The 56219-nt window shown below is 70.9% G+C and carries 53 protein-coding genes (1 of these 53 running past the window's edge); 24 read left to right on the forward strand and 29 right to left on the reverse strand.

The features are described 5' to 3' along the window. Positions 1–676: 676 nt before the first annotated feature. Both ACIA5D_RS38195 and ACIA5D_RS38200 read right to left on the reverse strand, forming a co-directional pair. Complete coding sequence (locus tag ACIA5D_RS38195; RefSeq protein ID WP_396035367.1) at positions 677–1213, reverse strand: hypothetical protein; 537 nt, start codon at positions 1211–1213, stop codon at positions 677–679. Between the two features lie 395 nt (positions 1214–1608). After that, positions 1609–2100 (reverse strand): hypothetical protein, encoded by a 492-nt coding sequence (locus tag ACIA5D_RS38200; RefSeq protein WP_396035368.1) that lies wholly within the window; start codon positions 2098–2100, stop codon positions 1609–1611. A 282-nt stretch (positions 2101–2382) separates the two neighbouring features. On the opposite strand from ACIA5D_RS38200, the gene ACIA5D_RS38205 reads away from it, so the two are divergent. Further along, positions 2383–2844, forward strand: a complete 462-nt coding sequence (locus tag ACIA5D_RS38205) for a tyrosine-type recombinase/integrase (RefSeq protein ID WP_396035369.1) — start codon at positions 2383–2385, stop codon at positions 2842–2844. A gap of 81 nt (positions 2845–2925) precedes the next feature. Here ACIA5D_RS38205 and glnA read toward each other — a convergent pair whose 3' ends face one another. After that, the gene (gene glnA / locus ACIA5D_RS38210) at positions 2926–4350 is read right to left on the reverse strand and encodes a type I glutamate--ammonia ligase (RefSeq protein WP_396035491.1); all 1425 of its coding nucleotides are present in this window, start codon (positions 4348–4350) and stop codon (positions 2926–2928) included. 215 nt (positions 4351–4565) lie between these two features. Between glnA and ACIA5D_RS38215 the strand changes: the two genes are divergently transcribed. Beyond that, entirely contained in the window at positions 4566–4976 is a 411-nt protein-coding gene (locus ACIA5D_RS38215; protein ID WP_396035370.1) for an RDD family protein, read from the forward strand. 58 nt (positions 4977–5034) lie between these two features. Here ACIA5D_RS38215 and ACIA5D_RS38220 read toward each other — a convergent pair whose 3' ends face one another. Beyond that, a complete protein-coding gene (locus ACIA5D_RS38220; protein ID WP_396035371.1) occupies positions 5035–5727 on the reverse strand; it encodes a DUF4191 domain-containing protein in 693 nt (230 codons plus the stop codon). 133 nt (positions 5728–5860) lie between these two features. Between ACIA5D_RS38220 and ACIA5D_RS38225 the strand changes: the two genes are divergently transcribed. Both ACIA5D_RS38225 and ACIA5D_RS38230 read left to right on the forward strand, forming a co-directional pair. After that, a complete protein-coding gene (locus ACIA5D_RS38225) occupies positions 5861–6085 on the forward strand; it encodes a hypothetical protein (protein WP_396035372.1) in 225 nt (74 codons plus the stop codon). A 41-nt stretch (positions 6086–6126) separates the two neighbouring features. Further along, entirely contained in the window at positions 6127–8994 is a 2868-nt protein-coding gene (locus tag ACIA5D_RS38230) for an AAA family ATPase (RefSeq protein ID WP_396035373.1), read from the forward strand. A 138-nt stretch (positions 8995–9132) separates the two neighbouring features. Here ACIA5D_RS38230 and ACIA5D_RS38235 read toward each other — a convergent pair whose 3' ends face one another. Then, the gene (locus ACIA5D_RS38235; RefSeq protein WP_396035374.1) at positions 9133–10173 is read right to left on the reverse strand and encodes a hypothetical protein; all 1041 of its coding nucleotides are present in this window, start codon (positions 10171–10173) and stop codon (positions 9133–9135) included. Positions 10174–10498: 325 nt separating this feature from the next. After that, positions 10499–11395, reverse strand: a complete 897-nt coding sequence (gene lipA / locus ACIA5D_RS38240; RefSeq protein ID WP_396035492.1) for a lipoyl synthase — start codon at positions 11393–11395, stop codon at positions 10499–10501. A 390-nt stretch (positions 11396–11785) separates the two neighbouring features. On the opposite strand from lipA, the gene aspS reads away from it, so the two are divergent. Further along, the gene (gene aspS, locus ACIA5D_RS38245) at positions 11786–13039 is read left to right on the forward strand and encodes an aspartate--tRNA(Asn) ligase (protein ID WP_396035375.1); all 1254 of its coding nucleotides are present in this window, start codon (positions 11786–11788) and stop codon (positions 13037–13039) included. Positions 13040–13048: 9 nt separating this feature from the next. Continuing rightward, the gene (locus ACIA5D_RS38250) at positions 13049–14224 is read left to right on the forward strand and encodes a PQQ-binding-like beta-propeller repeat protein (RefSeq protein WP_396035376.1); all 1176 of its coding nucleotides are present in this window, start codon (positions 13049–13051) and stop codon (positions 14222–14224) included. A 7-nt stretch (positions 14225–14231) separates the two neighbouring features. Here ACIA5D_RS38250 and ACIA5D_RS38255 read toward each other — a convergent pair whose 3' ends face one another. The 7 genes from ACIA5D_RS38255 to lpdA all read right to left on the reverse strand — a co-directional run bounded on the left by ACIA5D_RS38255 (position 14232) and on the right by lpdA (position 22332). Beyond that, complete coding sequence (locus ACIA5D_RS38255) at positions 14232–15137, reverse strand: arginase family protein (RefSeq protein ID WP_396035377.1); 906 nt, start codon at positions 15135–15137, stop codon at positions 14232–14234. Positions 15138–15196: 59 nt separating this feature from the next. Further along, positions 15197–15361, reverse strand: coding sequence for a peptide ABC transporter substrate-binding protein (locus ACIA5D_RS38260; RefSeq protein WP_396035378.1), 165 nt, complete (start codon positions 15359–15361; stop codon positions 15197–15199). After that, positions 15361–15990: a lipoyl(octanoyl) transferase LipB gene (gene lipB, locus ACIA5D_RS38265; RefSeq protein ID WP_396035379.1), complete on the reverse strand. Its 630-nt coding sequence runs from the start codon at positions 15988–15990 to the stop codon at positions 15361–15363. The genes ACIA5D_RS38260 and lipB overlap by 1 nt, the downstream gene beginning before the upstream one ends. A 20-nt stretch (positions 15991–16010) precedes the next feature. After that, complete coding sequence (locus ACIA5D_RS38270) at positions 16011–17873, reverse strand: DUF2079 domain-containing protein (RefSeq protein WP_396035380.1); 1863 nt, start codon at positions 17871–17873, stop codon at positions 16011–16013. Between the two features lie 32 nt (positions 17874–17905). Continuing rightward, on the reverse strand, positions 17906–18811 hold the full coding sequence (locus ACIA5D_RS38275) for a TIGR01777 family oxidoreductase (RefSeq protein ID WP_396035493.1): 906 nt from the start codon (positions 18809–18811) through the stop codon (positions 17906–17908). A 176-nt stretch (positions 18812–18987) separates the two neighbouring features. After that, entirely contained in the window at positions 18988–20901 is a 1914-nt protein-coding gene (sucB, locus tag ACIA5D_RS38280) for a 2-oxoglutarate dehydrogenase, E2 component, dihydrolipoamide succinyltransferase (protein WP_396035381.1), read from the reverse strand. 42 nt (positions 20902–20943) lie between these two features. Further along, complete coding sequence (gene lpdA, locus ACIA5D_RS38285) at positions 20944–22332, reverse strand: dihydrolipoyl dehydrogenase (RefSeq protein ID WP_396035382.1); 1389 nt, start codon at positions 22330–22332, stop codon at positions 20944–20946. 165 nt (positions 22333–22497) lie between these two features. On the opposite strand from lpdA, the gene ACIA5D_RS38290 reads away from it, so the two are divergent. After that, entirely contained in the window at positions 22498–22815 is a 318-nt protein-coding gene (locus ACIA5D_RS38290; protein WP_396035383.1) for a hypothetical protein, read from the forward strand. Here the strand turns inward: ACIA5D_RS38290 and ACIA5D_RS38295 are convergent. Then, a complete protein-coding gene (locus tag ACIA5D_RS38295) occupies positions 22812–24350 on the reverse strand; it encodes a leucyl aminopeptidase (protein WP_396035384.1) in 1539 nt (512 codons plus the stop codon). The two genes, ACIA5D_RS38290 and ACIA5D_RS38295, sit on opposite strands and share 4 nt — an antisense overlap. 142 nt (positions 24351–24492) lie before the next feature. Here ACIA5D_RS38295 and gcvT point away from each other — a divergent pair, with 142 nt between their 5' ends. Continuing rightward, a complete protein-coding gene (gene gcvT / locus ACIA5D_RS38300; protein ID WP_396035385.1) occupies positions 24493–25593 on the forward strand; it encodes a glycine cleavage system aminomethyltransferase GcvT in 1101 nt (366 codons plus the stop codon). A 5-nt stretch (positions 25594–25598) separates the two neighbouring features. Further along, the gene (locus tag ACIA5D_RS38305; RefSeq protein WP_396035387.1) at positions 25599–25952 is read left to right on the forward strand and encodes an MmcQ/YjbR family DNA-binding protein; all 354 of its coding nucleotides are present in this window, start codon (positions 25599–25601) and stop codon (positions 25950–25952) included. Here ACIA5D_RS38305 and cobS read toward each other — a convergent pair. Next, positions 25938–26660, reverse strand: a complete 723-nt coding sequence (gene cobS / locus ACIA5D_RS38310; RefSeq protein WP_396035388.1) for an adenosylcobinamide-GDP ribazoletransferase — start codon at positions 26658–26660, stop codon at positions 25938–25940. The two genes, ACIA5D_RS38305 and cobS, sit on opposite strands and share 15 nt — an antisense overlap. Positions 26661–26794: 134 nt before the next feature. Then, complete coding sequence (gene cobU, locus ACIA5D_RS38315) at positions 26795–28729, reverse strand: bifunctional adenosylcobinamide kinase/adenosylcobinamide-phosphate guanylyltransferase (protein WP_396035389.1); 1935 nt, start codon at positions 28727–28729, stop codon at positions 26795–26797. Positions 28730–28810: 81 nt separating this feature from the next. Here cobU and ACIA5D_RS38320 point away from each other — a divergent pair, with 81 nt between their 5' ends. Both ACIA5D_RS38320 and ACIA5D_RS38325 read left to right on the forward strand, forming a co-directional pair. Continuing rightward, positions 28811–29008, forward strand: coding sequence for a hypothetical protein (locus tag ACIA5D_RS38320; RefSeq protein WP_396035390.1), 198 nt, complete (start codon positions 28811–28813; stop codon positions 29006–29008). Between the two features lie 3 nt (positions 29009–29011). Then, the gene (locus ACIA5D_RS38325) at positions 29012–29842 is read left to right on the forward strand and encodes a site-2 protease family protein (protein ID WP_396035391.1); all 831 of its coding nucleotides are present in this window, start codon (positions 29012–29014) and stop codon (positions 29840–29842) included. 22 nt (positions 29843–29864) lie between these two features. On the opposite strand, the gene ACIA5D_RS38330 is transcribed toward ACIA5D_RS38325, so the two are convergent. Next, positions 29865–30863 carry an aldo/keto reductase family protein gene (locus tag ACIA5D_RS38330; protein ID WP_396035392.1) on the reverse strand — a complete coding sequence of 333 codons (999 nt, stop codon included), beginning with the start codon at positions 30861–30863 and terminating at the stop codon, positions 29865–29867. 14 nt (positions 30864–30877) lie between these two features. Continuing rightward, positions 30878–35836 carry a WG repeat-containing protein gene (locus ACIA5D_RS38335; RefSeq protein ID WP_396035393.1) on the reverse strand — a complete coding sequence of 1653 codons (4959 nt, stop codon included), beginning with the start codon at positions 35834–35836 and terminating at the stop codon, positions 30878–30880. Positions 35837–35985: 149 nt separating this feature from the next. Here ACIA5D_RS38335 and ACIA5D_RS38340 point away from each other — a divergent pair, with 149 nt between their 5' ends. Genes ACIA5D_RS38340 through ACIA5D_RS38350 form a run of 3 tightly spaced genes read left to right on the forward strand, consistent with a single transcriptional unit; the run spans position 35986 to position 38577 of the window. Next, positions 35986–36837: an ABC transporter permease gene (locus ACIA5D_RS38340; RefSeq protein ID WP_396035494.1), complete on the forward strand. Its 852-nt coding sequence runs from the start codon at positions 35986–35988 to the stop codon at positions 36835–36837. After that, on the forward strand, positions 36830–37630 hold the full coding sequence (locus ACIA5D_RS38345; protein ID WP_396035394.1) for an ABC transporter permease: 801 nt from the start codon (positions 36830–36832) through the stop codon (positions 37628–37630). The genes ACIA5D_RS38340 and ACIA5D_RS38345 overlap by 8 nt, the downstream gene beginning before the upstream one ends. Next, complete coding sequence (locus ACIA5D_RS38350) at positions 37627–38577, forward strand: ATP-binding cassette domain-containing protein (protein ID WP_396035395.1); 951 nt, start codon at positions 37627–37629, stop codon at positions 38575–38577. Before ACIA5D_RS38345 ends, ACIA5D_RS38350 begins: the two co-directional genes overlap by 4 nt. Positions 38578–38629: 52 nt before the next feature. Here the strand turns inward: ACIA5D_RS38350 and ACIA5D_RS38355 are convergent, their stop codons facing one another. Both ACIA5D_RS38355 and ACIA5D_RS38360 read right to left on the reverse strand, forming a co-directional pair. Continuing rightward, on the reverse strand, positions 38630–40522 hold the full coding sequence (locus ACIA5D_RS38355; RefSeq protein WP_396035396.1) for an acyl-CoA dehydrogenase family protein: 1893 nt from the start codon (positions 40520–40522) through the stop codon (positions 38630–38632). 59 nt (positions 40523–40581) lie between these two features. Beyond that, on the reverse strand, positions 40582–41169 hold the full coding sequence (locus ACIA5D_RS38360) for a helix-turn-helix domain-containing protein (RefSeq protein WP_396035397.1): 588 nt from the start codon (positions 41167–41169) through the stop codon (positions 40582–40584). A gap of 65 nt (positions 41170–41234) precedes the next feature. On the opposite strand from ACIA5D_RS38360, the gene ACIA5D_RS38365 reads away from it, so the two are divergent. Together ACIA5D_RS38365 and ACIA5D_RS38370 are read left to right on the forward strand one after the other, a co-directional pair. Then, positions 41235–41948 (forward strand): AzlC family ABC transporter permease, encoded by a 714-nt coding sequence (locus ACIA5D_RS38365; protein WP_396035398.1) that lies wholly within the window; start codon positions 41235–41237, stop codon positions 41946–41948. Next, positions 41942–42250: an AzlD domain-containing protein gene (locus ACIA5D_RS38370; protein WP_396035399.1), complete on the forward strand. Its 309-nt coding sequence runs from the start codon at positions 41942–41944 to the stop codon at positions 42248–42250. The genes ACIA5D_RS38365 and ACIA5D_RS38370 overlap by 7 nt, the downstream gene beginning before the upstream one ends. Before the next feature lie 112 nt (positions 42251–42362). Here ACIA5D_RS38370 and ACIA5D_RS38375 read toward each other — a convergent pair whose 3' ends face one another. The 3 genes from ACIA5D_RS38375 to nadA all read right to left on the reverse strand — a co-directional run bounded on the left by ACIA5D_RS38375 (position 42363) and on the right by nadA (position 45826). Next, positions 42363–42980, reverse strand: a complete 618-nt coding sequence (locus tag ACIA5D_RS38375; RefSeq protein WP_396035400.1) for a DUF3043 domain-containing protein — start codon at positions 42978–42980, stop codon at positions 42363–42365. Between the two features lie 70 nt (positions 42981–43050). Beyond that, complete coding sequence (gene murA / locus ACIA5D_RS38380; protein ID WP_396035401.1) at positions 43051–44406, reverse strand: UDP-N-acetylglucosamine 1-carboxyvinyltransferase; 1356 nt, start codon at positions 44404–44406, stop codon at positions 43051–43053. A gap of 241 nt (positions 44407–44647) precedes the next feature. After that, the gene (gene nadA, locus ACIA5D_RS38385; RefSeq protein ID WP_396035402.1) at positions 44648–45826 is read right to left on the reverse strand and encodes a quinolinate synthase NadA; all 1179 of its coding nucleotides are present in this window, start codon (positions 45824–45826) and stop codon (positions 44648–44650) included. Positions 45827–45880: 54 nt separating this feature from the next. Here nadA and ACIA5D_RS38390 point away from each other — a divergent pair, with 54 nt between their 5' ends. The 4 genes from ACIA5D_RS38390 (at position 45881) to ACIA5D_RS38405 (ending at position 49183) form a co-directional block, all read left to right on the forward strand. Then, positions 45881–46990: a glycerate kinase gene (locus tag ACIA5D_RS38390; protein WP_396035403.1), complete on the forward strand. Its 1110-nt coding sequence runs from the start codon at positions 45881–45883 to the stop codon at positions 46988–46990. A gap of 136 nt (positions 46991–47126) precedes the next feature. Then, positions 47127–47495, forward strand: coding sequence for a HesB/IscA family protein (locus ACIA5D_RS38395; RefSeq protein WP_396035404.1), 369 nt, complete (start codon positions 47127–47129; stop codon positions 47493–47495). A gap of 206 nt (positions 47496–47701) precedes the next feature. Further along, on the forward strand, positions 47702–48679 hold the full coding sequence (locus tag ACIA5D_RS38400) for a carbohydrate kinase family protein (RefSeq protein ID WP_396035405.1): 978 nt from the start codon (positions 47702–47704) through the stop codon (positions 48677–48679). A 3-nt stretch (positions 48680–48682) separates the two neighbouring features. Then, entirely contained in the window at positions 48683–49183 is a 501-nt protein-coding gene (locus ACIA5D_RS38405; RefSeq protein ID WP_396035406.1) for an AAA family ATPase, read from the forward strand. Here ACIA5D_RS38405 and ACIA5D_RS38410 read toward each other — a convergent pair. Continuing rightward, complete coding sequence (locus ACIA5D_RS38410) at positions 49176–49400, reverse strand: sulfurtransferase TusA family protein (protein ID WP_396035407.1); 225 nt, start codon at positions 49398–49400, stop codon at positions 49176–49178. The genes ACIA5D_RS38405 and ACIA5D_RS38410 overlap by 8 nt on opposite strands. Further along, the gene (locus tag ACIA5D_RS38415) at positions 49397–50503 is read right to left on the reverse strand and encodes a cysteine desulfurase family protein (protein WP_396035495.1); all 1107 of its coding nucleotides are present in this window, start codon (positions 50501–50503) and stop codon (positions 49397–49399) included. Before ACIA5D_RS38415 ends, ACIA5D_RS38410 begins: the two co-directional genes overlap by 4 nt. Positions 50504–50790: 287 nt before the next feature. Here ACIA5D_RS38415 and coxB point away from each other — a divergent pair, with 287 nt between their 5' ends. Both coxB and ACIA5D_RS38425 read left to right on the forward strand, forming a co-directional pair. Then, positions 50791–51645: a cytochrome c oxidase subunit II gene (coxB, locus tag ACIA5D_RS38420; RefSeq protein ID WP_396035496.1), complete on the forward strand. Its 855-nt coding sequence runs from the start codon at positions 50791–50793 to the stop codon at positions 51643–51645. 10 nt (positions 51646–51655) lie between these two features. Beyond that, positions 51656–52081, forward strand: coding sequence for a cytochrome c oxidase subunit 4 (locus tag ACIA5D_RS38425; RefSeq protein ID WP_396035408.1), 426 nt, complete (start codon positions 51656–51658; stop codon positions 52079–52081). 62 nt (positions 52082–52143) lie between these two features. Here the strand turns inward: ACIA5D_RS38425 and ACIA5D_RS38430 are convergent, their stop codons facing one another. The 4 genes from ACIA5D_RS38430 to ACIA5D_RS38445 form a co-directional block, all read right to left on the reverse strand. Continuing rightward, on the reverse strand, positions 52144–52356 hold the full coding sequence (locus ACIA5D_RS38430; protein ID WP_396035409.1) for a hypothetical protein: 213 nt from the start codon (positions 52354–52356) through the stop codon (positions 52144–52146). Between the two features lie 101 nt (positions 52357–52457). Beyond that, entirely contained in the window at positions 52458–53516 is a 1059-nt protein-coding gene (gene trpD / locus ACIA5D_RS38435) for an anthranilate phosphoribosyltransferase (protein ID WP_396035410.1), read from the reverse strand. A 60-nt stretch (positions 53517–53576) separates the two neighbouring features. Beyond that, a complete protein-coding gene (locus tag ACIA5D_RS38440) occupies positions 53577–54026 on the reverse strand; it encodes a hypothetical protein (RefSeq protein ID WP_396035411.1) in 450 nt (149 codons plus the stop codon). Positions 54027–54081: 55 nt separating this feature from the next. Then, positions 54082–55053, reverse strand: a complete 972-nt coding sequence (locus ACIA5D_RS38445) for a cytochrome c oxidase assembly protein (RefSeq protein WP_396035412.1) — start codon at positions 55051–55053, stop codon at positions 54082–54084. Between the two features lie 109 nt (positions 55054–55162). Here ACIA5D_RS38445 and ACIA5D_RS38450 point away from each other — a divergent pair, with 109 nt between their 5' ends. After that, positions 55163–55762 carry a heme-copper oxidase subunit III gene (locus ACIA5D_RS38450; RefSeq protein ID WP_396035413.1) on the forward strand — a complete coding sequence of 200 codons (600 nt, stop codon included), beginning with the start codon at positions 55163–55165 and terminating at the stop codon, positions 55760–55762. Positions 55763–55811: 49 nt separating this feature from the next. Then, on the forward strand, positions 55812–56219 hold the start of the coding sequence (locus tag ACIA5D_RS38455; protein WP_396035414.1) for a c-type cytochrome. It continues 465 nt past the right edge of the window; the window shows 408 of its 873 coding nt (coding positions 1–408); it begins with the start codon at positions 55812–55814; its stop codon lies off the right edge, out of view.

The raw sequence follows: 56219 nt of genomic DNA on the forward strand, positions 1-56219 counted from the left end.
GGGGGGGCCCCCCCCGGGGGGGGGGGGGGGGGGGCCCCCCCCCCCCCCCCCGGCCCCCCCCCCCCCCCCCGGCCCGATTGCCTCTGGCGCGTGGCGGGGAGCCTCTTCCCTGAGTGCCCGCCGGAGGCATGCCCCAAATGCGGGGTCCGGGGCAGCCGGCCCCGGCCGCCGGAGGCTGCACGGTTCGCCGATCCGGACGGCCGAACTGACGACCTCTTACGTGTCAACTAGGTCAGGATCGGGCCACTACGTCGACGTTCTGTTATACGCCCTGGTAGCAGGCATGGTCTCCGTTGGTCTAGGCATGCGGTGGTGGGGGCGCTTCGCAAGGTCGTCTCCCAGATTTCTCCCAGCGCGTGCAATAGGGAGAGGCTCAGACGGCTCAGCCAAAAACCATCATGCCGCCGAACCGCGCACCTAGAGTCCGAACTGCGAGCGTCCCACGAGATGAAGGCGCAACACCGCCGTATCGACGCGAGGACTCCGGTCCAGGACGCCCACGTGAATCGCCTGGCTCTTCCGCCATGATCATTGGCTTGGGGCGAAGAGACGTGGGGGTCTGACAGCAACGGTGACAGCAACCGGCCCGGACGTTGAGGACCAGGCCGACGTCTTGCCGGACGAACGTCCGAGGTCACATCCACGGACGGACGAGTACGGACGACCCGCCCAAGACTTACAAGCGAGGGGTCGTTGGCTCGTCGGCCTGGATCTTCGCGTCAACTTCGGGGCCGCCGACGACTACATCCGGGGAGGTGGACGCACTATCAGCGAAGCCAATCACGTCTGCTCGGGCCGCTCTTTGGAGACGCTGGATAAGTTCGACGTATATGTCGAGCTGGAAGCGTTCTCCCCGCCAAAACACGCTGTCCGTATAGTCTAGAATGTCGTTGGCGACATGCAGCACCGATGCTTCGGCTAGCAAGACCATCGTTGTGAACTTGTCCCACAGCTCACGCCGCACTGCCAGCTTCGTTGGCTCGTCTGGCAACGGATTCGAGTAAAGGGTTGCTCGGACCCGGCCTGCGGCAATATAGAACCTGGAATAGGCCTCGATACGTTCCTTGTGGAGACGGTATTTGTCGTCGCGAGCATACTGCACATTACGGGCGCGATCAGCAGCTCGTATTTGGGTGCGCGCCCCTACCCAGGTTCCAACGGTTCCGATCACTCCTCCGGCAGCAGCCAGTGCGAGTGACTCCCATATAGCCATCGGACTCCCGTCAACTACGTGTGCGGTGCTGCTGGAACGCTATCAGTGGTCTGGTCTTATCGGCTCCGTCCTGTGTGGCGGTCCGCTTGAAGCTGGGGCGCATCAGAACCTAACAGCAATGAGGACAGCAACCGTGATGGACCGGGGCGGCGGATCTCCCTGTACAGCAGCGAGCCGGACGGGACCGCCGCAGGCCCATCGACCTCGCACGCAACCTGATCCAACCGGTCCGCCCGGACTCCCTCGGTCGCGGGTGAGTGACCAACTGAGTGACAACCGGGGTGCCTGACGCTGGACGTCAGTGGACGGCGGAGGACTTTCGCCGCAGGTCAGCAACGTATCCGTCAAGGTCGAAGAGCGCTGCTGGTTGCCTGGGGGTCAAGAGGTCATCGTTGCTACCGCCAGTCCGGGCGCTTGTCGGTCCGCTTGTATCGCGCCAGCGCATCCTCATGAGATTCCCGGTACCAGGTAGGTAGATCTTGCAGAAGTTCCATCCGGATTATCTCTCGGATTTCGCCCTTGAGATTGCTACGAATGCGATCAGGTTCCATCTCACCTTTTACGTTTTCTGGAAACATCCAGTCGACAACTTTGTCTCTTACTAGCTCCGAGCCGAAGGCGTCAAGCTGTGGGACAATGTCATTCCAGCGTTTCTGAACTTCGCCCGCATTTAACGAGCTTTCCGAGGATTTCGACGATTCTTCGAGTAAGCCAAGAAGGCCGACGTATAGATCGGATCGCTTCTCCCACAACCTGGTTTCGTCTGAAGCTCTTCGTTGGCGTTCGAACATTGCTCTATTCGATCGCCATGCAAAATAGACAGCACTGACGCCGACGATAGTCGAGCCAAGCGCGGTGATAATCGCCGCGACGATCTGCGAAGTCATTGGCACATTATGATAACGAGGACCAGCCAAGTCGAGACCGCCCAACCGGCGCGACACCTCACAGCTCGACCAACTATGCCGCCGGAAGGAGCCGGAAGAACGAGCACGAGCCGAGTACGGCGGCCGAGTGACTAACTGAGTGACAACCAGGTTCCACGCATGTGGACGTCCGTGGACGAAGATGGACTTGTCCGCGCAGCTCAGGCCCCCTGTTGATCTCAGGTCAACGGCCTGCGATCATTCCTTGACACGGAAGCGGTCAGCAACTCAAGATCTTGCAAGATGTCATCGAGGCGGTACGCCCGGACGGTGGAACTTCCGGACGTCGTTGCGGCGGCGCTCCGGGAACACCTGATGAGTGTCCCGGGTCCTGTCGAGGTCGACGACGACACCGACCCGCGTCGCACAGTCCGTCGTTCTGCTGCGCTCGTGTTCCGTGGGGCAGACGGCAATCCCGTGATCGCGTCGACCTTTTCTCGTACCTGGACGCCAGTACGGGCGAGGGTAGGCCTGCCGATGCGGTGGGGATTCCACGGCCTCCGGCACTACTACGCGACGTTGCTGATCCATGCCGGAGCAAGCGTCAAGACGGTGCAGCTGGCACTCGGCCACTCCACACCGACGATCACCCTCAACGAGTACGTCCACGAGTGGCCCGACGCTCTGGACCGCACCCGATCGTTGGTCGACGGGGCGCTCGGGAAACGCGAAACGGCGGCCACGTCGGCTGGGAGCCGAGCATGACCGCCGTTCCTCAGGTTGTACCCGAGTTGTACCCAAGATCAGATCAGCAGACGTTTCCGCTGGTCACGAGGGTGGAGCAGGTCAGACGTTGTAGTACATCTCGAACTCGTGCGGGGTCGGGCGGAGGCGGACCGGGTCGATTTCGTTGGTTCGCTTCCAGTCGATCCAGGTGGAGATCAGGTCGTCGGTGAAGACGCCGCCGGCCGTGAGGAACTCGTGGTCGGACTCCAGGGAGTTGAGCACGGCGTCGAGCGAGCCGGGGACCTGCTTGACGCTGCCCCACTCCTCCGGCGGGAGGTCGTACAGGTCCTTGTCGATCGGGGCCGGGGGCTCGATCTTGTTCTTGATGCCGTCGAGGCCCGCCATCATCTGGGCGGCGAAGGACAGGTACGGGTTGCTCGACGGGTCGGGCACGCGGAACTCGACCCGCTTGGCCTTCGGGTTGCTGCCCGTCACCGGGATGCGGGTGCAGGCCGAGCGGTTGCGCTGGGAGTAGACCAGGTTGACCGGGGCCTCGAAGCCGGGCACGAGGCGCCGGTAGGAGTTGACGGTCGGGTTGGTGAACGCCAGCAGGCTGGGCGCGTGGTGGAGCAGGCCGCCGATGTACCAGCGGGCCGTGTCCGACAGGCCGGCGTAGCCGGTCTCGTCGTAGAACAGGGGCTCGCCGCCCAGCCAGAGGCTCTGGTGGGTGTGCATGCCCGAGCCGTTGTCGCCGAACAGCGGCTTCGGCATGAAGGTCGCGGTCTTGCCGTGCTCCCAGGCGGTGTTCTTGATGATGTACTTGAACAGCTGCATCTGGTCGCCGGCGTGCAGCAGGGTCGAGAACTTGTAGTTGATCTCGGCCTGGCCCGCGGTGCCGACCTCGTGGTGCGAGCGCTCGACGGTGAAGCCGGCCTCGAGCAGGCGGCGGACCATCGAGTCGCGCAGGTCGGAGTAGTGGTCGAGCGGCGCCACCGGGAAGTAGCCGCCCTTGTACGCGGTCTTGTAGCCGCGGTTGCCGCCCTCTTCCTCGCGGCCCGAGTTCCAGGCGCCCTCGATCGAGTCGATGTGGTAGAACGCCTCGTTGGGGCCGGTCGAGTGGCGGATCGAGTCGAAGATGTAGAACTCCGCCTCGGCGCCGAAGTACGCGGTGTCGGCGATGCCGCTGGAGGCCAGGTAGGTCTCGGCCTTCTTCGCCACGTTCCGCGGGTCACGCGAGTAGGCCTCGCGGGTGAACGGGTCGTGGATGAAGAAGTTCAGCGCCAGCGTCTTCTGCTGACGGAACGGGTCGATGAAGGCCGTCGTGACGTCCGGCAGCAGCATCATGTCGGACTCGTGGATGGCCTGGAACCCTCGGATGGACGAACCGTCGAAGGCGAGACCGTCGGTGATGACGCTGTCGTCGAACGATTCCACCGGGGTGTTGAAGTGCTGCATCACACCGGGAAGGTCACAGAACCGTACGTCGACGAACTTGACGTCCTCGTCCTTGAGGTATCGCAGGAGTTCCTCGGGATTGGCGAACAACACGTCCTCCTGGCACATGATTCGTTACCGGGCGGCGTGGATCCGCCGCGTGGCTAGGCTGGTCGCGACGCTATGGGGCGGGAGTTGCCCAGGCGTATCCCTATTGTTTCCGTCGTGTTACGGAGTCGGCTAGCAGGCCGCGATCCCTGCGAGGCTATCGCGTCGTCACCGCCTGCGCGCCCGGTCGCCGAAACCTCCCCGGTTACGCTGGCCTCATGGCCACCACCAGCGACCCGAAGCCACCCGCGCTCGATCTGACCACCACCGAGGTGGCGTCGTTCGGGCGGCGGCTGGTGGGGCTGCTGATCGACTGGGCCGCGGCCACGCTGGTCGCCAGCTTCCTGGTCGACAGCCTGGCCCGTAACCCGTGGCCGCAGCTGATCGTCTTCGTGCTCGCCCACGCGTTCTTCGTCGGCCTCTTCGGACAGACGCTCGGGATGACGCTGGCCCGGGTCAGGTGCGTGTCGATGGCGGACGGCGGGGCGATCGGGATTCCGCGGGCGCTGCTGCGCGGGGTGCTGCTGGGGCTGCTCATCCCCGCGATGATCTCCGATGGGGACGGTCGGGGGCTGCACGACCGGGCGGCCGGGTCGGTCATGGCGGCGGCGGTGCGGCGGGCTCAGTGAGGCGGGAACGGCCCGCGTTTCGGCGTGGGACGGTGCTCACCGCGTACGAAATCGGGGTTTATCTCTGGCGCTGCTGGCGGAACGCGCCCTTCGCAGGCCGCATGTTCTTCGGGATCGCGCCCTTGGGCATCTGGGGGCGGGCCATGAGGGCGCCGAGGCGCTTGTCGAGAGCGTTGACGTCTTTGCCCGTGAGGTTGCGCGGCAGGCGCATCAGCGTGGAGCGCAGCTTGCGCACCGAGAGCTGGCCTTCCTCGGTGCCCACGACGAAGTCGTAGAGCGGGGCGTTGCCGATCACCTTGGACAGGCGCTTCTTCTCTTGGCCGAGCAGGCCACGGACGCGCTGCGGGTTGCCCTCGGCGAGCAGGATCACGCCGGGGCGGCCGATCACCACGTGCACCATGTCGAAGCTGGTGGTGGAGCTGGCGGCGGGGCGGACGCGCCAGTCGCCGCGCATGTTCTCGACCAGCTGGGCCGCGGCGCCGGCCTGGCCCTCGGCGACATTCATCATCGCCGTGTTGGACCGCAGGTTGAGCACGATCACGGCGGCCAGCAGGGTGACCATGAGGCCGACCGGGATCCAGATGTAGCCACCCGTCAGGAGAACGACGAGCACGGTGAGCGCGACCGGGATCAGAACCGCGGCGACGAGCAGCGGAACGAACCACTTGTCCTGCTTTGCCGTGAACGAGAACACCTGACCGATCTGCTTCAGGCGTTCGACGAACGACACCTTCTCCTGCGCTTGTGCCATAACTCGGAAGTGTAGTGGTGCGGTGGTGCCTTACGCGGGCCGGGCACCTGCCGAGAGCCCTAGTAAGGAGGGTACGGGGGAGGAAATGAGGAGGCTGCCTCATGTGTGGGGGGTGCCTTCGGGCGAAGAGTCGATGACATCAGCGAACGACCTCTTCGAAAGGCAGCCCGGGATGTTCCCCTACAGCGACCCGAACACGACCCTCGACCTGCACCGCCAGCGGGTGGCCGAGATGATCCGCGTAGCCGCCGATCACGAGCGCGCCCGGACCGCCCAGGCCAATCGGCCGCGCCGCTTCGGAAGGTGGCGGAGCAAGGAACAGAAGGGGCGTGGGGGCCACGTGACCGCCACCGCATGAGCGCCGAAAAAGGGACGCGATTCTTGTCGTACCCCCATGGCATGCTCGACCTCATGACGGCACACGCGCACAGCGAGGTCCTCGTCGGCCGAGAGGCCGACCTGGGCGCGCTGCGCGATGCGCTGAAACGAGCCCGTTCCGCCGAGCCGTCCACCGTCCTGGTGGGCGGCGAGGCGGGGGTGGGCAAGACCCGGCTGATGGAAGAGTTCCGCCGCGGCCTCGCCGGCGAGCCGGTGCGGGTGCTGACCGGCCAGTGTCTCGAGCTCGGCGAGGAAGGCCTGCCCTTCGCGCCGTTCGCCGCCGCCGTCCGCGAGCTGGTGCGTTCCGAGGGCATGGCCGTGCTCGACGGGCGCGAGCGCGAGTTCGCCCGGCTGCTGCCCGAGCTCGGCCCGCCGCCCGAGCCCGGCGATGCCCGTCGCGGCCTGCTCTTCGAATCGGTCGGCGCGCTGCTCGAAAGAGTCGGGGGCGAGCAGCCCGTCGTTCTGATCATCGAAGACCTGCACTGGGCCGACCGCGCCACCCGCGACCTCATCGCGTTCCTGGTGCGCTCGGCCCGGGTGCCGCAGATGCTGCTGATCGGCACCTACCGCACCGACGAGCTGCAGCGCGGGCATCCGCTGCGGCCGTTCCTGGCCGAGCTCGACCGGGTGCGCGGCGTGCAGCGGCACGAACTGGGCCGGCTCGACCGCGAGGGCACGGCCGAGATGCTCACCCAGATCCTCGGCGCCGAGCCGCGCGACGCCACGGTCGACGCGGTCAACGAGCGCGCCCAGGGCAACCCCTTCTTCATCGAGCAGTTCGCGGCGGCCGCCGACCCCGCCTGCGGCGACATCCCGACCAGCCTGCGCGACCTGCTGCTCTCCCGGGTCGACCTGCTGCCCGAGCCGGCCCAGCGGGTGCTGCGGGTGGCGGCGGTCGGCGGCACCAAGTTCGGGCACGACCTGCTCTTCCGGGTCGCCGGGATGGACGAGGGCGCCCTCGAGTCGGCGCTGCGGTCCGTCGTCGCGGCCCAGCTGATCGTGTTCGACCCCGATGGCGGCTACGAGTTCCGGCACGCGCTGGTGCGCGAGGCCGTCCACGACGACCTGCTGCCGGGCGAGCACGCCCGGATGCACGCGCGCTACGCCGAGGCGGTCGAGCAAGATCCGTCGCTGGTGTCGGCCGGGCGGGCCCCGGCCGAGATCGCCCACCACTGGCACGCCGCGCGCGATCACGCGCGGGCGCTGGTCTCGGCCAAGAAGGCGGCTGACGAGGCGGGGCACAGCTTCGCGTACGGCGAGCAGGCCGGTCTCCTCGACCGCGTGCTGGAGCTGTGGGAAGACGTGCCCGAGGCCGCGACGCTGCTCGGGATCGGGCACCTCGACCTGCTGGAAGAGGCGGCGATGGTCGCCATCGACTCCGGCGACCACATGCGGGCGCTCACCCTGACCCGGGTCGCCCTCGGCGACCTCGACGCCGAGGCCGAGCCGATGCGCGCGGCCCGCCTGCTGCTGCGGCGGGCCAAGCTGCTGCGCAACGCGGGCAAGAGCGACGGGGCGGCCGAGTGTCGAGAGGCGCATCGGCTGCTCGGGCTCGCGCCGCACGGTCCCGGCCGGGTGCGGCTGCTGGCCGACCTTGCGCACGTCTACTCGGGCATCGACGGGGAACGGGCCACCGAGATCGCGCAGGAGGCCAAGACGGCCGCCGCCGACGAGGGCGATCTGGCGACGCTGGTCGCGGCCGAGGTGATCTTCGGCGAGGTGTGCGCGGGGCGGATGCCGCCCGAGGAGGCGCTGCCGACGATGTACGCGGCGGCCGAGCGCGCCCGGGCGGCCGGCGACCTGTCCAGCCTCTCGCACTCGCTGGTCAACATCTCCGATTCGCTCTACGAGCTCGGGCGCTACGAAGAGTCCGCGGCGACGGCCGCCGAGGGGGTTCCGGACGCCGACCGGATCGGGGTCAGCCGGACGACCGGGGTGTTCCTGCTGGCCAACCACGCCGAGGCGCTGATCGCGCTCGGGCGGTGGAACGAGGCCGACGCGCGGCTGGCCGAGGCCGCCCGACATGACCCGCCGGGGCGGCTGGCGCTGCCGTGGCTGCGGCTGCGGGCCTGGCTGCGGCTGGCGCGGGGAACCGACGGGGCGGAAACGCTGGTCCACCGGGCCGCGATGTGGCTGGGTAAGCCGTATGTGCAGGCCGAGAACCGGCTCTACCTGCAAGATCTGCGCATTCTGATGGCGCTGGAATCGGGAGATCCGGTCGCGGCGGCCGAGGTCGCGCGGGCGGCAGTGGTGGAGCCGTGTGTGTTCGAGCGACCCCGGTACGGGTGGCCGATGCTGCTGTCGTCGGCCCGGGCCGCGATGGCGGCGCCGGGTGAGGAAGAGCTGGCACGGAAGATCGCGGACGTCGCGGGACGGCTGCCGCGCCTCTACCCGGCCGAAATGGCCTATGCGGCCCAGGTCGACGCGGTGCTGGGCGGCGGCGAGGAGCGGTGGCGGGCCGCCGCGGAGGCCTGGCGGGCCGATGGGCATCGGTACGAGCTCGCGGCGGCGCTGCTCGGGCTCGCCGAGGCGCAGGCGTCGTCGCGCGGGGTGGCGGCCGAGACGTTGAGCGAGGTCAACGCGATCGCCGACGAACTGGGGGCGGCGCCGCTGCTGGAGGCGGCCGACACGCTGGCCCGGCGGCTGGGGCTGCGATCGCCGGGGGCGGCCGTGGCGGTGGCGGCGGGGACGGAGATCTTGACGGCCCGGGAACGGGAAGTGCTGCGGCTCGTGGCCGAGGGGCAGAGCAACGGCCGAATCGCCGCAAGTCTGTACATATCGCCCAAGACGGCGTCGGTGCACGTTTCGCGGATCATCGCGAAGCTCGAGGTGGCCAATCGGGGCGAGGCAGCGGCCGTCGCCCATCGGCTGGGGCTGCTCGACGACTGAGCGGGCCGCGCCGGGTAATGGTGCCTCGGGGCGAGCTGGGCGTCGGGCGGGCTCGGTGTCGGGACGGGGCCGAGGCTTGGCGCGGGTTCAGGCGAGGCTGCGGCTCAGGCGAGGCTGCGGTTCAGGCGAGGCTGCGGTTCAGGCGAGGCTGCGGTTGAGGCGGACCAGGTAGGTGATGGCCGCTACGCCGGTTCCGATCATCAGCAGGCCGATGGCTATGGCGATGATGCTGCCGGTGCCCATGCCGGTCTTGGACAGCGCCGTCGAAGCGGTCGTGTCGTCGGGGAACGTGGCATAGACGGCGGGGGCCTCGGTGTAGGTGGGGCCGGGCGAGCTCGACGGTGAGGCCGAAGGCGAAGGGGAGACCGTTGCGGGGCCCGTGGTCGTCGGCCGGGTCGCCGGGATCTGCGGGGTGGCGGCCCGGGTGGGGCCCGCGGTCGGCGAAACCGTGCAGGTGGTGGGGGCGCGCCAGGCGGCCACGTGGGTGGTGAAGCTGCTGTCGCGGACGGTCAGCGTCTGTGACTTGGCGACCTTGATGCTGGTGGAGCGGCCGGGGGACAGGCGGATGCGGCGGCTTCCCGTCATGAAGACGGCCGTGGCGTTGGCGTCGGCGGCGTTCGCCAGGGTGGCGGTGAAGGTGCCGTCGCAGGCCATGGCGTAGGTGATCGTGGGGGCGGGGGCGCACGCGGTCGCCCCGCCGGTGTGCCAGGCCAGGGCGCCGGTAGAGCGGGCTCCCAAGCCCGACTTCGAGCCCAGCTTGGCGGTGGCGTAGGGGGCCGCAGTGCTGGTGGCCTCGGTCTGGATGGCGGTGCCGAAGAACGCGTCGACCTGGGCATAGCAGGCGGGGACGGCGACCCTGAGCGTCAGGCTGCGCTTCGCCGAGGTGATCGTGCCGCCGGCGGAGTCGTAGATGAACTGGCTCGCCGCCGTGCCGGGCGCTCCGGACGCGGTGTAGGACGCCAGGGTCACGGGCTGCGACTGACCAGCGCAGAGGGGGTGGGTCGCGGTGATCGTCAGGGTGCCGGCCGCGCCGTTGAAGGAATGGCGGTAGGTGGCCGTCGAGGACGAGACACAGGCTGCGGCCTTGGTGGAGGCCGAGACGCCGGTCGCCGCCGCGGGGGCGGCCGAGAGGGCCAGGGCGGATGCCATGCCGGCCAGGACGAGCAGCAACCGGCGCACGGTTCGGCCCCCAACGTTGGTCGTCTGGGGGCGGTCTCACCACTGACTCGCCGGGCCGTGGAACGGTGACCGAAGTGAGGCTCGGCCCGGGTCTGCATCTCCCCGCCGGGTTGGTTTGTCCCGACTGGTCGAGGTTAGGCAGGGTTGATGGGCATTGCCAAGGGCCGATCACGCTGCGTGATCGCCTGAATAAAAGGGGCAAGCCCGATAAGTCGCCGTCGGGGTGGAGATCGGGACGGCCGTCCGGATCGGGGGTGTCGCGAATCACCCCGGACAGACAGCGATGCCCCGGCCTGAGGCCGGGGCATCGGATGCGTAAGGGGTCTTAGCCGCGGGCCTCGAGGGCCTGCTTGTAGAGACGCCCGGCGCGGTACGACGAGCGGACCAGCGGCCCGCTCATGACGCCGGCGAAGCCGATCTGCTCGGCCTCCTCGCGAAGCTCGACGAACTCTTCCGGCTTGACCCACCGCTCGACCGGGTGGTGCCGAGGCGTCGGCCGGAGGTACTGCGTGATCGTCAACAGCTCGCACCCCGCGGCGTGCAGGTCGCGCAGGGCCTGGGAGATCTCGGCCCGCTCCTCGCCCATGCCGAGGATCAGGTTGCTCTTGGTGACCAAGCCGGCCGCGCGGGCCTGGGTGATCACGTCGAGGGAGCGCTCGTAGCGGAAGCCCGGGCGGATGCGCTTGAAGATGCGCGGGACCGTCTCGACGTTGTGCGCCAGCACCTCGGGCTCGCTGCCGAAGACCTCGGCCAGCTGGGCCGGGTCGGCGTTGAAGTCGGGGATCAGCAGCTCGACGCCGCAGCCGGGCTGGAGCTTGTGGATCTGGCGGACGGTCTCGGCGTACAGCCAGGCGCCGCCGTCGGGCAGATCGTCGCGGGCGACGCCGGTGACCGTCGCGTACCGCAGGCCCATGGTGGCGACGGACTCGCCGACCCGGCGCGGCTCGTCGGCGTCGAACTCGGCCGGCTTACCCGTGTCGATCTGGCAGAAATCGCACCGGCGGGTGCACTGGTCGCCGCCGATCAGGAAGGTAGCCTCGCGATCTTCCCAGCACTCGTAGATGTTGGGACAGCCCGCCTCCTGGCAGACCGTGTGCAGGCCTTCCTTCTGCACCAGGCCCCGCATCTGGGTGTATTCCGGGCCCATCTTGGCCTTGACCTTGATCCACGGCGGCTTCCGCTCGATGGGAGTTTCGGCGTTGCGCGCTTCGATGCGCAGCATGCGGCGGCCCTCGGGAGCAATAGTCACAGCCCCGAGATTACGCCTGAATAGGTCGCTGCCTAGACAGGGGCGACGAGGCTCACTCGGCCCGCGATGTGACCGCGCTCACTCCGCATGCTGGTAATTCGCTTTCCTTGCCCGTTGCCTGCCGTTAACCTGCCGCGAACGGCTGTGAAGGAACCGAGTAGCACCCCGATCCGCCGGCCGAGAGAGCCGTCCGGCAGCTGTGAAGGATGGCCCGCGCGCCGGGGTGTGAAGACAGTCCCGAGCCGGGCAAGACCAAAGAGGCGCCCGCACAAAACGGGCGCGAAGGTGTGGTGGCACCGCGAGGATCCCGCTCGCCCACACCTCCCTGGGGCCGCGTTGCAGACACCAGAGGAGGTTCCACCAATGCAACGCATCCTCTCCACCGAGCTCGCCGCGCACGCGGGCGAGACCGTGACCATCGCCGGCTGGGTACACCGCCGGCGAATGCTCAAATCGGTGTCCTTCCTGATCGTCCGGGACGCCGAGGGTCTCGCCCAGGTTGTCGTGCGGCACAGTGAGGCCGAGGCGCTGACCGAGCAGAGCGTGGTCGAGATCGTCGCCACGGTCACCCCCAACGAGCAGGCGCCGGGTGGGGTCGAGCTGACCTCGCCGAGCATCCGGGTGCTGTCCGCTGTGGACGTACCTCTGCCGTTCGAAACACATCGCCCCACGCTCGGCGCGAGTCTGCCCACCCAGCTCGACCATGCCGCGCTTTCGCTGCGACATCCGGTGCGGCGGCAGGCGTTGCGGGTCGCGGCCGCGGCTTCCGCCGGATTTCGTACGGCGTTGACCGAGCACCGTTTCGTCGAGATCCACACGCCCAAGATCGTGGGATCCTCGACCGAGTCCGGCGCCGACGTGTTCCGGATCGACTACTTCGGTCGCCCCGGCTACCTGGCGCAGTCGCCGCAGTTCTACAAGCAGTTGATGGTCGGCGTCTTCGAGAGGGTCTTCGAGGTCGGCCCGGTGTTCCGCGCCGAGCCCAGCGACACCGCCCGCCACCTGGCCCAGTACACGTCGCTCGACGCCGAGATGGGCTTCGTGACCGACCATCGCGACGTGATGGCGACCCTCACCCGCACACTGGGCGTGATGATGGCAACCGTCGCCGACAGTGCCCGCGTCGAGGCGCCCAAGGTGCCGTCGGAGATCCCGTCGGTGTCGTTCGCCGAGGCGTTGCGAATCGTGGGCGCCCCGGAAGGCGAGGGCGACATGACGCCGGCGTACGAGCGGGCGCTGGGCGAGTGGGTGCTGCGCGAGCACGACTCCGAGTTCCTGTACGTGACCGGCTACCCGATGCGGAAGCGGCCCTTCTACACGCATCCCGACCCGGCGGCGCCCGCGTACTCGAACGGGTTCGACCTGCTCTTCCGCGGTCTCGAGATCGTGACCGGCGGGCAGCGGCTGCACCGGTACGACGACTACGTGGCCGCGCTGACCGCGGCCGGCGAGCCGCTCGAGCCGTACGAGGGATATCTCGACGGATTCCGGTACGGGATGCCGCCGCACGGCGGCTGGGCGATCGGCCTGGAACGTCTGGTGGCGCGGCTGCTCGGGGTGGCGAACGTGCGGGAGGTGACCGCGTTCCCGCGCGACCTGCACCGGATCGCGCCGTAGATTGTTGCCGTGCTGATCGACCTCGATGCGGCGCCGCCGTCGTCGCGGCCGCGGCTCGGGGTGCTCAAGGCCGTTCCGATGGTGCTGCTCCTGCTGGCGATCGGCGGGGCGGCGCCATCGGAGCGGGCCCGCATCGGCACGGCGATGGACACCGGGACGCGGACGGTCACGGCGCACCTGCTCGCCGCGGACGCGCTCTACACGGTGGACGCGACCGGGGTGCAGGCCGCTCCGCTGACGGCCGGCGGCCCGCGGTGGCGGACCGCGCTGACCGTGCAGCGGCCCCAGCTCAGGCTGGAGGGCGGCGGCTCGACGCTGGCCGTGTGGCGGGGGGAGCAGGGCGGGATCACGCTGCTGGACGCGCGGACGGGCCGGGAGCGCTGGCGCACCGACAACTTCAGCGTGGCCCAGGTGCTCGGCGACCGCATCGTCTACTGGCAGTTCGGTGACGGCGGCGGCGACGGGGTGCTCCGGATGGCCGACCTCGCCGACGGGCGGGTCCGGTGGCAGCGGGAGGCTTCGGCGCTGGCGCTCGAGGTCGATGCCGCGCGCCGGTACGTGCTCGCCGTCGACCGGCAGGGCCGGGGGACGGCGTACTCGGTCGCCGACGGCACACCGGTGTCGAACGGGCGGGATCTGGGCGTGGATCCGTACGCGTGGGGCATCGGCAACGCGCTCGATCTGAGCACGGCGGAGATCGTCGGGGACGCGCTCTACCTGCACTCGCAGACCTTCGTCGCCGCGTACGGGATGCCGGAGCTCACCCCGCGCTGGCGCGCCCGGATCCTCGCGCCGCAGTGGCTCAACCCCTGCGGCCCGCTGATCTGCGTGACCGGCGAGCGCGGGGCGAGCGCGCTCGACCCGGCCACCGGCCAGGTGCGGTGGACCAGCCCGCGGTGGCGCTCGATCGGGCCGGACGGGCTGGCGGTGGGCGCCGACTCGCGGGTGGCGTGGATCGATCCGGTGACCGGCACGGTGCGCTCGGAGCTGGGGCGCGGGGAGCTGGCGGGCGACTTGCTGCTGCGCTTCGACGGCGAGCGCACGGTGGTGACCCGGCTCGAGGACGGCGGATCGCTGGGGGTGCTGCCGTTGGGCGCGCCGGGGGAATGCGCGACGGCCGGGGAGTGGCTGGCCTGCCTGACCGGCGCCCCGACGGTGACGGTCTGGCGCTTCACGGTGCCCTGACGCCGGTTCAGCCGTTGGCGAGCTCGTCGAGGAACTGCACGATGCGTCGGGCCGCTCGCTGGTCGGGGTCCAGGTCGGTGTTGTAGACGCCTACGCCCAGTCCTCGGCATTTCGGGCTGCTCAGGGCTCGGCGGACGATGGTCGTGAGCTCATTCCAGCTGAGTCCGCCGGGCATGGTCGGGTCGCTCGCCGCGGCACAGGCCGAGAACTCGTCGCGGTGGAGAACGTCGAGGTCGATGTGGACCCACCAGCCGGGAGTAGTCCGGTCGAGGTGCTCGGTGGCCTCGGTGGCGAGCTGAGCGGCCTGCCCGTGCACAACCTCTGCCGGGTGCAGTCGCACGCGTTCCGCGATGGAGGGGACCGCGATGGCCCGGCGGTAACTTTCGTCGCGTTGACCGAGCATCACGATCGCGTCGGGGTCGACCGCGGGCAGGCGACGTCGCATCGACTCGGGGGCATCGTGACCGGTGAGCCCGAGCAGGAGCGCGATCTCCATGTTGGCGGCCTCGCCGTCGGGCGAGGAATCCATGGTGGTCGCGTCCTCGTGGGCGTCGATGAAGAGCAGGCCGGCGGCGCCCTGCTCGTCACGCAGCGCCGGGAGGGCGCCCAGCAGAACGGCGCAGTCCGCGCCGTAGAGCAGCGGAAAGCGCTGCTCGACGAGCGAGTTGCGGACGCTGCCGTAGACACCGTCGATCATGGCCAGCAGCGCGGCTTCGTTCGTGAACGTGCCGGCGCCTCGGGTCGGGTCGGGCGCCGGTGTCGTGACGTCGGCCGTCATGGTCCCGTCGGGCAGCGCCCTGGCCAGTCCCGCCTCGCGAAGCACGGGCGCCGCCTGCGCTTGACCGCGGGCTCGCCCCGAACCGTCAAAACACACGCCGATCAGATCCACCGCGCCGGGCCAACTCGACGACATCGACACATCATCGTCGCGGCGCGCAGGCCCAGGCAAACTTATCAAGATCGCCGGATGGCTCAGGTGAGGACGCCGATGGTCACGATGAGGACGATCGCGAGCGGGATGATCGTGGTGAGGACCAGGATGACCCAGGCGATGGAGTGGCCGAAGTTGAGCGCCACCCCGCCGCCCTTCTTGGGCACGAAGACCCGGCGGTCGCGCGGATCGCGATAGAGAGCCATCAGAGCAGCGTAGGCAGGTGCTTCTCGACCACCGGCAGCACCTCGGCCACCGGGACGTCCCGGCCGAGCTCGGCGCTCAGCGACGTCACCCCGGCGTCGCGGATTCCGCAGGGCACGAACCGGTCGTACGCCGACAGGTCGCAGTCGCAGTTGAGCGCGAACCCGTGCTGGGTCACCCCGCGCGCCACCCGGATGCCGATCGCCGCGATCTTGCGGTCGGGGCCGCGGTCGTCGGCGAGGACCCAGGCGCCGCTGCGCCCCTCGACCCGGTCGGTGGCGACGCCGAGCTCGGCGCACACGTTGATCAGCAGCTGCTCGACCCGGCGTACGTAGGCCACGACGTCGACGGGGTCGGCCAGGCGGAGGATCGGGTACCCGACCAACTGGCCCGGCCCGTGCCAGGTGATCTTGCCGCCGCGGTCGACGTCGACGACGGGGGTACCGTCCATCGGGCGGTCGGCGGGCTCGGTGCGCTTGCCCGCGGTGAAGACGCTGGGGTGTTCCAGCAGCAGGACGGTGTCGGGCTGGTCGCCCGCCACCACGGCGTCGTGCAGGCGGCGCTGCTCGGTCCAGGCCTCGCGGTAGTCGACCAGACCGGGACGCAGCACGGTGAGCGTGGAGGTTGTCACGCCCCCAAGATAACCCCGCGTCAACGATCGATCGGATCCACGCCCGGCCGGATGCGCCACACCAGCACGTCGTCGACCCGCTCGGGCTCACCCAGCAGGTCGGTCGCGGTGAGCTCGACCGCCGAGCGGTACAGCATCCCCCGAGCGCCGGTGATCTCGGCGGGCAGGAACACCGCGTCGACGCCCCAGTACTCGAAGTCGGCCCGCGACGTCGCCCGGTCCCAGTTCGTCAGCTCCGGCACGTAGCCGTACAGCGCGGCGCGCAGGAACAGCCAGTCGGTGCGGCGTGGCACCGCGCCGATGCGGCCCTTCTCGTCGGCTCCGCCGACATCGGGACCGAGGAAATACCCGTCCGGCATCCGGAACTGCCGACCCCCACGAGCCATCGTGTACGCCTGCCAGCGCTGGGAATCGGCGGCCACGTTGATCGCGAACGGCAGCGCCGTGAGCGTCCCGCCCTCGGGCACGTACCGCTTCCAGTCGCCGCTGGAGAGGAACTTCGGCTCGGGCGCGCGCGGCGACGTGAGCAGCGGCAGCGGGAAGAGCGGCAGCAGCGCGAAGGCGAGCGCGGCCGCGAACGGGGCGTGCGCCGGGTTCGGCGCGTCCGCCCGGTCGAGCAGCAGGTCGGCGAGCATCGCGAGGATCACGCCGAAGACGCCGACGAGCACCAGCGAGAACCGCAGCGGCAGGGCGGAATCGAACAGCGGCAGGCGCTGGAGCAGCGCGTACGGCAGCGGGATGTCGGTCTCGTTCCCGAAGATCCGCAGCCGCGGCCCGAAGGAGATCACCATGAAGACGACGCCGGTGATCGCGAGCGCCAGCAGCGTCGCCCGGCGCCCGGGGGCGGCCCGCCGCCAGAGCAGCACGAACGCCGCGACGAGCAGGATCATCAGCGGCAGACCGAAGAACGACGTCTGCTCGGTGGAGTTGGCCGCGAGGTTGTTGCCGAGCCCGACCTTGGCCGCGAGGGTGCGGTCGGAGTAGGAGAAATACGCCGCGATGTCCTCGGCGTAGTGCCGCTGGTTGAATCCCGTCCCGGCGAACGTCTGCGGCCCCGCGAAGTGCATGTACAACGGGTACGCCAGCAGCGCGAACGCCACCACGCCGGCGACGCCGAGCCCGGCCAGCACGGTCGGCAGCGTCTGCCGCGCCTCGGCCCGGTGCGCGCGGGGCGCCGACCAGGCGATCACGAAGACGCCGCCGGCCAGCGCGGTGAAGAACAGCCCTTCGGCGGCGACGGTGAACCCGCCGCCGAGGATCACGCCGAGGATCACGCCGTTGCGTAGCCAGCGCCCCTTCTGGCTCAGCTTCAGCAGCCACCAGAGCACCAGCGGGGCGATCCAGCCGGAGGTCCAGTTGAGGTGGCCGTTGGCGTGCGAGACGAAGCCGGGCGCGAAGCCGCAGAACAACCCGCCGATCGCGGCCGAGGCCCGGTTGCGGGTCACCCAGCGGTTGAGGAACAGGTACCAGGCGAAGGCGGAGCCGGCCAGGTTGAGTGTGAGGACCGTCGCGAACGTGACCTGCGGGCCGGCCAGGATCGTCAGCGGCGCGAACAGAACCGCGTCCACGGTGATCGACGTGTTCGCCGCCAGATTCACCCCGAGCGGCGCGTTCATCATGGTCGTGAAGAACGGATTGCCGCCGTCGCGCAGCACATGTACGCCGTACGCCAGCACCCACTCGAAGAAGGCCTGGTCGCCGACGTTCTCGCCGAGCACGCGGGTGTACGGCTGCCGCCACAAACCGTGGGTCACGTACAGCGCGAGGCCGAGCGCGACCACCGCCACGAGAAGGTGGGGCCGCCATCGGCGGAGAAGCGGGACCGGCCGCGGCGTGGCCGGGCGGTCCTCGGTGGCTTGGGGGGCGGGCGCGGCGACAGACATCAGCGGCAGGTTAGCAAGCGGAGGCCGCTCACCTAGTGTGAAGTATCGACCGCGACACGCAAGGCAGCGTCGATGTCCGGATACGACCAGTGAAAACCGGCCTTTTCGAGGACTGCGGGAACGACCCTCTGGCTGATCTGCAACTCCTCGGCCAGACCGCCCAGCGCCAGGTCGAGCGCGAAGCCGGGCACGCTCAGAACCGCCGGGCGGTGCAGCGCCCGGCCGAGCGCCTTGGTGAATTCGGCGTTGGTGCATTGCACGGCGCTGACCATGTTGACCGGGCCGGCGACGTCATCGCGGTCGAGCAGGAACTCGGTCGCGCCGAGCCAGTCGGCCAGCGCCATCCACGCCATCCACTGCCGGCCGCCGCCGAGCTTGGCGCCGGCGCCCAGCCGGAACGGGATCATCAGGGGCTTGAGCATGCCGCCGCCGCCATCCAGCAGGGGCGCGGTGCGGAGCAGCACGACCCGGGCGCCGGCGTCCTCGGCGGGGCGGGCCGCGGCCTCCCAGACCTGGCACATGTCGGCCAGGAACGTGTTGCCGGCCGGCGCCTCCTCGGTGGTGGGCCGGTCGCCGGTGTCGCCGTAGCGGCCGACGCCGGAGGCCTGGAGCATGAGGCGCGGGCGGTCGGCGGCGGGCAGCTGCTTGATGGCGCGGGCCAGGGCGCCGGTGGTGTCGATGCGGCTCGAGCGCAGCACGCCGCGGTAGTGGGCGGTCCAGCGGTGCGTCCCGACGTTCGCCCCGGACAGGTTGACCACCGCGTCGGCGGCGGCGACCACCGCCGGGTCGATCTGGCCCTGCGACGGCTGCCAGGTTTTTTCGTCGGCTGAACGAGCCGGCCGCCGGACCAGCCGGGTGATCTCGTGCCCCGCTCCGGCGAGCCGGTCGCCCAGGCGCGTGCCGAGGAAGCCGGAGGCCCCTGCCATCAGGATCCGCATGGTCTTCATGATGCCCGAATATGAACCCGTTCAAAACTGAGCCGGCTGGCTCCGCTTCGCTCCGCGGGCGATCGCCCCTTCGCCGCTGATGAGGAGGCAGCCGATTTTCGACGCCGCAAACCCCACGGCGACGAAAATCGGCTGCCTCCTCATCAGCGGGGCGATCGCGATTCGTCTTATAGGCCGAGTTCGGCCTCGAAGTGGCCGCCCTCCAGGCGCTCCTTCAGGGTCACCAGGAAGCGGGCCGCGTCGGCGCCGTCCACGATCCGGTGGTCGTAGCTCAGCGCCAGGTACATCATCGAGCGCGGCACGATGATCTCGCCCAGCTCGGCGTCGTCGATGACCACAGCCCGCTTGACCAGGGCGCCGGTGCCGAGGATGCCGACCTGCGGCTGGTTGATGATCGGCGTGTCGAACAGCGCGCCCCGGCTGCCGGTGTTGGTCAGCGTGAACGTGCCGCCTGAGATCTCGTCCGGGCTGATCTTGTTGTTGCGGGTGCGCTCGGCCACGTCGGCGATCCGCTTGGCCAGCCCGGCGAGGTTGAGGTCGCCGGCGTCGCGGATCACCGGGACGATCAGGCCCTTCGGGGTGTCCACCGCGATGCCCAGATGCTCGCCGTCGTGGTAGGTGACCGTGCCGGCCTCCACGTCGATCGACGAGTTGACCACCGGGTGCTGCTGGAGCGCCTCGACGGTGGCCAGCGTCAGGAACGGCATGTAGGTCAGCTTCACGCCGTGCTTGGCCTGGAAATCGGCCTTGGCCTTGTTGCGCAGCTGGGCGACACGGGTCAGGTCGACCTCGACGACGGTGGTGAGCTGGGCCGAGACCTGCAGCGATTCGACCATGCGCCGGGCGATGGTGGCCCGGGTGCGGGTCAGCTTCTCGGTGCGGCCGCGCAACGGGCTCGGGGCCGGCTTGGCGGCGGGCGCCGCGGCCGGCCTGGCGGCGGCAGCGGCGGGCTGAGCGGCGGGGGCCGGCGCCGCCTTGGCCTTCTCGGCGGCCTCGGCCGCGTCGAGCACATCCTGCTTGCGGATGCGCCCGCCGACGCCGGTGCCGTTCAGGGAGGACAGGTCGACGCCCTTCTCGGCGGCCAGCTTGCGCACCAGCGGGGTCAGGTAACCGGCGTCGCCGGCGCCGTTGGCCTGGGTGGCCTCGCGGGTCGGGGTGGACGACGCGGCCGCGGGCTCGGCGTTGCGCTCGGCCGCCGACGGGTCCTTGGCCACCTCGGCCTCGGCGGACGGCTCCGCGTAGGAGTCGCCGGGGGCGAACGACGGCGCGGGCGCCGACTCGATCTTCGGGGCGGGCTCGGGCTCGGGCTCGGGGGCCTGCTCCTGCTTCGGCGCGGGCGCCTGCTGGGGAGCGGGCGCCTGCTGGGGAGCGGGGGCGGCCGGTGCCGCCGCCGGGGCAGCGCCCGCGACGCCGACGACCGCGAGGACGGCGCCGACGTCGGCCGTCTCGTCCTCGGCGACCTTGATGTCGAGCAGGGTGCCGGCGACCGGCGACGGGATCTCGGTGTCGACCTTGTCGGTGGAGACCTCGAGCAGCGGCTCGTCGACCTCGACGCTGTCGCCGACCTGCTTGAGCCAGCGGGTCACGGTGCCCTCGGTGACGCTCTCGCCGAGCGCCGGCATCTTGACCTCGGTGCCCTCGCCCGACGGGGCGGGAGCGGTGGCCTGCTGCGGCGCGGGCGCCTCGGCCTCGACCGGCTTCTCGGTCGACGGGGTCGTCGGGGCGGGCGGCTCGGGCTCGGCCTGCGGCTCGGGCTCGGCCTGCGGCGGGGCGGCCTGCGACGGGGCGGCCTGCGCCTGCTGCTGCGCGGCCGGGGCGGGCGCCGACTCGCCGCCGTCCTCGCCGTCGCCCGAGATGACCGCGAGCTCGCTGCCGACGTCGGCCGTCTCGTCCTCGCCGACGACGATGCGGGTGAGCACGCCCGCGGCCGGCGACGGGATCTCGGTGTCGACCTTGTCGGTGGAGACCTCGAGCAGCGGCTCGTCGGCCTCGACCCGCTCGCCCTCCTGCTTCAGCCAGCGAGTGACGGTGCCCTCGGTGACGCTCTCGCCCAGCCGCGGCATGGTGACCGATACCGGCATTCTCAGAACTCCTTAACCGCTACGTCTTCGATAACGACAAGATCAGGCGTGTACGTGCAGGGGCTTGCCGGCGAGCGCGAGGAACGCCTCGCCGAGCGCCTCGGTCTGCGTCGGGTGGGCGTGCACCAGCTGGGCGACCTCTTCCGGGAAGGCCTCCCAGTTGTAGATCAGCTGAGCCTCGCCGACCTGCTCGCTCATCCGCGCGCCGATCATGTGCACGCCGAGGACGGGGCCGTCGTCGAGCCGGACGAGCTTGACGAAGCCCTGGGTCTTGAGGATCTGGCTCTTGCCGTTGCCGCCGAGGTTGTAGTTGAACGTCGAGATCTTGTCGGCGCCGTACTTCTCCTTGGCCTTGGCCTCGGTCAGGCCCATCGAGGCGATCTCGGGGTCGCAGTAGGTGACCCGGGGGATGCCGGCCTCGTCGATGACCGCCGGGTGCAGGCCCGCGATCTCCTCGGCGACGAAGATGCCCTGGGCGAAGCCGCGGTGCGCGAGCTGGAGGCCGGGGACGATGTCGCCGACGGCGTAGATGTTGCCGACGCCGGTGTGCAGCCGCTCGTTGGTGATCACGAAGCCGCGGTCGAGCGTGACGCCCTGCTGCTCGTAGCCGAGGCCCTGGGTCGTAGGGCCGCGGCCGACCGCGACCAGCAGCACCTCGGCCTCGACCGTCTCGCCGCCCTGGATGGTCGCGCGCACGCCGTTGTCGGTGTGCTCGACCTTCTCGAACGGCTTGCCGACCTTGAAGTTGATCTTCCGCTTGCGGAAGTTGCGCTCGAGCTGCTTCGAGATGTCCTCGTCCTCGGCGGCGACCAGGCGGGGCAGCGCCTCGAGGACGGTGACCTCGGCGCCGAACGACTTCCAGACGCTGGCGAACTCGACGCCGATCACGCCGCCGCCGAGCACGATCGCGGAGGAGGGCACGCGATCGAGCCGCAGCGCGTGCTCGCTGGTGATGACCCGCTTGCCGTCGACCTCGAGGCCGGGCAGGGAGCGCGAGTAGGAGCCGCTGGCGAGGATGATGTTGCGACCGGTGTAGCGCTGGCCGTTGACCTCGACGGTGTCCTTGGCGACGAGCTTGCCCTCGCCGGCGACAACGGTGATCTTGTCTTGCTTGAGCAGGCCCTGGAGACCCTTGTACAGGCGGGCGACGACACCGTCCTTGTACGCGTTCACCCCGGCCATGTCGATGGACAGCAGCTCGGCCTTGATGCCGAACTGCTCGGCCTCGCGGGTCTGCTCGGCGACCTCGGCGGCGTGCAGCAGGGCCTTGGTCGGGATGCAGCCCCGGTGCAGGCACGTGCCGCCCAGCTCGGCCTTGTCGATCAGGGCAACGGAGAGGTCGAGCTCGGCGGCGCGCAGGGCGGCCGCATACCCGCCGCTGCCGGCACCGAGGATGACGATGTCGAAGGTTCCGCCGTTCGGCTGGCTCACGCTGACTCCAGTGGTCGCATCGTCGCCATGTGGGTCACACAATGGAAACGGTCACAGTATGTCCAGGCCATCTTGTCACTTGTGGAACCGATCGATGCAGCCAGGTGCCCACCGGCGCGCCTGTCCGTCGTACCCTTGCGAGCAATTGAGCGTGAGGAGCGGGCAGTGGCCTGGTTTCGGCGGCGAACGGAGTCGCGGCGCCCGTCGGGACGACCGGTGGACCGTGCCGATCTTGAGTATCTTGCGGAGTTCGTCCGGTCGCGCCGCGGGGTCGAGGCGTTCATCGAGCCACGGACGAACGTGACCGAGACCACGGTGTTGCTCGTGGCACACGACGGCGAGTGGACCCGCCGCCGGACCGAGTCCCCCGAGATCGCCCGGCGCTGGGCCCATCAGCTGTCCGTCCCGATCTACGACGTACGGCTGATGGGTTATCCCCAGCGCATGCGCGACTACAACGCCAGGCAGAAACGCCAGAGCTAGCCGGCGAAGTCGTCGATCGCCTGGAGGAAGGTGCGAACGGGGACGCCCGTGCCGCCCTTCGTCCAGTAACCCGCGGCCTCGCCCGCGTTGTAGCCCGGCCCCGCGATGTCGATGTGCGCCCACTCGACCCCGTCCGCCACGAACTCGCGCAGGAACACGCCGCCCTGCAGCATGTGCCCGGCCCGGTCGAGGGCGTTGTTGGTCTGGCAGATGTCCGCGATGTCCGACTCCATGCCCTTGCGGACCTCCTCGGGCAGCGGCATCGGCCAGGCCGGCTCGCCGACCTTGTCGCCGGCCTTGCGCACCAGCTCGGTCGCGGCCTCCGAGCCCATCAGGCCGGCGATCCGTTTGCCGAGCGCGATCACCTGGCCGCCGGTCAGCGTGGACGCCTCCAGCACGTATTCGGCGCCGTCGGCGCAGGCCCGCGCGATCGCGTCGCCGAGCACCATGCGTCCCTCGGCGTCGGTGTTGAAGACCTCGACCCGCTTGCCGTTGAACATCGTGATCACGTCGCCCGGCCGGTACGCCGAGCCGGAGGGCATGTTCTCGGCCATCGCCAGGTAGCCGCTGACCGCCACCTGCGGCTTGAGCGCCGCGATCGCCAGCATCGCCGCGCCGACCGCCGCCGCGCCGGCCATGTCCGACTTCATCTCCCACATGCCGGCCGTCGGCTTGATGCTGATGCCGCCGGTGTCGAAGGTGATGCCCTTGCCGACCAGCGCGACCTGCTTGGGCGACTCGACGCCCTCGGGCACGTAGCTGAGTTTCACCAGCCGCGGCGGCGCCTCGGAGCCCTGGCCGACCGCCACGATGCCGCCGTACCCGCCGGCCTTGAGCTCCTCGAAGTCGAGCACCTCGACCTCGAGGCCGGTGCCCTGGGCCGCGGCCACCACGGCGTCGGCGAACTGCGGCGGGCGAAGCTCGTTGGGCGCCATGTTGACCCAGTCGCGGCTCAGCCGCACCGCCCGGCCGACCGCCTCGGCCCGCGTGACCTCGGCCAGCGCCGCCGCGTCGCCCGCGTCCGCCACGTGCACCTGCAGCGCCGACACCGGCTCCCGGCGGTTCGGCTGCGGCTTGGTCTTGTAGCCCGCGAAGCGGTAGCCGCCCAGCAGCGCCCCCTCGAGGACGGCCCGCAGCACGCCGGGCGCGTCCTCGTCGTCGGGCACCGGCAGGGCCAGCGCGACCGTGGCGCTGCCGGCCAGGGCACGTACCGCCGCGCCCGTGCCGCGCCGCAGCTTCTCGAGCTCGGGGGCGGATCCGGACGGCTCGTCGCCCAGGCCGACCGCGACCACCAGCGGCGCGGCGATCGTGCCGAGCGTGGCCAGCTTGATCACCTCGCCGGGGGCGCCGCTCGCGCCGAGCAGCGCCAGCGTCGAGGTGAGCTTGCCGTCGAACGCGGCGGCGATGCTCTCGGCGCCGGCCGCCGGCAGCAGGGCGCCGCCGTCGTCGGGCTGGCTGTGCAGGCCGATGACGATGGCATCGACGGCCAATTCGGCCGGGTCGGTATCGACCAGGCTCAGGCTGGGCTGGCTCACTCGGGCTCTCCGCGGACGTTTCGGGGCCGGCGGCCTCTTGGGCTCGCCGGGCGCGCTGGTGGTTCCCCGGCGCGATGGCGACGGGGGAAGGGTTGTCCCCGCGACAATAACCACAACCAAGGTCACGGGTAAGTTCACTCTCATGTCTGCCGACGCCGTTGACCTTTTCCGATCCCCGTTGCACGAGCGTCACGTCGCGCTCGGCGCCAAGCTCGCCGCCTTCAGCGGCTGGGAGATGCCGCTCGAGTACGCCGGCGGCGGAGTGCTCCGCGAGCACGCGGCGGTGCGCGCGGCGGCCGGTGTCTTCGACGTCTCCCACCTGGGCAAGGCCGGCGTGATCGGGCCGGGCGCGGCCGCGTTCGTGAACTCCTGCCTCACCAACGACCTGGGCCGCATCGAGCCCGGCAAGGCGCAGTACACGCTCTGCTGCGACGAGAGCGGGGGAGTGGTCGACGACCTGATCGCGTACCTGTTCTCCGACGACGACGTCTTCCTGATCCCGAACGCGGCGAACACCGCGGAGGTGGTGCGGCGCCTCCAGGCCGCGGCGCCCGAGGGGATCGCCGTCGAGAACGAGCACCGCAGGTTCGCGATCCTCGCCGTCCAGGGCCCGGCCTCGGCCGATGTGCTCGGCAAGCTGGGCCTGCCCACCGAGCACGACTACATGTCCTTCGCGCCCGCGAGCCTCGGCGGCGCCGAGCTGATCGTCTGCCGCACCGGGTACACCGGCGAGCACGGCTACGAGCTGGTGGTGCCGTGGGACGACGCGGGCGCGGTCTGGGACGCGATCGTCGGCGCCGGGGTGCAGCCGTGCGGCCTCGGCGCGCGCGACACGCTGCGCACCGAGATGGGCTATCCGCTGCACGGCCAGGAGCTGTCGCTCGACATCACGCCGGTGCAGGCCCGGTCGGGCTGGGCGGTCGGCTGGTCCAAGCCGGCGTTCTGGGGCCGCGACGCGCTGACGGCGGAAAAATCCCAGGGTCCGCGTCGCCTTCTGCGTGGACTGGAGCTGACGGGCCGCGGGATTCCCCGCGGTCACATGCACGTGTACGCCGGGGAGCAGCTGATCGGCGAGACCACGAGCGGCACGTTCTCGCCCACGAAGAAGATCGGCATCGCGCTGGCGCTCATCGACACCGCGGCCGGGGTGTTCGACGGCGACCTGGTCCAGATCGACATCCGCGGCCGCAAGACCGAGGCCCGGGTGGTCAAGCCGCCGTTCGTGCAGCCGTCGGTGCGGTGAGCCCGGTGGCCGTCACCTACGAGCAGCTGCGCGAATGGGTGCTGGCGCTGCCCGGCACCCGGGAGGTCTTCGTCGAGGGCTGGGGGCACCCGACGCTGCGCTACGGCGACAAGATGTTCGCCTCCGGCAGCCCCGAGTCGAGCCACGCCTCGGTGAAGGCCAGCCTCGACGAGCAGGCCGAGCTGATCGCCGGCGCGCCCGACGTGTACGAGGTGGCGGCCTACACCGGGCGGTACGGCTGGGTGCGGGTCGACCTGACGAAGGCCGACGCCCGCGAGCTCCGGCAGGTGGTGACCGAGGCGTGGCGGCGGACCGCCCCGAAGAAGGTCGTCAAGGCCTACGACTCAGCGCAGGGATAGGCCGACCAGAGCGACGGTGGTGGCGACCTCCACCGACGCGCCGAGGACGTCGCCGGTGACGCCGCCGAACCGGCGTACGCAATGACGCAGGAGCGCGAGCACGACGGCGAGTGCGGCGACGACGGCGGCCGGGCCCTGCCACGGACGGTCCGGGGTCGCGGCAGCCGCGGACGCGACCACGACGGCCGCGATCAGCGCGGCGGCCGGGAGCGGCACCGTCTCGGCGACCAGCGAGCCCAGGCCCTCCGGACGGGCCGCGGGCACTCCCTTGCGGCAGGCCACGGTGATCGCCAGCCGGCCGGCGGCCCAGGCCACCACGACAGCTCCGCCGGCAACGGTGGCCAGCGACGCGGTCTGGATCAGCAGCGCGAGCGCGATCGCCGCCACCCCGAACGGGCCGATGTCCGATTTTTTCATGATTTCCAGGGCCTGATCGCCCCGGCGGTAGGAGCCGAGCGCGTCGGTCGTGTCGGCGAGGCCGTCCAGGTGCATGCCGCGGGTCAGCAGCGCGGCGGCGGCGACTGTCACCGCGGCCGCCACCAGATCGCTCGCGCCGGCCGAACGCAGCGCCCAGAGCAGGGCGGCGAGAACACCGCCCAGCGCCGCGCCCACCGCGGGCGCGAGGCTCATCGCCCAGGCCGCGGCGGCTCGATCCACCCGGCTACCCCGGATGGGAAGCACGGTGAGCGTCGTGACCGCGAGCCGCATGCCTGAGCCCGCGTCCGATACCCGGCCGCCGCTCATCCGCGCCCGCCGCTCATCCGCGCCCGCCGCTCATCCGCGCCTGCTCATCCGCGCCTGCTCATCCGCGCCTGCTCATCCGCGCCTGCCGTGGGTGACGCTCACTCCTCGCCGGCGTCGGCGCCGGTTGTCGCGGGGCCGGGACCGCCCGGCTCCGGCTCGGCGAAGTCGATCTCGTCGTCGTCGTTCGGCACGATCAGGTCGGACGCCCCGCCGTCGCCCGGCTCGACCAGCAGGGCCGGGTGCACCGGCGCCGCGGCGGCCAGGCCGACCGCGGTGCGCAGCAACGGCAGGGCGGCCAACGCGTTCGCGCCCTCGCCCAGGCCGAGGCCGAGGTCGAGCACCGGGTTGAGGCCGAGCACATCGGCGCCCTTGACGACCAGCGCGAGCTTGCCGGCGTCCGGCAGCAGGCACCAGTGCCGGGCCTGGCTGCCCAGGTCGCGCGCCACCAGGCCGGCCGCGATGCCGAGCGGGCCGTCCAGCAGCACCGGCAGCCGCCGCGACGCCGCTCCCAGCAGCGCGCCGACCGCCACCGCGAAGTCGGCGCCACCGATCTGCCGCAGCATGTCCTTGGCGCCGCGCGGCTCCTGCCGGATGCGGCGCAGAGCGTCCCGCACGGCCGCACAGCGGACCATCCAGGCCTCGTCGTCGTAGCGGCCGCCGGGCAACTGCACCCGCGGCAGGACCTCGACCCCCTCGGCCCCGGTGATCGCGGAGGAGAGGGTGGCGGCGACCGCGTCGGTGCCCACCCCGATCGAGGCGAGCACGAGCAGATCGCGGCCCGCGTCGGCGGCAGCTTCGGCGAGGCGCCAGCCCTGCCGGAGCGCCACGTCGACGGCGGCCTCGTCGGTCACCGGGCCGTCCTCCATCGCGCCGGAGCGCGCCACCCGCAGCACGGCGACGTCGGCGCCGGCCTGGCCGGCGAGACGGCTGAGGACGCCCTCGCCGTGCTCGACCTGCGCCACGCGGCGCTCGGCGTCCGCGGGGTCGTCGCCGGCCGCCGCGCCGCCGTCGTGGGCGCCGGAGATCAGCAGAACCCGCACCGACTCCCACGGGCGGGGGATCGTGGTGCCCTGGGTGGCGGCGGCGAACTCCACGGCCTCGACCAGGTCGCCCAGGCCGATGCCGGCGAAGTCGACGCCGGCCAGACGGTCGCGGGCGTCGGGGCCGGCGTCGCTGTCGGGCATCGGAAGGTCCATGCCGGGCTCGATGGCGACCCCGCCGCCGATGACCGGGAGCAGCTGGGTGGGCTCGTTGGGCACGGTGGTCGCGGAGGCCGCCACGGGGACGGCGGTGGGCTCGGCGGCCGGGGCCGGAGCGACCAGCTGCGGCTCGACGAGATCGGCTTCCGCCACGCTGCCCGCGGCCACGCTGCCCGCGGCCACGCTGCCCGCGGCCGAGCTGCCCGCGGCCGAGCTGGCGGCGGCGGTCGCGCTCGCCGGCGCGCCGCCGGCCTCGGCTGCCGCACCGGACGAATCCGATTTTTCGGAAGAATCGGCTTTGAGCCACACGTGCTGGCCGGCGACGACCAGCGCCACCCGGTCACATGCCTCGGCCAGCGCCTGATTGGTCGCGCCGAGCGCGTCGGCGAACGCCCGCCCCACCGGCGTCGTCGGCACCAGCGCCAGCCCGACCTCGGGGCTCACCAGCACCACCCGGGCGGACGTGCCGCGCACCGCCGCGGCCAGCGCCGCGACGTCCGCCTCGTCGTCGTTGGGCTGCCGGGCCGGCTCGAGCAGCTGCGTGACCCACCCGCCGAGGTCGTCGACGAGCAGCGTGTCGTCCGGCTTCGCCTCCGTGAGCAGGGCCGCGAGCCGAGCCGGGTCGGCGCCCGTCTCCTCGGTCGACCAGGACTGCGGCCGCCGCCGCTGATGGGCCTCGATCCGGGCCAGCCACTCCGGGTCGTCCTCGCCGCCCACGGCCGTGGCCACGTACCGCACCGAGGGCGCGTCCGCGACCAGCGCCTCGGCGAACGCGGACTTGCCGGAGCGGATCCCGCCGAGCACCAGGACGGTGTTCCACCGATCATCGGACATGCCCCGTACCTTAAAGCCGGGCCGCACAGGCGGACGCCGTAGGGTGGAGCGCACGAGCCCAGACGTGAGGGGGAACGGCGGATGCCGTGGAGTTGGCGGTACGAGAACGTCGACGGAGGGCCGGTCACCGGCCCGGCCGAGACGTTCAGCAGCCAGGCCGACGCCGAGTCGTGGATCGGCCAGGAATGGCGGGTGCTCGCCGACTCCGGCGTGGCCCAGGTCGTCCTGGTCGAGGACGACCGGGTCGACTACAAGATGAGCCTGCTGCCGGCGGACTGACGCGTGACCTACGAGCCCGTGTACACGCGGACCCCACGCAACGCCTTCATACCGAGCCCGGTCTTCGTCGGGATCGTCGCTGTCTTCGCGGTCAGCGGCTGGATGACCTGGGCCAAGTTCGGCAACGTCCGGGTCGACGTCTTCCTGTTCATCGTCACCGGCTGGCTCGTGTCGCTCTGTCTGCACGAGTACGCCCACGCCCTGGCCGGCTTCTTCAGCGGCGACAAGTCCGTGGCCGACCGCGGGTACCTGCGGCTCAACCCGCTCAAGTACACGAGCCCGCTGCTGTCGATCGTGCTGCCGGTCGTCGTGGTGATCCTCGGCGGCATCGGCCTGCCCGGCGGCGCGGTCTGGATCGACCACCAGTACATCCGCAGCAAGGTCAAGGACTCGCTGATCAGCGCGGCCGGCCCACTCACCAACGTGATCCTCGCGCTGGTGCTGGCCATCCCGTTCTGGATCGGGCTGGGTCCCCGGCTGGTCCAGCTCTCCTCGGGTCAGCTCGCGCTGGCCGGCCCGACCAACCACCTCGAGTTCTGGAGCGCCCTCGCCGCCCTGGGCTTCCTGCAGATCACGGCGAGCGTGCTCAACTTCCTGCCGATCCCCGGCCTCGACGGCGGCAGCATCATCGCGCCGTGGATGAGCCCGGCCTACCAGCGAGCGTGGAACCTGTTCGCGCCGTACGGCTTCATCCTGCTGTTCCTGGCGCTGTGGCAAACGAAACTGGGCGGCTACTTCTACGACGTCGTCTTCTGGATAGCCGAAAAGCTGGGCCTGTCCGAAGCGATGATCCAGGTCGGTCTTGAGCTGATGCGCTTCTGGAGTGGGAGTTAGACCCCCACTCCAGAAACAGCGATTACGGACGCTGGGCAGGGGACACGGTCTTGGCCGGGTCCCGCTCGGCGACCGGGTCGAGCACCGAGTCGATCGCCTTCATCAGGTCGGCGTCGAGGCGTACACCCGAGGCTTTGACGTTGTTTTTGACCTGCTCGGGGCGCGAAGCCCCGATGATCGCGGCCGAGACGTTCGAGTTCTGCAGGACCCAGGCCACCGCGAGTTGCGCCATCGACAGCCCGGCCTGGTCGGCCAGCGGCTTCAGTTCGGCCACCGCCGTCAGCACGTCGTCGGTGAGCAGACGCGAGATGAAGCCCGCCCCGCTCTTCTCGTCGGTGGCCCGCGACCCGGCCGGCGGCTGCTGGCCCACCGCGTACTTCCCGGTCAGCACGCCCTGCGCGATCGGCGAGAAGACCACCTGGCCGACGCCCAGCTCGATCGAGGTCGGAACGACCTCGGCCTCGATGACCCGCCAGAGCGCCGAATACTGCGGCTGGTTGGACACGAACGGGATCTTCAGATCCTGCGCCATCTCCCAGCCGGCCCGGATCTGCGTGGCGCTCCACTCGGACACGCCGATGTAGAGCGCCTTGCCCTGCCGGACCACGTCGGCGAACGCCTGCATGGTCTCCTCGAGCGGGGTCGAGTAGTCGTAGCGGTGCGCCTGGTAGAGGTCCACATAGTCGGTCTGCAGGCGGCTCAGCGACCCGTCGATCGACTCCATGATGTGCTTGCGGGACAGGCTGCGGTCGTTCGGGCCCGGGCCGGTCGGCCAGTAGACCTTCGTGAAGATCTCGAGGCCCTGCCGGCGCTCGCCCTTGAGCGCCCGGCCCAGCACCTCCTCGGCGCGCCCGCCCGCGTACGCGTCGGCGGTGTCGAAGGTGGTGATGCCCTCGTCGAGGGCGGCGCGCACGCAGGCGAGCGCGGCCTCCTCCTCGACCTGGGAGCCGTGGGTGATCCAGTTGCCGTAGGCGATCTCACTGATGAGCAGGCCGGAACGGCCGAGGTGACGGAACTCCATGGAGGTGACTCTACTTAGAGAACCGGACGCCCATCCGTCAGCAGTCGATCAAGCTCGTCGAGCACGTCCGCCTGCTCCTTGTACTTGAGCTCGACCAGCGGCCCGCCCTTGCGATCGAGCGCGCCCCATAGCCCGTACCGGTCGGCGATCAGGAACGCCACCGGATGGATCACCACGGCCGCGTGCTCGGGCGCCACGATCAGCTGCCCGGCCCGGTCGACCACGCCGAACCGGTCGTCGCCGGCATCGACCACGGCCAGGCCTTCGTCGGTGAAGCCCTCGATCGGCCCGCCCGACACCAGCGGCGTCACGAACCCCCGGAACCGCGGCGGCACGATCATCCGCCCGTGCCGGTCGATCACGCCCCAGGCGCCCCGCTTGACCAGCGCCAGCCCGTGGTGGAACGCTTTCGCGTCGTCGAAGCCGCCCGGCACGATCAGCCGGTTCTGCCGGTCGATCGCGTACCAGCCGCCCGCCTCGTCGCGGGACACCCACGCCAGCCCCTCGGCGAACCGCTCGGCCGCCCGATAGCCGGCCGACGCGTCGATCACGGTCTCACCGGCCAGATCGATCAGCTCCCAGGCCGGCGACTCGGGCCGCCGCACCCAGGCCAGCCCGTCCGCGAACGGCTGCGCCTGCGCGTAGCGGGGCGGCACCGCGCCCACATAGCCCCACAGCCCCGACCGCTGGTCACGCAACGGCCGCGGTGGCTCGGTGCGGCCCAGGATCTCGTCGCTGGTGCGCGGGTACGGCCCCCAGCCGCCGTCCGCGGTCGTCTTCCGGGTGATCGTGTCGAGCGCCGCCTCGATCCGCTCCACCAGCTCCGGGTCGGCGCCCTTGCGCAGGTCCAGCGCGGTCTCGAAGTGGTTCATCGCCTCCAGGTAGCGCCCCTGATCGAACGCCGACCGACCGGCCAGCTCGTGGATCTCGGCACGCAGGCGCGACGGCAGCTCCGGCGAGCCGGCCTCGGCATACAACCGGTCGGCCTCGGCATGCTCGCCCCGCCACTGCAGCACGTGCGCGAGCCGGGCCTGCACGATCGCGGTCCGCCGCAGCTCACCGGTGGCCTCGGCATGCGTGAGCGCGGCCCGCGCGTCCTCGAGGGCGGCATCGAGATCGCCGGCCAGCCGCTCCGCGACCGCGCGCAGGCTCAGCAGGCGAGCACGCACGGCATCCCGCTCGGCATACTCCAGCTTGTCGGTGAGCCGATCGATCACAACCAACATCTGATCCGGGTCGTCGATCTGCTCCCGCAAGGTCTCGGCGTCGAAGGCCCACGGGTAGGTGGCGAGCACTTCTTCCGGATCGGCCCGCCGATTCCGCCCAACGGCATTGCCATCGGCACGCTGCCGGATCACCTTCCGCCGGGCGTCACCCAAGCTCGGCGCATTTTCCCGTACGGCCACAGCGTCGCCCGCGGGATCCGGCAGTTCTTCGTCCTCCCGCGATCCGGCAGTCTCCGGCATAGCGTCCTCCGCGAGGTTCGCGGCTTCGTCGTTCTCCACCGTGTCGGTGGAGTCCTGGGCGTCAGGTTCCTCGGCCGCCGCGTCCTCGTCCTCGGCTCCGGTGACCGGATCATGGACATGATCGGTCTCCTCGGCGTGCTCCGGCTTGTCAACCGGCTCGGCCTCGGTGATCGGCTGGGGCTCGTCGATCAGCTCGGCCTCGTGGACCGCCTCGGCTTCGTCGACCAGCTCGGGTTCGTCGGCCGCCGCGTCCTCGTCGACCAGCTCGGCTTCTTCGGCCGCCTCGGCGTCGTCCACCAGCTCGGCTTCCTCGACTGTCTCGGCCTCGTCGACCAGTTCGGCGAAGGCCTCCGACCCGTCCTCGACCGGTTCGGGCACCTTGGTGGCGCCCGTCTCGCCGGCGACCTCCTCGACGTCCGCCCGAGCACTTCGCGGCAGCTCGGCCTCGACCCACATCGCGTCCACCGGCTCGACATCGACGAGCTCGGCCTCGACCGGCTCCTCGGCAACGAGATCGGTCCCGACCCGCCCCTCCGCGATCGACGTCGAACTGACCGGAACGGCACTGACCGGCCCGGCGGCGGGCGCGGCGCTGACGGGGCCGGCGGCGGGCGCAGCGCCGAAGGGCTCAGCGGCGGGCGTGGCGCTGGTTGGCGCCGCGCTGACGGGCGCTGTGGCCGGCATGGCGCTGACCGGCGCGCCGCTGACCGGCCGCGAACCGACCGGCTCGGGCCCGACGGTCTCCCAGTCGTGGGGAGCGGCGCTGACCGGCGAAGTGCTGAACGGCGAAGCGCTGGTCGGCCGAACGTCGAACGGCTCGGCCCACGCCGCATTAACGGGCGCCGCACTAACGGGCGCCGCACTGACCGGGGCGGCGCTGATCGGCGTCGAGCTGGCTTCCGCGGCCTCGAACGGCCGATCCCCGAACGAGACAGCGTCCAGCGGCCTCGCGCTGACGGGCGCCGCGCTGTCCGCCTGGTCCCGCTCAGGCACCGGCTCGCCCTCGGCCACGTCCCCGGCCGGGGTGATGATCGGCTGCGACCCGGTGACCGGCACGAACCAGTTCGGCTTCTCGGCAGCCCCACTGACCGGCGCCGGGTCCTCCGCGACGACTTCCGGTTCCGGTTCGGGCTCCGGTTCCGGCTCTGCCTCGGGCTCGTCCGCCAGAGGATCGATCGGCACCGGCGACGTAGCCCCCAGCCCGCTTTGCGACAGCAGCCACCCAAGGCCATGCGGCTCCGGCCCGGCCGCGGCCTGCGGCTCCGGCTGGCCCGCCGGCTCTGCCCCAGTGGGCAGGTTCGGCGACACCGGCGACTCCGCCGCGGCCCGCGACTCCGCCGCGGCCCGCGACTCCGGCTCGGCCTGCTGCTCCGGCTCGGCCTGCTGCTCCGGCTCGGCCTGCTGCTCCGGCTCGGCCTGCTGCTCCGGCTCGGCCTGCTGCTCCGGGACAGCCTGCCAATCCGGTGTTGCCTGTCGCGCCGACGCAGGCTGACCCTCCGGCACAGCGGTCCGTTCCCAAGCGGCGTCGGCCCAGTTGACCTCCGGCTCCATCGGTGGCGCCGTGACCGGCTCGACCCCCGATCCCGCCATCGGCCCATCGGGCAGCGCGAACCCTTCGCCCCCCGAGGGGGTCGCCGCTCCCGGGCGGGCCTCGTTCGGCCCCGAGACGGGCCGTGGCTGCTCAGGCGGCCCGGCGTGTGCGAGCGCCGACACCGGCCGCAGCTGTTCGGGACCGGGCTGAGCCGGCGCGGAGACCGGGCGCGGCTGCTCGGGCGGCCCGGCATGCGTGGGTGCCGAGACGGGGCGTGGGTATTCGGGTCCGTGCTGGGCGGGTGCTGAGACGGGGCGTGGGTATTCGGGTCCGTGCTGGGCGGGTGCTGAGACGGGGCGCGGGTATTCGGGTCCGTGCTGGGCGGGTGCTGAGACGGGGCGCGGGTATTCGGGTCCGTGCTGGGCGGGTGCTGAGACGGGGCGTGGGTATTCCGGACCGGGCTGTGCGGGTGCGGAGACCGGGCGGGCCTGGCCGGGCACCGACGGGTAGAGCGGCGCCGGTGGTGTGGCCGGCTGCGACGGCGTGACCCGGGTCGGCTGCGGGGCGGGCCGCGACGGCGACGGCGTGCTCACCTCGGGCGCCGGACGCAGGTCGAAGGGTGCGTCGGACCGACGTCCACCTCGCTGGGCGTCGGGATAGGCCGGGAACGCCTCGGCCGGCGCGGGCCGTGCGCTGCCGTAGACGTGCGGTGCGGAGGCTGGGGACACCGGCCGCGGGCCGGCGGCGGGACGCATCTCGGCGGCGGGACGCGCCTCGGCGGGCGGACGCCCCTCACGATCCGGCGTCTCGCCGTAATGGGGACGCGCGGCGCCGTAAGCCCCGGTGTGAGCCGGCGAGATCGGCGCGACGCCATGACCGGGCGCGCGCCCGGCCGGTGGCCGAGGCCCCTGCGGGTGCTGCGGCGAGCCCGGCTGTGGGTATTGCGAGCCTTGCAGGTGCTGCGGCGAGCCGGGCTGCGGGCGCCCACCCTGCGGCGATCCGGGCTGCGCCGGCGGCCGGCCACCCTGCGGCGCGCCGGCCTGAGGCTGTTGCCATCCACCCTGCGGCGCCGGCCCTCGTCCACCCTGCCGGTGTCCGGGCCCGCCCTGCTGGTGGCCCGGTCCGCCCTGCTGGTGTCCGGGCCCGCTCTGCTGGTGTCCCGGTCCGCCCTGCTGGTGTCCGGGCCCGCCCTGCTGGTGTCCCGGTCCGCTCTGCTGATGGCCCGGCCCGCTCTGCTGGTGACCGGACCCGCCCTGCTGGTTGGCCGGCGGTGCGGACTGCGGCCGCCCACCCGGCACGGGCCCGGAGCTCGGCGCCACCGAAGCGCGCCCACCCGGCGTGACCGGCGGGCCACCGGGGCTGACCGGCCCAGGCCGGAACGGCTGCTGCGGCGCCCGCCCTTGGTGTTGCGGATCACGGAACTGGCCCTCGGCCCCGGGCTGCCGCCCGTAGACCGGCGCCGAGCCCCGCCGCTGGTCGGGCGCGCCCGACCAGCCGTGATCCTGCCCACCGGACCGGCCGTGGTCAGGGGAGCCGGCAGGCCCACCCGACCGGCCACCTTGCTGGGGACGCTCGGTCATCCCGGCGGGGCGGTTCCACGACGGCTCGTCGCGCTGGGGTGGCACGGGCGCGCTGCGCGTCGCGTACCCGGTGTTGTCCCGATTTTGATTTTCGCGGCCTTGCGGCAGTCGCGGGTCGTAGGTGCGCGGCTCGTCCCGCTGCACCGGCGTGTGCCCGTACCTCGTCGGCGTCCGGTCGTCGCCGCTCTGCCACGACGACGACGGCGTCGGGCCCGGTGACCCCGCGTCGCCGGCGGAGGCCTCGTAGACCGGCGTGTGCACGGCCTTGCGGCGCCCCGGGTCGCCGGGATAGCGCTGACCAGGGGTTTGGGGCTCCCATTCCCAGGTGATCTCGTACACCCAGGCCGGCTCGTCGCCCCATCGCTCCTCGCCGATCTGCGAGCTCCAGCCGTTCATCGGGCAGCCCGAAGGCCCGGCGGCTGGCAACGCTCCGTCACGGCTGAGTCCACTTCTCCGTCGAAAATGTGCGGTGGCCGTCCGGAGACCCGGGTAGAGTCTCCCGGCTCCACTGCGGGGTTTGGAAGGAGATTAACGGCGTGGACGGGATTGACGCCAGGGTGCTGACGATCTCTCCCGGTCGTCCGTTGCGCGCCTCCATCACTACTTTCGGTGCACTGGTGTGGTCGGGTTTCCGGCGTTACGCGACCTATCGGCAAGCCACCATAGCCGGATCGTTCACCAACATAGTCTTCGGCTTCCTTCGCTGCTACGTGCTCTTGGCCGTCGCGGCCGGCGCCGCGGGAGGCCGGCCGGGCGGGTACGACCCGCAGCAGCTGGCCACGTTCGTCTGGGTGGGTCAGGGGCTACTCACCGTGGTCGGTATCTGGGGCTGGACCGAGCTGGCCGACCGGATCCGCACCGGAGACGTCGCGTCCGATCTGTTACGACCGGTGCCGCCGGTGACCGCCTATCTGGCCGCCGACCTGGGCCGGGCCGGCCACGCGATGGTCTTCCGGTTTTTGCCTCCGCTGCTGGTCGGGGCGATTTTCTTCGCGCTGATGAGCCCTACCCGCTGGCAGACCGTACCCCTGTTCGCGGTCTCCGTGCTCCTGGCCGTGGTCGGCAGCTACGGCTGCCGCTTCCTGGTCAATGCCACCGCTTACTGGCTGCACGACGCCCGCGGCCCGCTGGTGTTGTGGACGCTGGGCTCGGGCGTGCTGGCCGGCCTCTACTTCCCGCTGCGCCTGCTGCCCGACTGGCTCGCCGTGACGCTCTGGGTGGCGACGCCGTTCCCGGGCCTGCTCCAGACCCCGCTGGACGTGCTCGTCGAGCGGGATCCGCCGGGGCGCCAGCTCGGCCTCGTGGCGCTGCAGGCGTGCTGGGCCGTGGCGCTGCTCGTCGTCGCCGCGCTGGTGCAGCGCCGGGCCGAGCGAAAGCTGGTGGTGCAGGGTGGGTGAGCTGGGGCCGTACCGGGCGCTGCTGGGCGGGAAATTCCGCTCGATGGCCGCCTACCGCACGTCGTTCGCGATCGAGCTGCTCAGCAACCTGGGCGCCACCGTGCTCGACGTGGTCACGGTGTTCGTGCTGTTCCGGGCGACCGCGGCGATCGGCGGATTCACGCTGCGCGAGTCGATCCTGATGACCGGGCTGACCGCGGCCGGCTTCGTGCTGGCCGACATGACCGTCGGCAACATCGACGACCTCAAGCGCTACGTGCGCATGGGCACCCTCGACACGGTGCTGATCAGGCCGTTGCGGGTGCTGCCCCAGCTGATCTTCATGGATCTCCCGCTGCGCAAGCTCCTGCGGCTTGCTTTCGGTCTTTTCGTGTACGCCGCCGCGCTCGTCGCCAACCACATCCACTGGACGCCCGCGCGGGTGCTGCTGGCGGTCGGGGCCCCGATCGGCGCCGCGATCTTCTTCGGGGCGATCTTCGTGCTGACCGCGAGCCTGGCGTTCTGGTGGGTGGAGTCGGGCGAGCTCGGCAACGGCTTCACCTACGGCGGGCGCGACTTCACCTCGTACCCGATCACGGTTTACAGCGATTGGTTCCGCGACCTGTTCGCGTACACCCTGGGTTTCGGTTTCGTCGCCTATCAGCCGGCGCTGGCGCTCCTCGGCCGCGCCGATCCCCTCGGTCTGCCGGCCTGGGCCGGCTACGCCGCACCGCTGGTCGCGCTGCCGGCGGTGGCCATCGCCTCGCTGGTGTGGAGCACCGGCGTCCGTCACTACCGGAGCACTGGTTCATGATTCAGATGCGTGACCTGCGGAAAGACTTCACGGTACGGGTGAAGGCGGGCCGGCTGCGGCGCGCGAAACGCACCGTGGCGGCCGTGGACGGGGTGAGCCTGACCATCGAGCAGGGTGAGATGGTCGGATATATCGGGCCGAACGGCGCTGGCAAGTCGACGACGCTGAAGATGCTGACCGGCGTCCTTTCGCCGAGCTCCGGCGAGGCCAGCGTGTTCGGGCTGACCCCGGTGCCGCAGCGCACCCGGCTGGCGCTGCGCATCGGCGTGGTCTTCGGCCAGCGCTCCCAGTTGTGGTGGGACCTGCCGCTGCGCGAGTCGTTCCGGCTGCTGCGGCACATCTACCGGGTGCCGCCGGCCGAGCACGAGGCGCGGCTGCGTCGCTGCCGCTCGCTGCTCGACCTCGACGAGTTCCTGGACACGCCGGTGCGGCAACTGTCGCTCGGGCAGCGGATGCGCGGCGAGCTGACCGCGGCGCTGCTGCACGGCCCCGGCGTGCTGTTCCTCGACGAGCCGACGATCGGCCTCGACGTGGTGAGCAAACAGGCGGTCCGCTCGTTCCTGGCCGAGCTGGGCGCGAGCGGCGACGTGACGCTGGTGCTGACCACCCACGACCTGGCCGACATCGAGCGCCTCTGCGACCGGCTCGTCGTGATCGACCACGGCCGCGTGGTGCACGACGGCACGATCGAGGCGCTGCACGCCCGCTACGGCTCGCGCCGCAGCCTGGTCGTCGACCTCGACGCGCCGCTGCCGGCGGGCTTCGAGCTGCCCGGCACGACGCTGACCGGCGTCGAGGCGGACGGTCACCGGGTGACGTTCGCCCTGGACTCGGCGTCGGCGGGCGCGGCGGTGGCGGGGCTGGTGGCGGCCGCCTCGGTACGCGACCTGTCGGTGGTCGAGCCGGACATCGAGGACGTGGTGGCGCGGCTGTACGCCGCGCCGTGACCCGCTGACAGCGGGCCGGAGGCGCGGCGTCGTGACCCTGAGGCCGACGGGGCTAGGCCGGCGGGATGCGCCGGCGTACGTCGTCGACCGTGGCCGGGCCGGCCTCCCAGGCGCCCACCCAGGCCGCGCCGCCCGTGTCGCCGATGACGCCGTCCTCGAGGAAGGCGTAGCGGCCATCGAGCACCCGCTTGGCCGCCCTCACGTCGAGCGAGTCGGTGTTGTCCCACAAGGCGGCGAAGAGGGCGTCGGCCCGCAGCCGGGCCTGCCGGCAGAACAGGTCGGCCAGCTCGAGGCCCTCGGGGCGGTGATCTCGTTCGGCGCGGGCCCGGCCGCACACCGCCGACATCGCGAACAGCTCGGCGCCGATGTCGACGACGCGGCCGAGGAAGCCCTGTTTACGCTCCAGCTTTCCCTGCCAGCGGGACATCGCGTAGAACGTCGAGCGGGCGAGCTTGCGGGAGGCGCGCTCGACGTAGCGGAGGTGCCCGGCGAGCGGGCCGAACTCGCCGTACGCGTTGGGGGCCTGACCCTTGCCGACCGCGAGCGTGGGCAGCCAGCGCGCGTAGAACCCGCCGGCTCGGGCCGCGGCCTTCCCCTTGCGCGCCAGGGAAACCGAAGGGTCGATGATGTCGCCGGCGACCGAGAGGTGGGCGTCGACCGCCTCGCGCGCGATCAGCAGGTGCATGATCTCGGTGGAGCCCTCGAAGATGCGGTTGATCCGCAGGTCGCGCAGCATCTGCTCGGCCTCGGCGGCGCGCTCGCCCCGGGCCGCCATCGAGTCGGCCTTCTCGTAGCCGCGGCCGCCGCGGATCTGCACCAGCTCGTCGGCGACCTGCCAGGCCATCTCGCTGGCGAACAGCTTGACCAGCGCGGCCTCGATGCGGATGTCGTTGCGGTCGTCGTCGGCGATCATGCAGCAGAGGTCGAGCATCGATTCCATCGCGTACGTGGTGGCGGCGATGAACGCGATCTTCTTGGCGACCGCCTCGTGGCGGCCGACCGGCCGTCCCCATTGCACCCGCTCCACCGACCACTCGCGCGCGATGGCGACGGACCGCTTGCCGGCGCTCACGCACATGGCGGGCAGCGAGAGCCGGCCGGTGTTCAGCGTGGTCAGCGCGATCTTGAGGCCCTTGCCGAGCCCGCCGATCACGTTGGCCTCGGGCACGAACACGTCGTGGAACCGGGTCACGCTGTTCTCAAGGCCGCGCAGGCCGAGGAACGAGTTGCGCCGCTCGACCGTGATGCCCTCGGCGTCGCCCTCGACCACGAACGCGGTGATGCCCTTCTCGGGCACGCGCGCCATCACGACCAGCAGGGTGGCGACCGTGCCGTTGGTCGCCCACAACTTCACGCCGTTGAGCTTGTAGCCGCCCTCGACCGGCTCGGCGATCGTGCCCAGGCGCGCTGGGTCGGAGCCGACGTCGGGCTCGGTGAGCAGGAATGCGGACACCTCGCCGGCCGCGAGCCGGGGGAGGAACGCCTTCTTCTGCTCAGGCGTGCCGAAGACTTTGACGGGCTGCGGCACGCCGATCGACTGGTGCGCGGAGAGCAGCGCGCCGACCGAGGCGCTGGCCGAGCCGACCAGCGTGAGCGCCCGGCAGTAGTGCAGGTTGGACAGGCCGAGGCCGCCGTACTCCTTGGGGATCTTCATACCGAAGGCGCCGAGCCGGGCGAGACCCTGGAAGACCTCGTCGGGGATCCGGTCGTCGCGCTCTATCCGGGCGCCGTCCATCTCGTCGCGCACGTATTCGCCGAGTTTGCGGAGGAATTCGTCGGCGTCGGGGCGGGGCTGCTCGGTGGGCCACGGGTCGATCAGGTCGAGCCGGAACCGGCCGAGGAACAGCTCTTTGCCGAAGCTGGGTTTGCGCCACTCGGACTCGCGAGCGGCCTCGGCGACCTGGCGTGCCTGCTGTTCGGAGACGTTGCGCTGCGTTGTGGTCATCGCAGACCTCCCTAGGCCGCCACGCTACCCACAAGTGTTACCTCCCGGTAGCCCCGGCGTTACAGGTGCTCCATGACCAGCACCGCCCAGGAGTTCTCGAGCGCCTCGTAGTGGTGGGCCACGTCGCCGGGAAAGGCCAGGTAGTCGCCCGGGCCGATCTCGACCTCCTCGCCGACCGGGCCGGCCTTGATCCGCCCGGCCGCGACCACGATGTGCTCGGTGCTGCCCGGGATGTGGGCGGCGGCCTCCCGCGACTTGCCCGGCTCGAGCTCCATCACATAGATGTCGCGCCGGGTGTGCGGCGAGCCGGCCGCGAGCAGGGTGGCCACGAAGTCGGCCTCGTCGGCCTGCAGCCGCGGACCCTGACCGGCCCGGACCACCCGCACCTGCGTCGGCGGCGGCTCGACCAGCCGGCTGAACGGCACGCCCAGCGCCACCCCGAGCGACCAGAGCGTCTCGATGCTGGGGTTGCCGGTGCCGGCCTCGAGCTGGGAGAGCGTCGACTTGGCCAGGCCGGCGCGCCGGGCGAGCTCGGCGAGGGAGATGCCGACCCGCTCCCGCTCGCGGCGCAGGGCCGCGGCGATGGTGGCGAGCGGGGCCGCCGAGCCGCTACCGGCGCCCGGTCCTTCGGGCGGGGGATGCTGCATGTTCGCTCCGTCGGTCTTGTCGTTCGATTTGACGAACGCGGCTGGGGCGTTCAGTATTTCAAACCATGCGTACGGTACAGCGAACGGCTGCCGATCGCTCCCTGCTGAGGGACGCGGCGACCATCGCCGCGGCAATGGTCGCGGTGGGTGCGTCGTTCGGGGCCATTGCGATCGCGTACGGGCTGCCGGCCTGGGTCCCGTTCCTCATGTCCACGGTCGTCTTCGCGGGCGGTTCCCAGTTCCTCGCGGTGGGCCTGCTGGCCGCCGGGAACCCGCTGGCTGCCGTCTTCGCGGGCCTGCTGCTGAACGCCCGCCACCTGCCCTTCGGCCTGGCCGTGGGCGACGCGCTGGGTCCACGGCTGCGGGACCGCGTGATCGGCAGCCATGTGCTGACCGACGAGGTGGCGGCCTTCACCCTGGCCGAGCCCGATCCCGCGCGCCGCCGGCGCGTCTACCTGATCATCGGCGCGACCCTCTTCACGTCCTGGAACATCGGCACCGCCCTCGGCGTCCTGCTCGGCGGGGCGACCGGCGACCCGGGTGCGCTGGGCCTGGACGCGGCATTCCCGGCCGCCCTCCTGGCGCTGATCATGCCCTCGCTCCGCGACCGCACCACCCGCACGGTGGCCCTGACCGGCGCGGCCGTCGCGGTCCTGCTGACCCCGGTCCTCCCGGCCGGTCTGCCGGTGCTGTGCGCGCTGGTGGGACTGCTGACGCTGGCACGCCCGCGACGGCGTGCGGGCGGTAAATCGGAGCGAGAAACGGAGGCGCCATGCTGATCGCGGCGATCGTCGCCCTCGGGGTCGGCACCTACGCCATGCGGCTCGGCGGCGTGCTGCTGCGCGGCCGCCTCAAGATCTCGCCGACCCTCGAACGCCTGCTCCCGATGGCCGCCGCCGCGCTGCTCGCGGCCCTGGCCGGGACGGCCGCGCTGATGGCCGGCACACACTTCGCCGGCCTGGCCCGCCCGGCCGGGGTGCTGGTCGGCGCCATCCTCGCCTGGCGCAAGGCGCCCTTCGTGGTCGTCGTGCTGGCCGCCGCCGCGACGGCCGCCCTGCTGCGCTTCGCCGGCGTCCCCTAAGCCACAACGCTGCCCTGCTGCGCCTCGCCGGCGTCCCTAGGCCGCAACGCTGCCCTGCTGCGCCTCGCCGGCGTCCCCTAGGCCACGACGCCGCCCGGCCGGGGCGGCGTGCTCAGACCTTGTCGCCGAGCTGGGCCTGCGGCTTCGGCACGCGCATGCGGCGGAACGTGAGGCCGCGCATCACGCCGTACAGCTGGAGCGAGCCGATGCGCTGGCCCGTCTTGGGGAAGCGCTCCTTGACCAGCCGCTTCACCTTGCGGGCGATCAGCACGCTGTCGACGATCACGGCGATCGCGAGCAGCGCCCACAGGAGGTTGCTGGCGAGCTGGATGGCCGGCACCCGGACGGTCGAGCCGATCAGGACGATCAGCGCGCCGCCGAAGAACCACGTGCCGACCGTGCGGCGGGAATCGATGATGTCGCGGACCAGCTTGCGCTCGGCACCGCGGTCGCGGGCGAGCAGGAAGCGCTCGTCGCCGGCGCGCATGCCCTCGCTGGCCTCGGCGCGCTCGTGGCGCTGCCGCTCACGCATCTGCTTCATGGCCTCGCGGCGGTTGGCCGGCGCCTCGGCGGTGACCCGGCGGCCCGTGTTCTGCCGCTTGGGCGTGACCACGCCCAGTTCCTTCTTGCTCGGCGTGTAGCCCTTGGGGCGGGACGCGGCGTCGGTCACCTCCTCCTCGGGCTCGGGAGTGGTGGCGTCGGCTGACTTGCGGCGAAAAAGCGAGGACACGGTAGGAGAGTAGCCAAACGGCGCGGTGTTCTTCACACCGCGCCGCTCATTCTGACAAATACGAGATGGTTCAGAGCCGCTCGACGTGCGCGCCGAGGGCCGCGAGCTTGTTCTCGAAGTCCTCGTAGCCGCGGTTGATCAGGTCGACGCCGTACACCCGCGACGTGCCCTCGGCGGCCAGCGCCGCGATCAGGTGGGCGAAGCCGGCCCGCAGGTCGGGGATCACCAGGTCGGCCGCGTGCAGCTTGGACGGGCCGGCGATGACCGCCGAGTGCTTGAAGTTGCGGCGGCCGAAGCGGCAGGGGGTGCCACCGAGGCAGTCCCGGTAGACCTGGATCGTCGCGCCCATCTGGTTGAGCGCGTCGGTGTAGCCCAGGCGCTGCTCGTACACGGTCTCGTGCATGATCGAAAGACCGCGGGCCTGGGTCAGCGCGACCACGAGCGGCTGCTGCCAGTCGGTCATGAAGCCGGGGTGCACGTCGGTCTCGAGGGCGACCGGCTGCAGGTCGCCGCCCGGGTGCCAGAACTTGATGCCGCCCTCGACCCCGGTCACGCCGGCGCGGGTGACCCGGTCGTCGGTGATCTGGAACTCGCCGCCGATCGAGCGGAACACGTTCAGGAAGGTCATCATGTCGGCCTGCCGGGCTCCGAGCACCTCGATCTCGCCCTTGGTGGCGAGCGCGGCGGCGGCCCAGCTGGCGGCCTCGATGCGGTCCGGGATCGGCTTGTGGGCGTACCCGTGCAGCTTCGGCACACCCTGGATCTCGATGACCCGGTCGGTGTGCACCGTGATGATGCCGCCCATCTTCTGCAGCACGCAGATCAGGTCGATGATCTCCGGCTCGATGGCGGCGTTGCGCAGCTCGGTGACGCCCTCGGCGCGTACGGCGGTGAGCAGCACCTGCTCGGTGGCGCCGACGCTGGGGTAAGGCAGCTCGAGCTTGGCGCCCCGCAGGCCGTTGGGCGCGCTCAGGTGCATGCCCTCGGGCGCCTTGTCGACGACCGCGCCGAACTCGCGCAGCGCCTGGATGTGGAAGTCGATCGGGCGCGGGCCGATGTGGCAGCCGCCCAGGTCGGGAATGAACGCCCGGCCGAGGCGGTGCAGCAGCGGGCCGCAGAGCAGGATCGGGATCCGGCTCGAGCCGGCGTGCACGTTGATCTGGTCGGTGCTGGCGGACTCGACGTTCGTCGGGTCCATGACGATCTCGCCCTCGTCGGCGCCGTCGGTGACCTTGACGCCGTGCAGCTCGAGCAGGCCGCGGACGACCTCGACGTCGCGGATGCGCGGCACGTCGTACAGGGTGCTCGGTGTCTCGCCCAGCAGGGCGGCGACCATCGCCTTGGAGACGAGGTTCTTGGCGCCACGGACCCGGATCTGGCCCTGCAACGGCGTACCGCCATGCACGACCAGGACATCGTCGGTCAACGTAACCTCCAGCCGGCGGGCGGATAGGGGCCGCCCGAAGTGATCAACGGGCGGGGGACCCGTTTCTGCAACCGGGGAAGCATAGCGTTGAGTGACAACTTGGGAAGTCGGCAGATCGCCCAAGTGGCGCCAAAAGGCACAGACTTAAGGCGTATTTAGGGCGGTGGGCGGGGTGGTCGGACGGGATTAAGACAACATAAAGGCGCCATCACTCGGACAGCGCCTTCATGGTTACAGTGAGTTACGGAAGCTGGAGCATCTGGTCGAGGGCCACGCGGGCGTGGTGCGCGGTCTCCTCGTCGACACTGATCTGGTTGGGCACCCGGCCCGCGACCAGTTCCTCGAGGGCCCACACCAGGTGTGGCAGGTCGATCCGGTTCATCGTCGAGCAGTAGCAGACGGTCCGGTCGAGGAACGTGATCTGCTTGTCGGGATGAGCAAGGGCCATGCGGCGTACGAGGTTGAGCTCCGTCCCCACCGCCCAGGCCGAACCCGCCGGCGCGGCGTCCAGGGCCTTGATGATGTATTCGGTCGAGCCCACGTGGTCGGCGGCCCGCACCACCTCGTGCCGGCACTCCGGGTGGACCAGCACGTTGACCCCCGGCACCCGCTCGCGCACCTCGCGCACGCTGTCGAGGGTGAAGCGGCCGTGCACCGAGCAGTGCCCCCGCCACAGGATCATGCGGGCGTTGCGCAGCTGGTCGTCGGTCAGCCCGCCGTTCGGCTTGTGCGGGTCGTAGAGCACGCAGTCGTCGAGGTCGAAGCCCATCTCGAGGACCGCGGTGTTGCGCCCGAGGTGCTGGTCGGGCAGGAAGAAGACCTTCGAGCCCTGCTCGAACGACCAGGTCAGGGCCCGCTTCGCGTTGGACGACGTGCAGACCACGCCCTTGTTGCCGCCGACGAAGCCCTTGATGTCGGCGGACGAGTTCATGTACGTCACCGGGACGATGTCGCCGGCGATGCCCAGGTCTTCGAAGTGCTCCCAGGCCGTCTGCACCTGCCCGAGCACCGCCATGTCGGCCATCGAGCAGCCGGCGGCCAGGTCGGGCAGCACCACCTTCTGGGCCGGCGTGGTCAGGATGTCGGCGCTCTCGGCCATGAAGTGCACGCCGCAGAAGACGATGAACTCGGCGTCGGGGCGGGCCGCGGCCTGCTGGGCCAGCTTGAACGAGTCGCCGGTGACGTCGGCGAACTGGATGACCTCGTCGCGCTGGTAATGATGGCCGAGCACAAAGACGCGGTCGCCGAGCGCGGCCTTGGCGGCGGTGGCCCGGGCGACCAGGTCGGGGTCGCTGGGCGCCGGCAGGTCGCCGGGGCAGTCGACGCCGCGCTCGGAGGCGGGATCGCTGCCACGGCCGAGCAGGAGAAGCGCGGTCGCTGTATTGGCGGGTTCGCTCCACGTAGAGGTCACGTTCGCCATCGTCGCACAGCGCGAGACACCGATCGGCGGTGCTGACAGTGGCCTGCCACACTCATGTGCGTGCGCGTACTGATCTGTCCGGACAAGTTCGCCGGCACCCTCTCCGCCCCCGATGTCGCCGCGGCCGTCGCTGACGGCTGGGCCTTCCCGGATGAGTTGATCCAGCGGCCGCTGTCCGACGGCGGGCCCGGCTTCGTCGAGGTCCTTGCCGCAGCGCTGAGCGGCACCGTTGTTCCCGTCGAAACGGTCGACCCGTTGGGGCGTCCGGCCGCCGGCGAGGTGCTGATGGCCGGCAACACGGCCTACATCGAGAGCGCCCAGGCCTGCGGGCTGCACCTCCTGACCAAGCAAGAGCGAAACCCCAACACCACGACCTCGTACGGCCTGGGCCTGCTGATGATGGCGGCGGTCGAGGCCGGGGCCGCCGAGCTGGTGATCGGGCTGGGCGGCTCGGCCGTGAACGACGGCGGCGCGGGCATGCTGGCCGCGCTCGGCGCCGCGCCGGTCGACGTGGCGGGCTATGCGCTCCCGTACGGCGGCGCCGCGCTGGCATCGGCGGCCGCGCTCGGCGGTGCTCCCCGCCTGCGCGAGGTGCGCCTGGTCGCCGCCACCGACGTCGACAACCCGCTGACCGGCCTGCACGGCGCCAGCAAGATCTACGGCCCGCAGAAGGGCGCCACCGAGGAGGACGTCTTCCGGCTGGACGCCGCGCTCGAGCAGTTCGCCGGTGTCCTCGAGCGGGCGTTCGGCGTCACCGACCTCGAGGTGGCGCCCGGCGGCGGCGCGGCCGGCGGCATCGGGGCCGCGCTGATCGCCCTCGGCGGCCGGGTGAGCTCGGGCATCGGCCTGGTCAGCACGCTGATCGGCCTCGAGAAGGAGCTGGACACCGCCGACCTGGTGATCACGGGGGAGGGATCCTTCGACCACCAGTCGCTGCGCGGCAAGGTGGTGGCCGGCATCGCCAACGGCGCCCGCGACCGTGGCCTGCCGTGCGTCGTGGTCTGCGGACGGAACGAAACCGGCTACCGCGAGGCCGCCAGCGCCGGCGTGACCGAGACCCTGTCGCTGACCGAGCATTTCGGGTCCGAAGAGACTGCCCTGTCCGAGCCCGCTCGTGGCCTGCGAGAACTCGCCGAGCGTCTGTCAAGCCAGTGGAGCCGTTAATCCGATCAGGGGTGGCGGGCGGGGCGGTCGGATGGGGCGCAAGTGAGAGGTAAACCACCCGGATTGGGAATCAAGGAAAACAGGGCTAGCGTTGGCTAGTACTGCAGAAGACTTCGCCGTTGCAGGGAGATACGCAGTGACCACTGAAGCGCACACCCAGTCGACCGAGGCCGCCGCGCCGACCGGCGTCATCCTGACCGACGTCGCCGCGGTGAAGGTCAAGGCCCTGATCGAGCAGGAAGGGCGCGACGACCTGCGCCTGCGTATCGCCGTTCAGCCCGGTGGCTGCTCCGGCCTGCGCTACCAGCTGTTCTTCGACGAGCGCTCGCTCGACGGGGACGTCGTGAACGACTTCGGCGGTGTCGGGGTCGTCGTCGACCGGATGAGCGCCCCGTACCTCGCGGGCGCCACCATCGACTTCGCCGACCGCATCGACGCCCAGGGCTTCACGATCGACAACCCGAACGCGCAGAACTCCTGCGCCTGCGGCGACTCGTTCCACTGAGGGTTATTCAGGGCCTACCTTGAGTCCAAGCGTGCCGCAAGTTAACCGTCTTGGTCTCCACCGCCCTGAATAATCCTCACCGATCGTCGACAAAGCGATACACCTGCGCAGGCCGTCCCGTTAACGGGGCGGCCTGCGTCGCGTAACGTGCCGGTAGGCTGCGAACGTAAGGCCGCCCCCTGTTTCCCAGACCCACGAGGGCCGACATGAAGATCGCCGTTACCGGCTCGATCGCGACCGACCATCTGATGCACTTCCCGGGCCGGTTCGCCGACCAGCTCATCGCCGACCAGCTGCACAAGGTCTCCCTCTCCTTCCTCGTGGACGACCTGGTGGTCCGCCGCGGCGGCGTGGCGAGCAACATCGCGTTCGGCATGGGCAAGCTCGGCCTCCGCCCGATCCTGGTGGGCGCGGTCGGCGCCGACTTCGCCGACTATCGGTCGTGGCTCGAGCGGCACGGGGTGGACTGCGGCTCGGTGCACGTCAGCGAGGTCGCGCACACGGCACGCTTCGTCTGCACCACCGACGACGACCTCAACCAGATCGCCTCGTTCTACGCGGGCGCGATGTCCGAGGCCCGCAACATCGAGCTCGCCCCGGTCGACGCCCGGGCCGGCGGCCTCGACCTGGTGCTGATCAGCGCGAACGACCCGGCCGCGATGATCCGCCACTCGCAGGAATGCCGCAGCCGCGGCTTCAAGTTCGCGGCCGACCCGTCGCAGCAGCTCGCCCGCATGGACGGCAGCGACGTGCTGACCCTGATCAGCGGCGCGGAATACCTGCTCACCAACGAGTACGAGCGCTCGCTGCTGGAGACCAAGGCCGGCCTCACCAGCGAGCAGGTCCTCGACCAGGTCAAGATCCGGGTGACCACGCTCGGCAAGGACGGCGTGGAGATCACCGGCCGCGGCATCGACCGCATCCACGTGCCGGTCGCCCGCGACGTCATCCCCGAAGACCCGACCGGCGTCGGCGACGGCTTCCGGGCCGGGTTCTTCGCGGCCGTCTCGTGGGGGCTGGGGCTCGAGCGGGCCGCCCAGGTGGGCTCCCTCGTGGCGGCGCTGGTCCTCGAGTCGGTCGGCCCGCAGGAGTACGACATCCGCACCGAGGACTTCGCGAAGCGGTTCGCCGACTCGTACGGTGACGAGGCCACCACCGAGATCAAGCAGTTCCTTCCGGCGTAGGCAATGGTCCTCGCCGTCTTCGCCGGGCTGCCCGGTGTCGGAAAGAGCACGCTGGCCGCGCGGGTGGCCGCCGAGCTGCCCGCGGCCGTGCTCGCCGTCGACACGGTGGATTTCACGTTGCAGCGGTACGAGGTCACCGAGCCGCGGCCGGGCTACGCCGCGTACGGGATCGTCGCCGCGCTGGCCGAGGTGCAGCTCGCCATCGGCCACCACGTGATCATCGACGCGGTCAACCCGGTGAAGGCGGCCCGCCAGCTGTGGATCGACCTCGCGGAGCGGCTGTCCGTGCCGCTGCGCGTGGTCGAGGTGGTGTGCGGCGACGACGCCGAGCACCGGCGCCGGGTCGAGGCGCGCTACGAGTCCCGCGACCACGACGGCATTCCCGATTGGGTGCGGGTCCTCGAACGGCAGAAGGAATACGAGCCGTACCTGGGGCCCCGCCTGGTCGTCGACACGTTCCTCGCGGCCGACCCGGTCGGGCCGGTCGTCGATTACCTCAGCTGAGCCTTCGCACCTCGAAGGCGTTCGCCTCCGGCGAGCCGAGGTACTCCTGCTCCTTCATCCGGCACCAGGCCGGGATGTCATTGGCGGCGGCCGGATCGTCGGCGAGCACCCGAACAACCTCACCAATCCTGACGTTTCGGATTTGTTTGGCCAAGGCGATCACGGGGAGCGGGCATTTCTGCCCGAGGCAGTCCAGGGTGAGAGGGCTCGCGCTCACATCCCCGCCTCTTTCCGGATATCTGCCACTATGCCGGGCAGTACGCCCAGGAAGCGGTCGACCTCCCCGGCTGACGTGCCGCGGTGCAGTGAGACCCGCACGTTGCCGTGGCTGAGCACGCCCATCGCCTCGAGCACGTGACTGGGCTTGAGCGTCGACGCCGTGCACGACGAGCCCGACGACACCGCGAAGCCCTGCCGGTCGAGCGCGTGCAGCAGCGCCTCGCCGTCGACATAGAGACAGGAGAAGGTCACCAGGTGCGGCAGCCGGTCATCCGGGTCGCCGACCACCTCGACGTCGGGCACGGCCGCGGCGACCCGCTCCCGGATGCGGTCGACCAGCGCGCTCAGCCGTACGGCCTCGGCCCGGGACTCGGCCAGCACGGCTCGCAGGCTCGCCGCCGCGGCCACGACCGCCGGCAGGTCGAGAGCGCCGGTCGCGCCGGGGCGATAAAGATCATCTTGCGGGTACGGTGAGATCCACCGCACACCTTTGCGGACGACGAGCACGCCCACGCCCGGCGGCCCGCCCCACTTGTGCGCGCTCGCGCTGAGCATCGACCAGCCCGGCGGCACCGGCGCGCGGCCGATCGACTGGGCCGCGTCCACGTAGAGCGGGACGCCCGCCTCGGCGCAGTATTCCGCGGCGGCGGCCACCGGCTGCACGGTTCCGGCCTCGTGACTCGCGCTGATCAGGGAGGCCAGGGCCACGCCGGGCCTCCCGACGGCGTCGTCCCAGGCAGCCAGGTCGAGGCGGCCCAGGCGGTCCACGCCGACCTCAATGCTCTGACCTTTGTGGGCGGCGTGCAGGACGGCCGAATGCTCGATGGCGGAGTGGACCAGCGTCTCGCCCTGGCGGCGGCGGCCGAGGAGTCCACCCAGCACGGCGGCCTGCGCGGCCTGTGTGCCCGAGGACCACAAGGACACCTCGTCCGGACGTACGCCCAAGGCATCGGCGAAGGCGGCCCGGGCCGCCTCACTCAGCTGTTGGGCCCGCCGGCTCGCGGAATAGAGCCGCGACGGGTCCGCCCAGCCGTCCGCCAGCGCCGCGACCAGCGCCTCGGCCGCCACCGGATGAAGTGGAACGGCGGTGGCCGCGTCCATGTAGGCCGCCGCTCCGGCGGGAACGCCCGTGTATTCCACCCTGCGAACGGTATCGTCCGAATGTCGGCCGGTTTCGGAGGCGTTGAAGATCCGACCCCCGGAACCGGACGGTAGGGCCAGGTCGAGTAATGTGCGACCGTCGGTGACGCCTTGCCGCCCGTGTCCGTTTTCGGGCGGGGCGACGCTGCTAAGGGAGGCAGAAGCAGGTGGGCGCAAAGAGTTCGGCCAGGCGGCCGCGAGCGGTGGTCCGGATCGCCGGTCTCACTCTCAGCGGCGCGGCGCTGCTGATGGTTCTCTCGGGTTGCTCGTTGCAGGACTTCGGGAGCGCGTTCGGCAACTTCGGCTGGCCCAGCAACGGCATCAGCCTGCAGGCGCACAAGATGTACGACCTGTGGATCGGCTCGGTCATCGCGGCGCTGGTCGTCGGCATCTTCGTGTGGGGCCTGATCTTCTGGTGCGTCATCCGGTACCGCAAGCGCGGCGACGAGCTGCCCGTGCAGACCCGGTTCAACATGCCCATGGAGGTCCTCTACACGGTCACGCCGATCCTCGTGGTGGCGGTGCTCTTCTACTACACCGCGATCGTGCAGACCGACGTGGACAAGCTGTCGAAGAACCCCGACCAGGTCGTCGAGGTCGTGGCGTTCAAGTGGCAGTGGCAGTTCAACTACCGCGACGGCATGGGCCAGGACGCCGGCACGGTCGCCTCGACCGTCGGCTCGGCCGACGTGATCCCGCTGCTCGTCCTCCCCACCGGCGAGAAGATCCGCTTCGAGGAGACCTCGAAGGACGTCATCCACTCCTTCTGGGTGCCCGAGCTGCTGTTCAAGCGTGACGTCTTCCCGGGCAACGTGCGCAACGTCTTCGAGGTGACCCTCGACAAGGAGGGCCGCTACGTCGGCCGGTGCGCCGAGCTCTGCGGCACGTACCACGCGTTCATGCAGTTCGAGCTGGTGGTGGTCTCCCCCGAGAAGTTCGATCAATACCTCGCCGCCCGGAAGAACGGCGCCACCACCCAGGAGGGCATGGCGGCGATCGGCTTCACCGGCAAGGAGTCGTACGCCGTGACCACCGAGCCGCTGAATACGCGTCGCCAGGCGAACGGCTGGAACCAGCACGACGCCGTGGCAGCGGGAAAGTAAGGGCAGCGACGTGAAGACCGAATACAAAATCTTCGCCGGTGTCGCCGGCTTCCTGTTCGCCGCGGCCACGCTCTACGGCTTCTGGACGCATGGCGAGAACGGCGAGGTCGAGTGGATCGGCCTGGTCGCGCTGATCCTGTCCGGACTGCTCTGCACGATGTGCGGCACGTTCTTCTGGTTCGTGTCGCGGCGCATCGACCTCCGCCCGGAAGACCGCGAGGACGGCGAGATCGCCGAGGGCGCCGGCGAGATCGGCTTCTTCAGCCCCGGCAGCTACTGGCCGTTCGGCATCGCCCTGGCCGCCTCGGTGGCCGGCTTGGGCCTGGTCTTCTGGATGTGGTGGCTGATCGCGGTCGGCCTGATCATGGTGATCGTCGCGGCCAGCGCGATGATCTTCGAGTACTACTCGGGAACCAGGCACACGGCCGAGCATTAGTTTGTGCTTTTGAGAAGGGGCCCCGGGCGGGGCCCCTTCTTTGTTTGTCAGGCTTTGCTTGTTCAGGCGGCGCGGCGCTGTTGGGGTGCTATGCGCTTGCGCGGGCTCTGCGGGGTCCACCAGAGGTGGACGACGATCGGGGCGATCACCTCGGCGGCGCCGCAGCGGGTGCAGACCAGCTCGGGACAGTCGTCGTCGTGGCCGTCGGCGCAGGGTGGCGCCTCGAACATCATGTCGCCGTCGCAGATGACGCAGCGCAGCTCTCGTTCGGACACGGGTGGCTCCTTGGGGTCGGAATTACCCGAATTCCATTCAGACGCTGCCACGGAAATCCGGCATCACATCGCATTACGGCGGCGTGTCCGGGTTCTTTTCGCTATTCGGCGGCTTTCGCGGCCTGCGCCGACTCGACCCAGCGGGCCAGGAGCGCCGTAGCGGCCCCCGAGTCGATCGTCTCCTGGGCCCGGGCTATTCCGGCCCGCAGCGTGTCTCTGAAGTCGCCGGGGAAGCCGCTGTGTGCGGCGAAGGCGGCGGCCACGTTCACCACCACGGCGTCGCGCACCGGACCGGGCTCGCCGGCGAACACCCGATGAGCCACGTCGGCGTTGAACGCCGCGTTGTCGCCGCGCAGGTCGGCCGGCCGGCTGCGGGGCAGGCCGAGTTCTTCCGCGTCCACCACGAGCTCCTCGACGGCGCCGTCACGGGCCATCCAGAGGCGGGTCGGCGCGGCGGTGGTGAACTCGTCCAGGCCGTCCTCGCCGCGCACCACGAGCGCCGAGTCGCCGCGGCGGGCGAACACGGCCGCCATCACCGGCGCCATCCGCGAGTCGAAGCAGCCCACCATGGCCGCGGTCGGCCGGGCCGGGTTGGTCAGCGGGCCCAGCACGTTGAAGAACGTGGGCACGCCCAGCTCGCGCCGGGTGACCGCGGCGTGCCGCATGCCGGGGTGGTAGCGGGCCGCGAAGCAGAAGCCGATCCCCGCCTCGGAGACCGTCTGTGCCACGCCGCCGGGGCCGAGGTCGAGCGGAATGCCGAAGTGCTCGAGCAGGTCGGCCGTGCCGGTCGTGGAGGAGGCCGAGCGGTTGCCGTGCTTGACGACGGTCACTCCCGCGGCGGCCGTGATGATCGCGGCCATCGTGGAGATGTTCACCGTGTTGGCCCGGTCGCCGCCGGTCCCGACGATGTCGACCGCGTCGGTGCGCACCTTTTCCGGCAGCTCGACCAGGGTGGCGTTGGCCAGCATGGCCTCCACCAGGCCGGCCAGCTCGGCCGGCGTCTCGCCCTTGGCGCGCAGCGCCATCGCGAACCCGGCGATCTGCACCGGCGTGGCGTTGCCCGCCATGATCTCGCCCATCGCCCAGGCGGTGTCGGCGGTCTCCAGCTCCTCGCCGCGAAGCAGGGCGCTCGTCAGGTTCGGCCAGGTCCGTGCGCCCATGGCGGGGCCCTCCGGGGGATTTGGTGTGGAAGCGTTCTCAGCCGAGGTGGGCAGGCGCCTTTATCCCAGGTGGCCCATCGTGCCCAGCGGGATGGCGCCGGCGCGGCGGGCGCGCAGCATCGCGGCGACCGTCTGGCCCGTGGTGACCGGGTCGAGCGGGTAAGTCAGGGCCTGGTCGACCTGCGCGTACGCCGCGAGCCAGCGGTCGGCCGCCCGGGCCAGCACCACGCAGACCGGCGGGGGAGTGGCGTACTCGTCCTTGGTCTGGCGGGCGATGCCGAGGCCGCCGGCGGGGGCCGCTTCGCCGTCGAGCACCATCAGGTCGATCTCGTACGTGTCGAGGAGGATGCGACATTCCTCCCAGGTGGAGGCGTCGACGAACTCGACGGCGAGGTCGGCGGCGGGGCGCGTGCCGATCGCCAGCCGGATCCTGTCCCGGACCGCGATGTCGTCGCTGTACAGCAGGACCGTGTACACGTCCGGCTGCGGAGTCGCCTGTGCGTCGCTCATGAATGTAGCCCCGGTTCGCGTCGTCGTAGGTGCTGCCTGATCGTACCGAACGTGATTACCCGACGTCCGGCGGGTTTGTGATCTTGATCGCCGCGCCGGACGCCCTCGCTGCGGCGCGCGCCTCCTCGGCCTCCTGCCGGTCGAGCGCGCGGTCGATCCGGCGAGCCTCCCGTTCGGACTGCTTGATCCACTGCATCACCAGGATGCCGAGCATCGTGACGCTGACGATCTCGCCGCCGGCCCAGAGGATGCCACCGGCCGTGACCTGGTCGGTCCACGGGTTCGACCAGGTCAGGTGCAGGTTGGGGTAGTAGTCGCCGGCCAGCAGCGTCTTGCTCTGCATGATGGTCAGGCCGAGCACTGTGTGGAACGGCACGGACAGCACCATCAGCAGCGCGCGGGCCGGGTAGGGCCAGCGGTTGGGCAGCGGGTCGAGCCCGAGCAGCGGCCAGAAGAACAGGCAGCCGGTGACGATGAAGTGCACGTGGACGAGCTCGTGCAGCCAGGCGTGCTCGAGGGTCTGCCGGTACAGGCCGGTGAAGTAGAGCACGAACGGGTTCGCCACAAAGATGCCGAACGCGACCAGGGGAAACGTCAGAACTCGCGCGACCCGGCTGTGTATCGCGCTCAGCAGCGTCTTGCGGCTCGTGCCGTGCAGGGTGCGCAGGGCCAGCGTCACCGGCGCGCCGAGCGCCAGGAAGATCGGTCCGACCATGGACAGGACCATGTGCTGGACCATGTGCACGGAGAGCAACGTGTCGTCGTACGCCTCGACGCCGCTCACCGTGACCGCCGCGATCGAACCGAGTCCACCGACGACGAACGCCACCGCGCGCCCGACCGGCCACTGGTCGCCGCGAAGTCTGAGCTTGTAGACGCCGTAGCCGTAGAGTGCGGCCGCCACCAGCAGGAACAGCGCGACCACGCTGGTCAGGTGGATCTCGGTGAAGATCGACGCCGCGGTGAACGGCGGAAGGACAGTATCCCCGCCCGCGGCCAACCATGTAGGCGTTTCGACTAGCTGCACCACTCGAGGCTAGGCCTAGCCCGTCCGTGCACGTTACTCCGGGCCACGACACATGCCGGATTCCGCCCCCCGCGGCACGTTGGACTGATCGCGGGGCAATAATGGGCCCGTGACAGCGGCCTCAGCCATCGACAAGAGCCGGATCCACTCGCTGACCCGACCCAACATGGTCAGCGTCGGGACGATCGTGTGGCTCTCCAGCGAACTCATGTTCTTCGCGGCGTTGTTCGCCATGTACTTCGCGATCCGAGCGGCGGACTACAGCCTGTGGGAAGAGCACACGCCAGAGCTCAAGATCCCGTATGCGACCACCTTCACGGTGATCCTGGTGCTCTCCTCGGTCACCTGCCAGCTCGGCGTGTTCGCGGCGGAGAAGGGCGATGTGTTCGCGCTGCGGCGCTGGTTCACGATCACCTTCGTGATGGGCTTGATCTTCGTGCTCGGTCAGGCGAACGAGTACCGCAATCTCGTCCACGAGGGCATCGCGCTGAACAAGGACGGCTTCGGCTCGATGTTCTACCTGACGACCGGCTTCCACGGCCTGCACGTCACGGGTGGTCTGATCGCCTTCATCGTCTACATGATCCGTACGACCATGGGCCGGTTCACTCCCGCCCAGGCGACGTCGGCGATCGTCGTGTCGTACTACTGGCACTTCGTGGACATCGTGTGGATCGCGCTGTACGCCATGATCTATTGGCTTCAGTGACCCGCCACCGTCCATGAGCTTCAGGTCGAAAACCAGAGGGACACAGCTGATGACTTCAGGATCCCCCGCCGGGCGGCGGCCCCCGTTCAGGAGGCTTGGCCGGGGCGTGTTCACCCGGCGGCGCGGCGTGCCGAGCCGGGCGCGCCGGCGTCTAGGCGCGGCGGTGCGCATGCTCGCCGCGCTCGCGCTCGCCGGCGGCGTGTACACCGCGTTCGCTCCCGGCGCCTTCGCCGAGGACAACGTGCCGCTCTCCGCAACCGCGCAAGAGGGCAAGCAGCTGTTCGACAACAGCTGCATCACTTGCCACGGGCGCGACGCGCAGGGCGTGGTGGGTCGTGGTCCGAGCCTGATCGGCGCCGGGTCGGCCGCGGTGGAGTTCCAGGTGGGCACCGGCCGCATGCCGATGACCCGCCAGGAGGCGCAGGCCGAGGAGAAGAAGCCGGCGTTCGACAAGACG

It is taken from the genome of Actinoplanes sp. NPDC051513, from assembly GCF_044454685.1.
Taxonomy (GTDB): domain Bacteria; phylum Actinomycetota; class Actinomycetes; order Mycobacteriales; family Micromonosporaceae; genus Actinoplanes.

Bases quoted from the DNA above. Each gene is read 5' to 3' on its own strand.
- trpD (WP_396035410.1), bottom strand. From the start codon at position 53,516: ATGGGCGCACGGACCTGGCCGAACCTGACGAGCGCCCTGCTTCGCGGC.
- ACIA5D_RS38230 (WP_396035373.1), top strand. From the start codon at position 6,127: ATGCTCGACCTCATGACGGCACACGCGCACAGCGAGGTCCTCGTCGGC.
- ACIA5D_RS38270 (WP_396035380.1), bottom strand. From the start codon at position 17,873: ATGTCTGTCGCCGCGCCCGCCCCCCAAGCCACCGAGGACCGCCCGGCC.
- ACIA5D_RS38330 (WP_396035392.1), bottom strand. From the start codon at position 30,863: ATGGAGTTCCGTCACCTCGGCCGTTCCGGCCTGCTCATCAGTGAGATC.
- ACIA5D_RS38275 (WP_396035493.1), bottom strand. From the start codon at position 18,811: ATGCGGATCCTGATGGCAGGGGCCTCCGGCTTCCTCGGCACGCGCCTG.
- nadA (WP_396035402.1), bottom strand. From the start codon at position 45,826: ATGGCGAACGTGACCTCTACGTGGAGCGAACCCGCCAATACAGCGACC.
- ACIA5D_RS38365 (WP_396035398.1), top strand. From the start codon at position 41,235: ATGCGTACGGTACAGCGAACGGCTGCCGATCGCTCCCTGCTGAGGGAC.
- coxB (WP_396035496.1), top strand. From the start codon at position 50,791: ATGGTTCTCTCGGGTTGCTCGTTGCAGGACTTCGGGAGCGCGTTCGGC.
- ACIA5D_RS38350 (WP_396035395.1), top strand. From the start codon at position 37,627: ATGATTCAGATGCGTGACCTGCGGAAAGACTTCACGGTACGGGTGAAG.
- ACIA5D_RS38205 (WP_396035369.1), top strand. From the start codon at position 2,383: ATGTCATCGAGGCGGTACGCCCGGACGGTGGAACTTCCGGACGTCGTT.
- ACIA5D_RS38220 (WP_396035371.1), bottom strand. From the start codon at position 5,727: ATGGCACAAGCGCAGGAGAAGGTGTCGTTCGTCGAACGCCTGAAGCAG.
- ACIA5D_RS38370 (WP_396035399.1), top strand. From the start codon at position 41,942: ATGCTGATCGCGGCGATCGTCGCCCTCGGGGTCGGCACCTACGCCATG.
- ACIA5D_RS38400 (WP_396035405.1), top strand. From the start codon at position 47,702: ATGAAGATCGCCGTTACCGGCTCGATCGCGACCGACCATCTGATGCAC.
- ACIA5D_RS38335 (WP_396035393.1), bottom strand. From the start codon at position 35,836: ATGAACGGCTGGAGCTCGCAGATCGGCGAGGAGCGATGGGGCGACGAG.
- ACIA5D_RS38415 (WP_396035495.1), bottom strand. From the start codon at position 50,503: ATGGACGCGGCCACCGCCGTTCCACTTCATCCGGTGGCGGCCGAGGCG.
- ACIA5D_RS38255 (WP_396035377.1), bottom strand. From the start codon at position 15,137: ATGTCGTCGAGTTGGCCCGGCGCGGTGGATCTGATCGGCGTGTGTTTT.
- ACIA5D_RS38225 (WP_396035372.1), top strand. From the start codon at position 5,861: ATGACATCAGCGAACGACCTCTTCGAAAGGCAGCCCGGGATGTTCCCC.
- ACIA5D_RS38360 (WP_396035397.1), bottom strand. From the start codon at position 41,169: ATGCAGCATCCCCCGCCCGAAGGACCGGGCGCCGGTAGCGGCTCGGCG.
- ACIA5D_RS38390 (WP_396035403.1), top strand. From the start codon at position 45,881: ATGTGCGTGCGCGTACTGATCTGTCCGGACAAGTTCGCCGGCACCCTC.
- cobS (WP_396035388.1), bottom strand. From the start codon at position 26,660: ATGCGGCTCGCGGTCACGACGCTCACCGTGCTTCCCATCCGGGGTAGC.
- ACIA5D_RS38260 (WP_396035378.1), bottom strand. From the start codon at position 15,361: ATGGCTCTCTATCGCGATCCGCGCGACCGCCGGGTCTTCGTGCCCAAG.
- gcvT (WP_396035385.1), top strand. From the start codon at position 24,493: ATGTCTGCCGACGCCGTTGACCTTTTCCGATCCCCGTTGCACGAGCGT.
- aspS (WP_396035375.1), top strand. From the start codon at position 11,786: ATGCAACGCATCCTCTCCACCGAGCTCGCCGCGCACGCGGGCGAGACC.
- lipA (WP_396035492.1), bottom strand. From the start codon at position 11,395: ATGCTGCGCATCGAAGCGCGCAACGCCGAAACTCCCATCGAGCGGAAG.
- ACIA5D_RS38440 (WP_396035411.1), bottom strand. From the start codon at position 54,026: ATGAGCGACGCACAGGCGACTCCGCAGCCGGACGTGTACACGGTCCTG.
- ACIA5D_RS38320 (WP_396035390.1), top strand. From the start codon at position 28,811: ATGCCGTGGAGTTGGCGGTACGAGAACGTCGACGGAGGGCCGGTCACC.
- ACIA5D_RS38355 (WP_396035396.1), bottom strand. From the start codon at position 40,522: ATGACCACAACGCAGCGCAACGTCTCCGAACAGCAGGCACGCCAGGTC.
- sucB (WP_396035381.1), bottom strand. From the start codon at position 20,901: ATGCCGGTATCGGTCACCATGCCGCGGCTGGGCGAGAGCGTCACCGAG.
- ACIA5D_RS38405 (WP_396035406.1), top strand. From the start codon at position 48,683: ATGGTCCTCGCCGTCTTCGCCGGGCTGCCCGGTGTCGGAAAGAGCACG.
- ACIA5D_RS38200 (WP_396035368.1), bottom strand. From the start codon at position 2,100: ATGACTTCGCAGATCGTCGCGGCGATTATCACCGCGCTTGGCTCGACT.
- ACIA5D_RS38195 (WP_396035367.1), bottom strand. From the start codon at position 1,213: ATGGCTATATGGGAGTCACTCGCACTGGCTGCTGCCGGAGGAGTGATC.
- cobU (WP_396035389.1), bottom strand. From the start codon at position 28,729: ATGTCCGATGATCGGTGGAACACCGTCCTGGTGCTCGGCGGGATCCGC.
- ACIA5D_RS38215 (WP_396035370.1), top strand. From the start codon at position 4,566: ATGGCCACCACCAGCGACCCGAAGCCACCCGCGCTCGATCTGACCACC.